Raw genomic sequence first — 57,671 nt, forward strand, 5'->3', positions numbered from 1 at the left:
TTTTTTTTATTTTTTCTTTTCAGCCCTGTGTTCGCAACTTATTGTAAACCACTTGCTTGCAGAAGAAATTTATGATAAGAGCTGACCGATTCAGTGTTGTCTTTTCCGTTTCGGGATTGCAAAGGTAAGCGCTTTTTTTACTCTACCAAACTTATTTTAAAAGTTTTAAAAAACTATTTTTAAAACATCAATGTTTATCAGCATTACAGAAGAAAAATAATTTTATAATGTAGACAGTTAACATCGTTTTTTCCCCCTGAATAGACACTGAAATTTCCTTATCCGACCGCTGTTAGTTTATACGGATAACGGACCGCCTCCAAAAACAGCCCTTTAGCCGGTGCGGAAAAGTCGGCCTTCGCACAATTTTTCGCTTCAATAATTTCCTTTAACTGGTCTAACGTTATACTTCCCCTGCTTACTTTCAGCATAGTAGCCACAAGCGCTCTTACCATGCCTCTTAAAAACCGGTTGGCTTCCACCGTAAACACCAGCATATCTCCCTCCATAGCCCAGTGTGCCTGCTCAATACGGCATATATAGGTATGTACCTGGGTATTGCGTTTGGAAAAGGAAGTAAAGTCTTCATACCCCATAATAACAGCAGCTGCTTGATTTAACAGGTCTAAATCGAGTTTAAAAGGATAATACCAGCCCCGGTCAATCATAAAGGGGTTCTTATAATTATATATATAGTATTTATATTTTCTGCTTAGGGCATCAAATCTACTGTGCGCCTCCTCCTGCATTAAATATATATTGGTAATAGAAATATCTGCCGGAAGAATCGCATTTAGATTATAAACGTTCTTAGCTGTAATCTGTACATCCGATTCAAAATGGAAAAAGTTCTGTCTTGCATGGACACCTGCGTCAGTCCTGGAAGAGGTCGACAATTCGATTTCCTGCTTGAATAGAATTTTCATGGCCTGCTCCAGCGCTCCTTGTACCGTCGGTACGCTGGGCTGAACCTGAAACCCATTATAACGGGTTCCCATATAAGATAATTCAAGAAAGTATTTTGCCATAACCCTAGTAAGCTGCTTTTATTCTGAATATACGCAAGTTCCCGGCTCTCCAAGCGTCTAGCTGAAAATTGACTGACCCGGGAATGGGTTGCAAAAAAATAGGATACCTTTTTGAGGGGTATCCTATTTCCCTGTTATATTCATTTCTTATTGTAAAATCTGTTGAAAACGCTTTTTAAAATAGCTGTCCAATAGCTGACTTTCCAGTGATGGGAAATTTTGCTTATCGCTTACATGCGAATAAGTATCATGGAATAATGCATATCTGCCCGCATCGGATAAAAACAAACCACCCAGGGTTTTAACCTGACTGGTCGTAACACATTTACCATCAATATACTTGTCCACAATTGCAATCATATCATTGTCATTATTGCGGGCAATCATTTTCTTTTGCATTTTCTGAAAGTCCTTTTCAGAAATCGGGTCACACTGAACGCTGCCAGCTGCGGTCTGAGCCTGGTCTTCCGCAGGTCGTTCTACATCCGCATCAGCCCGCTGTTTTTTACGCTGACTGCCAGTGGCGGATTCTGTACCCGTATCATCTGCCGTTGATTTATCATAAAAAGGATTGTTGACGGCTCCTTTTACTTCAGCATCCTGGTTTTGCTGGTCACTGTTGCCCAGGTCAACAAATCTTTTTTCTTCTCTTTTCTTTTTACGGGCCTCTTTTCTGGCGGCAGCAGCTGCGCTGGCGCCTTCTACATTAAAACTATCCTCTTCGGTATTGGCAAATAAAGCCAGAGACTCCTTTTTTGAAATAGGTGTTGGGGCTACCCCAGTGGTTTTCTGCTCATCGGCTGTTTCAGCAGTAGGGGGTACCAGGATGTCAACGGTATCCGTGGAACGGCTGTTGAACATGACAAAAGTCATGGAAGTCCCTTTCTTGGTACGTTGCTGACCGGCCTTTATGACACCATAAGTCTTAGACAGATCTGAGGCCGAATTTTCAGCAGGCTTCAGATGCTCTTCCGGAACTGCCTGAGCGATGGCTTTACTGTCTTCAACCGGATTATTCCCAAAATCTTCTACCTGTGTAGAGGTTTTTTCTTCTTTATTTGCAAGTGTAGCCTTCGGCGTTTCTTTAGGCAGCGCAAGGGTCGGGTCATTGGCTGCATCCGAGAGCATTGCACTAAAAGCATTATTGCTCGCGGCATCCGCTGCCTTGGCTTTGGTATCTGCTGCCTTGGAGTTAACATCCTTTACGGCATCATCCGCCTTGGCACTGGCCACATCATATTGATCCTCAATAGTCGTCTGGCTGCTAGAGGCGATAAACTCTTTGGACTGCAGATTCAGCAATCCTAAATTACCGTTATCCCCCTGTTGTAAAGAATAGCCCGCATCAGCTCCTTTAACCACACACGTGAAGTTTTGCTCTGGCGTCTGAGCCTGCGGAAATCCGATTCTCAGATCATAGGACCCATCTTTTAATTTAGGTATAATTAAATATCCGATGGAAGAAGAACTATAGACCTTTTTGTTTAATATGACATAAAAAGGTTGTTTCGCCTTAGCCTGAATATAGATAAAGTGATTATTATCAGGATCCTGCGCTTTGGTTTGAGTGGTAAAAACCAGTACAGCCATGCACAGGAAAAGTAGTATCCGTTTGATAAATTGACGCGTCATTTAATAATTATATGATTTCCGAACAAAATTAATAGCTAAAAGCGGTTACATAACAAAACTTATGCTAAAAATTGAATCTTTTGTCTAGTGTTGCAGTTTCTCCCCAAATGCAAGATCACCCGCATCCCCCAGTCCGGGTATTATATATCCATTCTCATCCAGCGTTTCATCAATATCTCCGCACCAGAGATTCAGCTCTTCGCCTATGGCATCTTGCAGATACTCAATACCTTGTCTGCTTGCAATGGCGGCTATAATATAAGTTTTGGCGGGTTTTCCCAGATGCTGCAATGCCACAATGGTTTTGGCCAGCGAAGTGCCGGTAGCCAGCATGGGGTCAGAAATGATTAAAATCCGGTCCTGTATGGAGGGGCTGCTGACATAATCCAGTACAATATCAAAGCCGCCATCTTCCCGGTGCTTTCTATAAGCAGACACAAAGGTATTATCCGCCTTGTCAAAATAATTAAGCACCCCCTGGTGCATCGCCAGTCCGGCCCTTAAAATAGTAGCGATGATGGGTTGCTCTTCTAAAACCTTACTGCCATGTACCCCCAGCGGCGTCTGAACCTCCCGGGTCACCCAGGGCAGTTCTTTACTGATTTCATAGGCTGCCACCTCTCCGATCCTTTCCAGGTTCCGGCGGAACCGTAAACGGTCTGACTGCACCTGAACATCACGTAACTCACTGACCCAATTGGATATAAGGGAATGCTCCTCACTTAGATTTCTTATCATGTTGCTAAGATAATTGATATTTACGAATTACAGTTTTCTTGGCCATAGTTCCTAGTTGACTATCTTTGCCACTTACATAAACAGATTAATAATATATATATGGTTTATAGAGCAATAGGGCTCATGAGCGGGTCTTCTCTGGACGGGTTGGATATGGCGTTTGTCTCCTTTGAAGAAATCAGGGGCAAATGGTCTTTCGACCTCAGACATCAACAATGCGTGGACTATCCTGAAGAACTTAAGGCACAGTTAGCCGCAGCAGCCAGTCTCACACCCAGAGATTTTATCCAGCTTGACCATGACCTGGGTGTCTTTACCGGCACCGCCGTAAAGAATTTTATTGAAGCGCATACCCTGGACCATCAGGTTCAGTTAATTGTAAATCACGGGCATACTATTTTTCATGATCCGGCAAAAGGCATTACCACACAGATTGGCTCCTCAGCTGCCATTGCAGCCATTAATTCTATTAATGTCATCGGTCAGCTCAGAAGTCTGGATGTGGCCCTCGGCGGTCAGGGAGCACCTCTGGTGCCAATGGGAGAAAAACACCTGTTTTCTGACTACAGTTGTTTTTTAAACCTGGGAGGCATTGCAAATATTGCTTTTAATCCCAGTATTCAGGAGCAACAGGATCTGTCGTCCGGAGCTTCGCTCCAGGCATTTGATGTCACAGTCTGCAATCAGGCCCTGAACTACCTGGCTGGTCTTCAGGGACAGGCTTATGATAAAGATGGCCAAACCGCCGCTTCAGGCAAGACGGACACTTCGCTGCTCACGGCCTTAAACAAACTATCTTATTTTGCGAATCCGGCGCCCAAAAGCCTGGCCAATCAATTCTTTACTGAAATTATTCGCCCCATGCTGGATAATGCCCAGCTATCCGTAGCAGACAAATTAAATACAGTGGTAGCACATATTGCCGGACAAATCGCCTATGCGGCCGGAAGTTTTTTACCCAACTGGAACACGGAAGATAAAAAGATATTTATTACAGGCGGAGGCGCACATAATACCTATTTAGTATCCCGTATTGCGGCAGCGCTGGCACCTTATGGCATACAGACCAGTTTACCTGAAAACCCGATTATAGACTTTAAAGAAGCCATTATCATGGGCTTTCTGGGCGTACTCCGCTGGCGGGAAGAGAATACAGTCCTCGCAAATACCGGGGCCTCCAGGCCCAGTATCGGTGGCGCTGTCTGGATTGGCCAGACCTATTAATGACCTTTTTATCCAAATAGCTAAAAAGGTGTTGCACGAGACCTCCCATTAAGGACACATAAACAAGATACCTATGCAGGAAAAAATCTACAATTGGGGCATTTTAGGTCCTGGAAAAATCGCCAAAAAATTTGCGGAAGCCTTACAGCATCCAACAGTCTCCAGGCGTTGTAAGTTATACGGCGTCGCCTCCAGGGATCTGGAGCGGGCGGTGGACTTCGCCGAAACGTTTAAAGCTGAGAAAGCATATGGAGGTTATGAACAATTGATTCAGGATCCGGAGGTAGATATCATCTATATCGCTACACCACATGCTTTTCATTTTGAACTGGCAATGGCCTGCATCCTAAACCATAAACATGTACTGGTGGAAAAGCCCATGTCCTTAAACCGGGAGCAGACTCATTTTTTAGTAGAGAAGGCCATTGAACACAACACCTTTTTAATGGAAGCGCTCTGGACCCGCTTTCTGCCTATGACGGAGTCCATCCTGGACGATATAAAACATAATAAACTAGGCGATATCCGCTTTATCAAATCCGATTTTGGATTCCCGGCCCCCAATGTCCCATCAGGAAGACTCTTTAATCCCAGGCTCGGAGGAGGCTCCATCCTGGACGTTGGTATCTACCCGCTCTTTTTATGTTTATTAATCCTGGGGGATTTTACTGAAGCAGTGATTACCGGAACCTTATCCGATCAGCACATAGATCTGAACTGCCAGGCGGTTTTAAAATACAAGAATGGAGCAACAGCCTTGATTGCCTCCGCTATTGACACCCAACTTCCGATAACCACCGAGATTACCGGAACCAAAGGGCAAATCCGTATCCCATGCCCATGGTATAAAAACGATCATTATTATTTAAAAACAACACAGAACGATCACTCGGAAAAAGTCCAGCTGCCGGCCCATACCAACGGATTTGAATATGAGATCCTTGAAGTCATCGACTGTCTGGATAAAGGTTTAATCCATAGCGCTAAATGGGAAACTGCAGCCAGCATGATACTCGCCGAACAAATGGATAGACTTTTGGAGAAATTAGCTGTTAAACACCCCTATACCTGCCATCCATTTAGTGATCGGCTTAATACTCCACCCCGGATATAGCTACAAATTACCCCAATATGGCTACGTCCGTCTTAACTTGCTGAGTGACCTTTGTGTTCTGATTCAAGCAATCAGGTATTTATAATTTTAAATAAATAGGCAACATCATGACACAAAACCGTCAACAGCAGCAAAAGCAGGATCAGGCGTCCACAAAAAGGCAGCCTAAGACCTGGTTTATCACAGGAAGTTCAAGAGGATTTGGCCGCATCTGGGCGCAGGCGGCCTTGGAAAGGGGCGACAAAGTAGCCGCTACGGCCAGAAATATCCAGGCACTGGCCCACTTAAAAGAAAAATACGGGCAGCAGGTACTGACACTGATCCTGGACGTCACCCAGCCAGACCAGATAAAAGCGGCAGTCAAGGCGGCCTTTGACTATTTCGGGCAGGTGGATATCATCATTAATAATGCCGGCTACGGCCTGGTAGGCACCGTGGAGGAGTCTGATCCAAAAGATATCCGCAGACTCTATGAAACCAATATCATGGGACCCATCCAGGTGATCCAGGAAGTAATGCCTTACCTTCGTAAACAAGGTAGCGGGCATATACTGGGTGTTTCCAGCGGTTTAGGCCACCTGGCTTACCCCCTGATTGGCTATTACTGTTCTTCTAAATGGGCATTTGAAGCCATCCACGAAAGTCTGGCCAAAGAAATCAAGGCCTTTGGCATCAAGGTCACCATTATAGAACCGGGGGCCTACCAAACCGAGTTTGGCAGCCCCGGTTCTATTCAACAAACGACCTTCATGGATATCTATGCCCCGCTCAGGCAGCAGGTCATCACACAGTTATCCACCATGGAACAAGGCAATCCGCATGTCACACCGGCTGCGGTATTTGCCGTAGTAGACAGTCCATTGCCACCACTTCGGATGAATCTAGGCTCGGGCAATTTACCTGAGGTGAAGGCCGCTTATAAAGAGCGCATGGATCTGTGGGAGGAGTGGGCTACTATTTCCAATAGTGTGCAATCGTAAAGGTTGTTCCATAGATAAACAACCTTGGTTTTAAAGAAAATCAGCAATATATGCAAAAAAGCAAACAGCAGCCCGCTTCATACGGCACGTTATCAGAGGCGCTGGCCAGTTCGGGATTTCCTGCGCCCCAGCATCCGCTGATTACCCTGATCAATGCGGTAGATAACCATTATGACGCGGTGCCGCCACCGCATAGGCAGATGTTGAGCTTTTATAAGATCTCCTACCGGATCAATGTCGGTGGCACACTTGCCTATGGCAGAACACGGTTTGATTACCTGGAAGGCGGTTTATTTTTTGCCTCCCCCAGACAAATGATTGGCTCAGATCTCCATACCGAAGAAAACACAGATCTCAGGCAGGCTCCTGAAATGGGCGGCTGTTTAACGGGGCAGATAACCCTATTAATTCATCCGGATTTTCTGATTGGCTACCCGCTGGCTCAGAAAATAAAGCAGTTTAATTTCTTCTCTTACACCGTCAATGAAGCGTTGTTATTATCTGAAAAAGAAAAAGGGATTATCCTGGCTTTACTCAGAAACATAGAAGAGGAGCTAAACCGGCCGCTGGATGAGATCAGTCAGGATATTATCATCTCTCAACTTGAACTATTTTTTAGCTATGCGCAAAGGTTCTACAAGCGGCAATTTATAACGAGAAAAACGCTCAGCAAATCCATTATTGAAAAAATGGACCAGATGCTGAGCCAGTATTTTGATTTTGATAAAGCAAACTCCCTGAATAAGGGCCTTCCTTCTGTCCAATATCTAGCCAGCGAGTTAAACTTATCTTCCGGTTATTTAAGTGACCTGGTTAAAAATACCACGGGGCTCAGTGCACAGGGATATATCCATGAGGTACTCCTTGAAAAAGCCAAGGAACAGTTACTGGCTACAGAACATACCATTAGTGAGATTGCCTACTATTTAGGTTTTGAGCATCCGCAGTCCTTCAGTAAGTTTTTTAAATCAAAGACCCGGCAGTCGCCAATGGCTTTCAGGAATACTTATCATTAAACCAGCGCTCCGATAAAACCGCTTATTTTAGCGAGATTTTCAGCCCTTTTGCTGACTGAATACTTAATTTTGGTGCTTAAGGCTCTATAAAAGGCCTTAGGCACTTTTTTATGATGCTCATCAAACAGTTTGGACAGGCACCGATAGGAAACAGATTAAAAAAACTGCAGGCCTCTGCCCATTACGATACGAAGACCGGTACTTTTTTAAATATCCATGAAACACCTACCCTGACAGAAGGCTATTCCATGAGTCAGGTGATGTACAATTTTCTATTTAAAAAACATCCCCGGGTAAACCCCAGTCAGCCTATCCCCGTGATAAAAACTGATATAACGTCGCTGGATCTGACACAAAACCTGTTAATCTGGTTTGGGCACTCCTCCTATTACTTCCAATTAAACGGGCAGCGCTTCCTGGTAGACCCGGTTTTCAGTGGAAATGCCTCTCCCATACCAGGTTCCAATAAACCCTTTAAGGGAACAAAAATATACAGCGCCCAGGATATGCCGGTTATCGATTATCTCGTCATCACCCATGACCATTATGATCACCTGGACTACCCGACCATCCTGCAACTGCAATCAAAAGTTAAGAAGGTTATCTGCGGCCTTGGTGTAGGCCAGCATTTTCTATACTGGGGCTACGGCCTGCAACAGCTCATAGAATTAGATTGGCACCAAAAATTAAACTTAGCCAACCTGACCGAACTTTATACGGCCCCGGCCCGCCATTTTTCCGGCAGAGGCTTTAAGCGCAATAATACACTTTGGCTCTCCTTTGTGCTGACTACGCCCTCTTTTAAGCTATATCTGGGTGGCGACAGCGGTTATGACAGTCATTTTAAAGAATTGGGCGAGAAGTTCCAGGGATTTGATCTGGTTTTGCTGGATAACGGTCAGTATAATCCCGCCTGGCAGGCCATCCATATGCTGCCTTATGAAACCTTGCAAGCAGCCCATGATCTAAAAACCAAAAGGCTGATGCCCGTACATAACTCCAAATTTAAATTATCAGTGCACCCCTGGGATGAACCTTTACAGACAATCAGCGCTTTAAATGCTGCGGGTAGCCAGCCACTTCCCCTGGTCACTCCCACAATCGGAGAAATTGTATGGCTGGACCAGCCAGACCAACCCTTCCAGCACTGGTGGGAACAGCTGGAATAATGCAGCCCACATTCCGGCCTGCCTTCAAACAGACAGCAGGAACCATTCCAAAAATATCCCTCAGTACTTTCCAGGCAATACAAGACTATACAACATACTTTAAGAAAAAGACATAGACAAAACATGCATAGCAAACCTACTTTTAAATACCGCCGGATATATACGGCCTTCTCCCTTGCAGGTTTTCCGATCAGCATATTGATTCGACTGATGGCATTGACCCTGTTTTTTTTACCCGGGCAGTCTTCTGCCCAGCTAAAAACGCCCCTTGCGTCAACCCACCCACAGGCACCGTTATCCATTTACCCGGTCCCACAACATATACAGTTTAAACAAGACAGCCTCCCCTTTTATGGCATCCGGCTTACCGCTGGTTTAAAGATGACTGGAGAGGATAACATTGTCCCCCTCTTAACCCCTTTTACCGGCAAAACGGGCAAAAGCATCGCTATCCATTTGATCAAACCTGCATCCAAAGCGGTAGAAATCCCCAAGGAAGGCTATACACTTAAGATTACGGCCAGACAAATCCAGATCCGGTATCAAGATCCAAGAGGTGCTTTTTATGGAGTCCAGACACTTACCCAAATCCTGAACCATGCAAAAAGAACCGGTTTTCTGCCATTATTAGACATAATGGATTATCCGGATATACCCCGCAGGGGCATTGTCGAGGGGTTTTACGGTACGCCATGGACTTTTCAGGACCGGGTGGACCAACTCAGGTTTTATGGGAAATGGAAAATCAACACCTATATCTATGGGCCTAAGGATGACATCTACCATTCGTCTCCTAACTGGCGGCTACCTTATCCGAAAGACCAGGCGGCAAGACTAAAAGAGCTGATTCATATCGCCCGGCAAAATGAGGTAGATTTTTACTGGGCTATCCATCCGGGCAAGGATATTCAGTGGAACCAAGCAGACAGTCTGGCCATTATCCATAAGTTGCAAAGTTTGTATGACTTGGGCGTCAGGCATTTTGCTGTTTTTTTTGATGACATTGCCGGTGAGGGGGCTAAAGCACAAAAACAGGCCGGCTTGCTTAATTATATCCAGAACAGTTTTATCAGTCAGCACAGTGATATTGGCCCGCTGATCATGTGCCCCACTGAATACAATAAGCTATGGGCTGACCCAAAACCCAACACCTATCTGGATATCCTGGGCCAGCAACTCGATAAAAGAATCGAGATTATGTGGACAGGCAATTCTGTCATCCATGATATTACAAAAGAAGGGGAGGACTGGGTAAACAATAGGATTGGTCGCAAGGCTTTCGTCTGGTGGAATTTTCCGGTCAACGACTATGTGCGTAACCATCTTTTACTGGGTCCGGTTTATGGTCTGGACAAAGATCTTCCAAAGAACGTCTCTGGATTTGTGGCGAACCCTATGGATAAGGCAGCCGCTTCCAAAGTAGCTATTTTCTCAGTGGCCGACTTTTGCTGGAATACCAAAGCTTACCTGCCGGATGCTTCCTGGCAAAAGGGTATCCAGCAGGTATTGCCAGAAGTCGCTCATTCCTATAAAATCTTTGCACAGAATAATACAGACCCCGGCCCCAGCTATCATCAATACCGCCGCATAGAATCGCCGGCCATACAATCGGTGCTGGACACACTCCTTGCCCGGACGGATCAGTTTACGGAATTTCCAATAAAGCTTACGGACATAGACCTTTCTGCATTAAACGCTGTATGCCAAAGCTTTAGCCCAGCTGTCCAGGATATTTTAATGCACATCAAAGACACTGCCTTGCTTCGTGAGATAAAACCCTGGCTATGGCATTTTGCCAGCCTGGGCAAGGCAGCCACGGCTTTAACCCAGCTATTAAGTGCTCCCGATAGCAAAAAGGCCTTCCCCTATTTTCTGCAATTACAAAAGGCGCGTAACCAACTTATTGCCATTGACCGGCAGTATAACCGTAATCCTTATCAGCCCGGTATCGTCACCGGTGGTCGCCACATACAACCCTGGATAGAAAAATCCTATTATCATTTTGCTGAATTGTTCAAAAAGCAAGGATGGGCAGTGCCGGATGCGGTTGACCAGGCCTCTGGCCGGGTCATCACATCCATACCTGAATTTAAGCAGCTGTCCGTACAAAAGGATGTCGCTGCTGGAAATAAACCTGTGCAAGTACTGAAACTCAGTCCAATTTTGGAAGTATTACGATTTAATCCGGGCGACTACATGGGGATAGCCGTCAAGAGCAATACATCTGTTACAAATCAGGTCATTACAACCCAGCCTTCCCTGGAAAAATCAGGCCTGCAGATAGCCTACAGCAAAGATGGTATATCCTGGCAGGCCGATAGAGACGCCGATACCAAACAGATAAGGCTGATCAATGCGACCGGGCAACCCATTAGCTTTAAATTAGAGCGGTTTGACATTTTGTTGCAGTAAGGATAGGCTGCAGCATAATGCCATATAAAAAGCGGGGGGATTCCTCAAGTTTTTCTAATTTTATCCTTCATAAAAGCGCATGGAAGTAGAAGTAACGGTATTGGCATTTGGCATAGCCCGGGAGATCATGCAGGACGCGCCAAAGACATGGGTGCTTTCTGAGAGCAGCTATGTAGGTACTTTTAGAAAAGCCCTGGAAGCAGCGTTCCCTGCGCTCTGCCTCCTAAAATCCTATATGATTGCTGTCAATCAGCAATATGCGGCAGATGACTTAGTACTCGAGGCCCGGGACGAAATCGCTATTATACCTCCGGTGAGCGGCGGTTAGCCGCAAAGGTAAAAACGCGTGCCGCCTTGATAAAAAAAGAACAACAAAATGATTGATATTCAGATTTTAGATAAGCCATTAATACTTCAGGAGGCCATCCAATCTGTAAGTGCAGCCGGATGTGGCGCACTGATTACCTTCTCAGGTACGGTCCGCAACCAGACAGCAGGCAAAAAAGTATGTCATCTGGAATATGAATGCTACTACCCCATGGCAATTAAAGAGATGGAAGCCATTGCCGGTAAAGTGATAAAAAGTTATGAAATTCAGGCTATTAGCATGCATCACCGGATGGGCAGATTAATACCGGAAGATATTGCTGTTCATATTGCTGTTGGAGCGGCCCACCGGGCGGCGGCCTTCGCCGCCTGCCAATCTGCCATTGATCAATTAAAACAGCGTGTCCCCATCTGGAAAAAGGAAGTATTTGAGGACGGGGCAGTCTGGGTATCGGCGCACGCTTAAATAACACAATTACCAAACATGAAAATAAGAATTCTCGATAACAGTATACGCATCCGGCTCACAAAATCTGAGGTGATATGCCTATATGAACAAGGCAGTATCTCATCCTCCACAGCCTTTGCGTCCGGCACTCTTCTATATCGCGTAGACCGATATGAAGGCCGCAGCCTGAAGGTTGATTTCAGAGACGCGCAGTTGACTATTCAGGTGCCGGCAGCAATGACGCTGGCATTATATAATACCGATCAGGTGGGATTTGAAGATAAAACAGGAACGGTAAGTATTCTTATTGAAAAGGATTTTGTCTGTCTGGATAATAAAACGGAGGACCAGAGCGACCATTATCCCAATCCTAATAAAACCTGTTAAGCCGTTTCTATGATTTCATATGGAAGACCTTGTGGCAGAATTGTCGTATATTTGGAGTAGCATTCCAGATAAACCCTTAAGCGCTGAAATATGAGTCATCCATCCTGCTTATCCCAAAAAGCATTTTCCTGCATTAGTTGCCTGATCCTGCTCTCTCTTATAATGTGCCCAACATTAAGGGCTCAATCTTCTGACGAACAGAACGGGCAACAAAGTTCACTACAGTTCAACTGTCCCATTATAAGTGCGCTGGATCACTGGGTAGCCTTTCCCATGCAAAAAGATAGCGCTTATCCTTTTGGGTATATTTATCTGGACATCCAGGCAGGTGTGACCCTTGAATATGCCGGAAGCTTTAAAATTACAAAAAGCGGAGACTTTGCACTTGTGCCCGGATCCCTGCCTAAGGACGCCGGCGTAAAAATCCGGATGGAACCAGGCCCCAGGTTACTGGCATTTATACCGGGCGGTCAGTTCGGGGCACTGAAGATTCAAAAAGTCCCATCCTGGCGAAAAAATTACGACTACGACAGTTCCAAACCAGAGGTGCTGTACCAGTTGGGTTTTACCTATAACGCCTGGCAACAGTACAACAAAGCCCTTAATTATTTACAGAGAGCGCAACAGTTAAATCCAGACATTCAAGGGCTGAATACAGAGCTGGCATTTGCCTATAATGCGCTGTATCTGTTTGACAGCGCCGAACTGATTCTTAGTAAGGAAATGAAGTTGCACCCAAAAGACGATTATACCACCAAGGAATATATTTATACGGCCAGCCACAACAAACATATTAAGCAGGCTATAGACGCCTTTGAAAACATGTTAAAAATAAAACCCGGTTATAGCTACGCTGCGGAGAGTACTATTAATATTATGGGATTTTATTATCTCCAGAAGGATAAAGCAAATTTTGAAAACTGGTATAACCGGTTTCAGGGGATGCCGAGTAAAAGTAAGGAGGAGCTGAATATGGCCTCCGCCATGCGGGACGCACTCGATAAATAGTCAGGGCTTATTTGACTTTTTTAATCAGAACCAACCGGCCGGTTTGTATCAAAGACCGGGCAATCAATCAATCCATAAAGGGAAGGACTTATATTTTACTAAGCGCCTTCCCTTTATGGGCTGCAATATGATCCGTTTTATCGCTTTTGATTTCATATTGCGGATCCTCAGCACTGCAGTGATGGGTATACCCCTTATAATCAAAGTCTTTTGTATGCACTTTAATAATACGTCCGGTCACATATCCGGCTTCCGAATTCCACTTGACATGGTCTCCCACCTTAAACTTTGCTGCCATAATCCTGCATTTAAAAATCAACCGGCCATTATTTTTGCGGCGGTGCCAGATACACCACCGCTTCAGAAGTATAAAACTGGAAAGTAAAGGATTCCTGAAGGTACAGTTTTACCGTTGTTTCGGTATGGCTCAGATAGCCAATGGACATATCCTGGCCCAAACTTAGCTTAAAATCTCCTCCCCTGGTGGATAACACATAGCCGCCTTTTAAAGAAGGCGCCCAGATAATATCTCCATCCACCAGATCCCGGATATGATGCAATACCGGATACCCTTCATCACTGCCGCCACTGATGGCCACATATGCATCTGCTCCTAATACCAGCATATAAGGGCCATTTACGCCTGCCAGCCTGAGTTCACTTAAGGCATGCGCCACCGCGTCGGAATAGTTTTTAACGCTGTTAGGAAGGCTGACCACTTTATTGCTGCTTCCTTTTTGAATACCCTGGATACCCGCCGCGCTATATCCTTCAAAAATAGCCCGGTCTTCTGCATAGGCTATTTTCTGGGCGGCGTCCTTTAAAGGTTGCCAGTCAGAATCCTCGGCTCCCCTTTCCACATCATCGATGGCGGCCCTGCTTAGTTCAAAAGGTACCCGCAGTTCTACCAGCGGGTTTACCTCACGTATAGCGGCCTGCACTGCTTTATCAGCAGAGGCAATGGATTTAATATGACCGGTGCCTACCGCAGACAAATCAAATCCGGCAGGTCCTGTTACGTCCACTACTTTTCTTCCAGCCAGATAACGCTTTAACGTCCTGGTTGCTTCCTCATTAATCTGCGCCCAGGCTGCCTCAGAGATAGGGGCTAATTTTTGATATAAATTATTCATGTTATATTTTTTATGATTTCAGAGAACCGATACCCAGTGATTGCAATTCTACGACCAGTTCTGTTTTTTTATTATTTAGTACTTCGGATGCATCAACATTCGTATCCCCTAAGGGAGCCGCGCCTGAAAGGGTAAAATCACCCGAAGACATACTGTCCAGCATCTCCAGTGTTGGCACATAAAACAAGGATCCTGTTTTGGCAGTGCTAAAATCCAATAACCGGTCATAATTCCCCGGCGGATCTCCTACAAACATATTGATCAGCATCTTATTGACCGTATCAAAAGTGCTGGCATAGGCAATAAAATAAGTGCCCATCTCATTAGTGGACATATTACCAAAAGGCATGTTATCCCTGATTATTTTCAGATCATCCCCCACATTAGCGAGCGCGGAGTGAGAATTACTGGGCTTCAGTTCATCAGACATCTCCACATCCGAATCCCTGTACCTTCCAAAGACTTTCTCCTGCTCTTCCAGGGGCAAAGCTTTAAAAGCCTGCAGATCATGTATATATTTTTGAACAAATAAATAACTACCTCCTTTATACGCCGGCTCCTGATCTCCTATCAGACCAAAATAGGCTCTTTGGTCTCCCTGAGGATTCTCTGTACCATCTACAAAACCCAAAATGGAGCGTCCATCCCAATATCTGAACCCATGGACTTCTTCCACCGGGTCAGCAACAGCCGATAATATTTTGGAAATTTCAAGAGCCATGTCATAGCAGATACTGCTGTTGAGGGCGCGCAGATGAAAATGCAGGTCGCCCCTGGTAGCTACGGCCGTGTATTTAGCCCCGGCAATTTCTTTAAAATCATTTAATTCCCTGGGAGCCGGATGGGGCAATCCTACAATCTGCCAGGCCATCGGGCCAATCCCCATCACGCAGCTGGCTCCGTTATCCGGGAACCGGATAGCCGCGGAATGATTCAGGTTAATCACTAAAGCACATACCTTTTCAAAGGCGTCTTTTAACTGCTGAGCAGGCAACTGCTTAAAATTCCAGACCGAAAAAATAGTATTGGTTCCGTGATAATCTAATACGTTTTGAGGATGTACGTTGCTAGCCATTGTCTGATTAATCTTTAATTCAATTACTGGAATGTAATTACCGTAAATTTAAGACATTATTGCCAAACAACAGGTAGGACGATGGGTATATATCCATCTTTAACAGTTTACTGCTCTGTCTTTTCTTTTAAAGGACTGATCCCATTTCGTAAGGTATAAATGGTAGCCTGAGGATAATACTTTTTTATTAATAGAGCCCCCTCCCTGCTTCTTTTGCCCGTTTCGCAATAACATACGATGGGTCTGGATATGCCGATTGTATCCATTAATGCAGGTAAATGATCTGCAAAGGTATTTAAAGGCAATAACGCTCCACCAATATTAAATGCAAGATGTTCCTTAAATGATCTTACATCTACCAACTGATAATCCCCGTTTTTTAATTCCTCATAACCGATGGATTCTATATACAGATGTTGACTTAAATCTTTAATTTGGATATCCGGATTTCTTGTCAGCTTAATCTGGTAAATACTGCCGTCCTTTAAATTAATCATACAGAGTTTACCTGTTAACAGCGCAGCCTTGTCCGTAAAATACTTAATCACTTCACTGGCCTGCAGGCATCCGACTATACCGGCCAGCGGTGGCAGCACGCCGCCTTCACTGCAATCAGGCACTGCTGCTTTATTTGCATCCGGAAATATATCCCGGTAATTTGCAGCATAAGTGCCGTCCTGCAAAGGCACATTTAAAACGGCTACCTGCCCTTCATAACGGTATATAGCTCCATAAATAAGCGGTTTATGGGCCAGCACACAGGCGTCACTTAGTAAATACTTGGTCTCAAAATTATCCGAGCCGTCAACGACCAGGTCAAAATCTTCCAGTAACCGCAAAATATTCCCTGCATGCACCCGCTCATTAATAGCGATGACAGCAATGTCGGGGTTCTGCGCCTGCAGCCTTTCGGCGGCAACCAGCGCCTTTGGCTTTCCGATATCTGCCGGCGTAAATAATATCTGGCGATGCAGATTTGACAAGCTCACCGTATCATCATCTGCAATGGCCAGCTGACCAATACCGGCAGCTGCCAGGTACTGCCCCACCGGGCAACCCAGACCGCCGGCACCCACAATAAGCACCCTAGCCCGATGAAGTGACTGCTGGCCTTTCATACCAAATCCGGGAAGTGCCATCTGACAATGATATCTGCCTGGTGTATCTGCCATTTTAAATAGTTGAATTTAGTGGTCCACCGTTATTTTGAATAAATCCCTGGACTCTTTCAGACTCCTCCGGTGTGTTTACATTCAGCAAAGCTTCCTTATCAATCAGGTCTAATAAAGGAACATTATGCTCAATCAACGCTTTTCTAGGGCAGGTATTATCCTGTGCGAGCCTTGCAAGCAAAACGGCGTAACTGCCGGGTTCCCAGATTGTCATCAGTGGCTCTGGCAACCCATCACTGGAACTCTTAAAGGCCGTGGCTATGACCGAGGGGTTTCTATGATCAACCAGATACTGCAAGGTATCCCTGGTCAGCAAAGGCAGATCGCATGCGACTACTAACCAGGCATGCTTTTGTTCTTTTTTAAATTCCCGGCGAAAAGCAGACAGGATGCCACTGACAGGCCCCATGTTTAAAAAGCTGTCCGGCAAAGCCTGATATCCGTACTCCGGATGAATACCTTCTACCTGGTCCGCTCTGCAGGAAATAAAGACCTGATCACAAAATGCGCTCAACAAATCTGCCGCATAATATTGCTGTTCTTTGCCATGATAGTCCAGCTTTTCTTTGGCAGTTCCCATCCGCACACTTTTGCCTCCGGTCAGCACAAGTCCATTTAAAGCAGGAATAACTGCTTTTCCCGGCTGCTGTGTCCGGTCCGGTCCGCTTTCATTACGCTTCTCTGATAAAGTCACTTTTACCTCCTGTCTTTTCCATGAGTTTAATTTCTTGAATAATGATATCGTGGCTTAAGGCCTTGCACATATCATAAATAGTAAGCGCCGCGATCGAAGCACCTGTAAGCGCCTCCATCTCCACACCTGTTTTAGCTTCTATACTTGCCGTACAGGTAATAATTAACTGCCGGGACGGGATCGTCTGAATATCTATCTGACAGTTATCCATACCCAGTGAGTGACAGAGCGGTATTAATTCCCCTGTTTTTTTAGCGCCCATAATCCCGGCAATAATGGCGGTTTGTATAACGGCGCCTTTTCCTGTTTTAAAATCCTCCTTTTCCAGCAAGTCATAGACCGTCTCAGGCATTACCATTACGGCTCTTGCGACAGCCCGCCTTTTAGTCAGGCTTTTAGCACCGACATCTACCATGACAGGCTGCCGGTTTTGATTAATATGAGAGAGTTCAGCCATAATCATTATTTAATTTGCGCTTATGTGATCCGGATCCCGGGGTTTCACGCATTCTAAAAACGCCATACTTTAAAGCATTCACCTTTTTTAAAGCGTCCATCCGCTCTGTCACCTGGTAGTTCCATAAAGGCATCCGCATACATTAAATTAGAGAAATCTCCGGATCCGTTAGTAGTCAGTGGGGTAGCCTCTACCACACCGGTGTTATTTACTTTTAATTTAACCTGTGCAAAATACTGCAAAGCAGGTTTAAAAAGAATATCGCTATTAAGGACGGCATATTCATAGCCCGGCTCCGAAAGTCCGAGACTTGCCTGCAGCCAGGGCAAAAAATAACGGTTCAGGCACATAAACACCGAAACCGGATTACCGGGCAAGGCAAAAATAAGTTTTGAGACCGGATGGCGGAGTTCAGATGCTTGTTGCCTAGCATCCTTAAAACTTCCAAACCAAAACGGCTTACCGGGCCTTTGCCTCACCTTATGAAACTGCTTTTGCACGCCAAGCTCAGATAATACCTGGGGGATAAAATCAAATTTACCCATGGATACACCGCCCGTTATGATTAAAACATCATATTGTTGCAGACACTCAGTAAGTGCTGTCCTGACCTGTTCCAGTTCATCATTTAAGTGCATTAGCTGCGGATGAATTTTATATTTTGCCAGGCAGGATTTTACCACGATACCATTGGAACGACGAAGTTGATAAGCCGTCGGCACCTCCGTCAGGGGAACCATTTCATCTCCGGTAGAAATAACGACTATCCTGGGTAACTTTTTGACGCGCAGCCTGGCCTGACCGGTCGATGCTGCAAGGCCGATAAGCGCCGGCGTCAGCACCCGGTTTTTCTCTGCCAGTATTTCCCCTTGCTGCTTATCCTTTCCCCGGTAATGAATATTCATTCCTGGCTTCACTTCCAGGTCCGGCAACAGTCTCGCCGATCCGTCTTCTATGACACAGTCCTCGTAGCGAATAACTGCATCAAAAATAGGATCAACGGCCGCCCCCGTCATTATTTCTATACAGTGGTTTTCCGAGAAAACTTTCAGTGGTGCTACTCCGGCGGCCTGTATGCCACAGACAGCGTAAAGAGAATTGTTATTTTTCACTGACGCAGTCTGAATGGCAATGCCGTCCACTGTCGCGCGGTTAAAAGGCGGCAAATCTCTATCTGCCACGAGATCTTCTGCCAGGACGCGACCTACAGCATCCTCCAGACAGATGACCTCTTCGCCGTAGCTCATTAAATGTGCACTGATTATTTTTTCTGCTTCACTGACCGTTACCATTTCCATGGATTACCCTCCTATCGTTGCCATTGACTGGTGTTCTGATTGATAATTTAAGGATCCTGCAGCCGCCTCCCATCCGTCCAGCGGCTTTTTTAGAATCGCGGCATGCAGCTGCGCTTCCAGCAACGCATCCGTTGCTCCGGCCCGCATCAGCTCTTTTAAATTTAAGGACCCGGCCTCATATAAGCAGGTACTGAGTAACCCACTAGGCGTTACCCGAAGCCTGTTGCAGCTGCCACAAAAAGACCGGGTATAGGCTGCTATAATCCCAATATCTCCTTTATGTCCCTGAATCTTATAATTAAGCGCTGTACTATGTTGCGGATCCCGCTTCTTTTGAAGCGCAGGAAAATATGCTTTAATATGTTCCAGTATACGAGAGAAATTCCAGTTAAGGGAAACATCATGTGTCCCTCCGTTAAAAGGCATTTCTTCAATAAAGCGGACACTGACAGGCAAATGCTCACTCAGTTCCACCAAAGGAATAATATCCTGGGTATTCTTACCCTCCATTACCACTGTATTGATTTTTACCTGAATATCCTGGGACATGAATGCATCCAGCGAATTCAATACGTCATTTAAAGCGTCTCTTCTTGTAATCATTTGAAAACGCTGCCTATCCAGCGTATCCAGACTCAGGTTAACGGAGCGAATCCCCATCTTCTTTAAATCAGCTGCATAAGGAGCCGTTAACAGGCCGTTGGTCGTCAAAGTGATCTCACTTAGGCCTGACAACCGGGAAAGGTCCCATAAAAAAGGCAGCAAATCCTTGCGCACAAAAGGCTCTCCCCCCGTAATGCGGATCTTATCAATCCCCATTTTGACCAGTAAAGCGCAAAGGCGTAACATTTCCTGAGTGCTCATTAATTCGGGTTTAGCCAACCAGTCAAGGCCTTGCGCTGGCATACAATAGGTACACCTCAGATTGCACTTGTCGGTAACGGCAAGTCTGAGGTAATTTATTTTACGACCGTGACTGTCTAAAATCATAACTCAAGGATTGGTTTCCCCTGTTCAAAACAGGCATTAATTCTGGACGAAAGTTAACGCTTTTAGCCGATTTAAAAAGGTTAAACTCCATAACTCGCCTCAACTTTCGTTTTTAAAACACCCTCACAATCAACCCATCATGACCATTAACTAGCAAATGAAAGTTAGCTTGAAAAAAATCTTTTCGGCAGTGTCTGCTCCAGGGTGGTAATATTTTATTTATACGTAATTTACACCCGGCGCGCATGCGATGCTGAAAACAAGATTGCATTACCTTTAAATTTAAAAGTTTAATTATGCCTAGTCAAATATCCGGGTTATCTAAGCAAACTCTTCCAGTTTATCAAATCAAAACGGGTTACGCAAATATGCAAGTCACGGCCATCCACCAATATCTGTCCCAGCAAAGCTATTGGGCGGGCGGTATACCTCTGGAAACAGTGGATACGGCATTGAAAAACTCATTTTGTATCGGTGCTTTTACTGAGAATAAACAGGTGGGTTTTGCAAGGCTTATTACTGATTACAGCACTTTTGCCTATCTGGCTGATGTCTATATATTGGAAAACCACCGCAAACAAGGATTATCCAAGGCTATGATGACGCATCTTATGGAACTTCCCTGGGTGGGCAGCTTAAGAAGACTTATGCTTGCCACCAAAGATGCTCACGAACTATACAGGCAGTTTGGTTTTGGCAGTCCCTTAAAACCTGAATTGCTCATGGAAATCACAAGACCCGGCATTTACCTGAAAAAGAAACAGTAACTAAAGATAAGTGAGCTGAACATTCACCGCTGCAGTCAACCCTCATCTGCAAGCATGTCCGCCAACTTTCCCAAAGGCGGAGATGCTTGCAATTAATTCCAACCTTTACCCATGTATTAAGGTCTGCCATTGTTCCGGGGCCTGCCATCCGGTGGCGGCCCTTTCAAATAAAGCACTGCCCCTGTGTCCAAAGCCCCCTGCTGGATATCAATTTAAAACCATGGCGATTGCTCTTTAAACCGGGAGAAGTTTTACAGTGCACCCCTGCATTGCCCGGATGCAGTCTGCAGCTGTCCGGTCCATGCTTTCAGACTGAAAATAACGGATATCTTTTTTACGATTTTCCATCACCATTAGCAGCTCAGACCGGATGATTCCAGGGTGCAACAATTTTTATCTTACTTACCTAAGTAAATCGTTTACAAAAATGACTAATTAGTCAAATATATGTTATATATACCCCTAAAAATGAACAATCAAGGCGTCTAGATGAAAAATACAATTTGTTTTTAATATTTTCACCCCTGAAAACACAACACCTATCGTAATTTATTTTTGAAAAAGGCCGGCATTCTCATCAGCTGCCCGGCTCAGAAATCTTACTACAAAAGTAAGTTGTTATCCTATGAGAACATTAACTAAAGAAAAAAAGGACGCTTTAAAAGCCTTCTATATGCCAAAATCAGTGATTGGCGATTTTTTAATTCGTTTCATACCTCTGGCAATTGGCTGGTCTGTAGGACTTATATTTTTACCTTATTTAATGTCTTTTGCCTTTGCTTTATTACTTGTCCTGCTGTGCATAGGCGTACGTTACCTTATAAGAAGCGTTAAACTCAAAAAAGCAATGTATGTTTACCAGAACGGCGTAGAAGGTGAATTGATCTATCAGGGAGTCTCTGATAATTGGAATGTTACGCTAAACGGCTGGCCCCAGCAGGTAATCTCCAGTTTTTTTAATGGTTCATTAATACAAACGAAAACTTTTAACCCGGCCATACTCAAGATATATTCGCATAAAAAACAAGTTGCCTACGCGCATGTAAAATACCAGGGATTAGTAGTTCCTTCCGGATTGTTCTCTGCGCAATATGAACCCTCGTCCAGAAAAGTTAAGCTTTTATTTAATCTGATCTTTTGGGTCGTAGTAGCAATATATGGCTCCATCTCGATCTACAATTTTGTGAGTATCAATAAAGGTTACCTTGCCCAGACAGATGCGGTAATGTACCGGATCAACAATACACCTGTATTTGCCACTGCCGCCAATAATGGAAGCTTGTTTGATCGTAAATTTGTTACCGTTTCCTGCCTTAATTTAAATACCGGCAAAAAAATCTGGCAGCAGGACTTAAAAGCTAAAAATGAAAATGACAGTTATTACGGTGAAGCACACCTGCTTGGCATGTCAGATAAATATCTGTTTTTCTATCACAACGGTTTATTTGTCCTGGACAAGAATCAAGGAGACATTATTGCCAAAGACCAGGATTTCCCTGAGTTAGCTGGTAAATTCCCCAAAAAGATGCTGATGGATTATTACCAGGCACAGCTACCCTACATTTATAATGATTCTATGCATGCACTGATCATCAGCGCAACAGATGGTTTAATGTATACCATTGATGGAAATACACTCAAAACAGGCCGGATTGACATGGAGGATCAGGACCACTTTTTTGATCAAAAACCCGCATTGCCAACACTTTATAATAAACAGATCGCATCCATGTATGACGACGGCAATCATGCCATTTCCTTAATGGACAACAAGGATGCTCAACTGGTACGAACAGCGGATTTAGATTCCAGACCAGATGACTATTCCATCCGAAGGCAGGTTTATCTGGATGAAACAAAAAACAGGGGCACCCAGTGGCAAAAAAGCGATAGTAGCATCTATATTTTTGGTGGCCTATTGGTTGATTACCAAAAATCAATCAAATGGCCCGTTACGGCTAATGACAGCATAGGCTATCTGGACCTGTTCATCCGTTTCAATCATGACAACCCGCCTCTTATCACTAAAGAAGGCAACCTGATTATTATGCATAAAACCTCTACGGCCCGTCATGCGCACATCTTGCTAACCGCCATGTCCATTCTTGGCAGCCATCAATGGCAGGTGGATACTGGCATTGAAGACAGACTGCCTTTTTATCTGCATGACAGCAGCTCCAACAAATTATATCTGCTGAGTAATGAAAAAGGAGATGAAAACCGGCTGCTCCGCACCATTACCAGCATTGATCTGCAGACAGGACAAAACAAAAAGTATGACATCAAATTTTAAACGGAAAAGGTCCGGAGTAACGACCTTTTGTCCGGTTAATTAGCGGATATGATAAAGGCTGTTTTACTTAATATATGCCGGGATTAAATGGGATCATTTTTTCCGTTTTAATATCCGCTATAACCTTGCCGTCTCTATTATAATATTGCCAAACGCCATCCTTTTCAGCCAGGACCGGAAAACTGATTTTATATTTCAGCTGATAAACAGGGTTTTCCTGTAAAGATATATTATCGAACTGCGTTGGCAGTATTACCTGGCCCTTTTCATTTAACAGACCGAACTTTTTATCTTTTTCCACTACATAATCAGGTCCGTTTTGCTGTAGGATAACTTTGTTATAAAGGGGCGCAATTATGATGTCCCCGTTTTTAGCGGCAAGGCCCATTTTTGGAGCTTCATCCCACTGATTGCCATTAAATAAAACTAAATAGTCCTCATTGAAATATTCATCCAGGCTACTGTTCCATTGTAGATCATACTTTGCAGGGACCACCACCTTCCCTGTGGAATCAATAAAGCCGTAATGTTTATAGCCATTTAAAAAATCCCTGGTGTTCTGGTCAAAATCCGGGTTATCCTGTCCCACCTTGTCACTCAGGATCAGCGCATAACCATTTTGAAAACTTGTTAAGCCATCATAATTAAAAGGAATCACCACTTTTCCACTGGTATCAATGACGCCAGCCCTACCCTTCTTATAGGCCACGGCCAAGCCCTCTGCAAAATAGCCTATTTGTTCCGGCCAACCCCCACTGGCGTAATCTCCCACAATAACTTTATTTTCCAGCGGCCTCCATAACTTGGCAAATCCGTTATCCTTTATAATAGCCAGCCTGTCATTATAAATGGCTATTGTGCTGTCCGGAGCCTTTCTCATCAGGCTATTTTTACGATCATAAAAACTAAAGGTATTATAATAGGCACTGTCCTGTTGAGTCAGTAAATAAAAACCCTTTTGCAATGTCCGGATTTCAAAATACCGGCTGGGAACCAATACTTTTCCACCGGAAGTTATTAAGCCGTATTTATTATCGTCATTTACTTCCAGTACGTGATCTTCCCCGGTAAAAGAAAGGTTACTATACTTTAAAGGAATAACCAGTTGCTTTTTCTGAGCGCTATACAACCCCAGTTTACTTTCCTTTCCTACAATAAAGAGTGCCTGATCCATAGAATCCTGAGCGTAGATTTTATTAAAGACAGCGGGAACAATCATCTTCCCCGAATGGATATCCATCAACCCTTGCGTGTCATTGACGGCTACTTTAACGCTATTGCGTTGTTGTATATTGAATAAAAACCCATCTATCTGGCTGAATTTAGGCTCAATAAGGACCTTGGTCGCGGGATTATACAACCCGTATAAATCCTTTTGACTCAGTTCAAAATAGGGAACAGAATCATTATATGTATACGAAAGATCAATTTTATCATAATCAGAATCCAAAACCCTTTTACCCGTTTTATCTAAAAGGACCTCGCTGTAGCCCTCTCCCTTTTTTTTCTCGCATATAAAATATTCTCCTAATTCCAGGCTAATGCCACTGGTGTATACCGGAGCAATCAATATCTTTCCAGTGGTATCCGCTACTCCCCATTTGCCATTTTTATTGATCTGAACATAAGGGGCGGGTAAATAATAGGTTCCCGGCCTGGCAGCATCGTAACGGATAAAATCATACTCATAAGGCAAAATCTGCCTGCCTTTGGGATTGAGCAGTCCGTATTTATCTCCTTTCCTTACACTAACAAAACCTTGAGCCAGTTGCGTGCTATCTGTCTGTGTGGCCCTTTCAGGAGGACAGACCTTTTCAGATCCGGTTTTTAAATTAATAATCAGTTGCTGACCATTTTTATAAAGGCAAGTCACCCAATTATCACTGCGCATATTCCAATGTTCGTGGTCATACTCAAAAGGAAGCAGGACTTTATTGTTAAAATCTATAACGCCCCACTTACCATTTTTTTCAGCAAAGCAATAATCACCTCCAACTTCACAACCGTAACAAAAATCCATATCTTCATAAATGGCTGGAACAGTTAATGCTTTGCGCTTTCTGTCATAAACACCCCATCTGCCGTTTTGAAGCACGTTATAAAAATTGTCATCCATCCGCCATACTTTCTCAAATTGAAAAGGAAGTAACAGGCCTTCTTTACTATATAAGGACTCCTTGCCTGCTCTTTTTAAGACCCAATACTTCCGCATTCTTGTATCGATTGAGTCATATTCGGGCTTTAAAATCCAATCTCCTTCAGCAGTCAGCATCCCATAGTGCTGTCCCTTCCTGACGAGCACAATATCCTTCGGCAACAAATCTGTGTCATTTTGTGCCGGCAGCTCAGACGCATCCAAATGACTTCTATCAGAAAATGCCCCTTCTATTATTTCATCGAAGGCCCTCTTTCCCATTGTATCAATGTAGAAGCTTTGAATTTTCTCTATGCCTGGTTCCGGTGGTGCTTCAACCGCTGAATTAAGGGAGGATGTTTCTACCTTGTCATTTATTTTTTTCTGAAAAAGCGTGTCTTTTTTTGTGATCCTGGCAAACCCGAATTGAAATGCCGAACCTCCGTCACAATTTCCGTGGATTCTATGCAGCTTTTTAGCGTTTGTGATCCCATTATTATTCGTTGCAGGCAAAAAATAATCAGCTGTCCACTTTTTTGATGCTATGTTTTGCGCAATAATACCGGCACTCTGCTGCCCATTGGTAAATTCTATCTGCATCACACAACCGGGGACTCCTTTTAAAAAGGCCATTTCCGGCCAGTAAGCATTAGGCAGTTTTTTAGTATACCAGATATTAATCTGACTAAACTGTTCTTCTTTGGTTTTAATGAACGCCTTATAACAGCGGTACCCAAGGATATTTTTTGATTCCTTGGTAAACAGGATTTTATTATCCTCTTTATCCTCCTGGACTCTTAATGGAGTATAATGAAATTCATGTTCATTATGCTGCACAAATGCAGAATCATTGGTTTTATTGACCAAATAAATCGTTTTGTCCCGCTGTTTGGTCATTAAACGAATATCGGAGGAGGTCACATCCAGTATTACAATAAGATCTTTAGCCTCCTTTTGCAATGCAGCAGCGGATTCTAATGACTCGTCTGCCGGATGCTTCCCAATTAATGTATCTTTCAAGGAAACCGCGACAAGCGGTTTATAAGTGATCTCCCATCCCTTTGTCTTTGTTTTGATCCCTTGTGCCGATACCCCTAAAACACCAGCCAACAGGCCAAAGATCATAAGTAGCCTTTTGATCATGATGAATCGAGAAATATACCTGTTATCAATAAACATCATCTACAATTTGCAAGATTTATATATTCCTTTTTAATAATACACATTTAAAAATAATCATTGTTTTGCTCCGTATGCCCAATAATTTATTTTTTGTCATAGAATTAAATCATTGGCCATTGGCCAATTCCATTTTTATAAACCGCTATCAGTTAGTAGCTGCTCACTTCCGCTAATTAATTGACAAAGATACCCATTGCCATTCCTGTTGGCGTCATTCAGCCAGCATTTGCCTCAACTAAGTAATCAACTACGCGTCTCTTTCTTTGATTATTAAGACTGCACATTTAAACCGACACATTAGATCCTTTATCTTTACAAGCAGATGCTCAAAAAATCGTTAGCAAATAAACTGTCCGCCTGAATGAAAATAAATAAAAGAGAAAATCCAGCTATAACAGCCAAGGGGGTTTTCGTCACTGAGGATACGCTATTTTTTCTAACTTCATTTCTGTTACTGCGCGGTTATCACGACCATGAAAAGCGGCATCTGTTTTGGATTGCAAGAAGCCTTTAACCGGCGAGTATATTAATCTAGAATTAATATTTTTTTTTGCCAATACATATTCATACTTCTTCGGCGCTCTTTCCTTGTAATAACCATAAAAATCAAAATATGGATCTTCTCCGGAATAATTTTCTGAACTTTTCTTATGAATTTCTTTTAGAAGAAATTGAAAAGAAGAAAAGTTGATTTCACATCCTTGTATCCTGATCCAATAATAGGGATTATCTCCCTTATATTTAACCTGGTAATTGGAAAACATTGTATCAGAAATTGCATAATAAACAGCCTGATTCAAACTATCATCTAATGCTGTAATGAATGACTTTTTTCTAAATAGTTCTTTAATCTGTTTCGAAACATATAGGCCATATATTGCATGTTTAAAACAATAGAACAGGGTACACATTTTACTATTAAGATTATCCTCTCCTTTTCCGTATTTTTTCGGGATATTGACATAATCTATTCCAGACGGATCGAAGTCGTCTGAAAAAAGAATTAACTTCCTGTCCTGACCATTTAGACTAATAATTGTATCTAACGTTAAACTAATGGACTTTGTTCCACGAACCGAATCTTCTGATCCGTTCTCCTCAGAATGTATGAAGGTATATTTACATTCATAATACAGTTTAGTTCCTATTGGCATTTTTTCCCATTGGGCTTTGCCAGTCAGAAAACTACCTATCCTCAATAATAAACATAATAAACGCATTTTTTTTTGACTTTTTGGATGTGTAATAGGCCCTTTATATGCTCCTATTATTGTATTATCTAATTGAATCTTTTTATTAATGCATACATAACCCACTATTGACTGCGTACTTGATGTAATTCATGATACTACCCCAGTATGCTATAACTATTTTTACAAAGCGTTTAAAGAGGAATATATCTGTATCGCCAAATCCATCGATATCGCACTTGAAGGGCAAATATGTCTATGTCTCTTCCGTATCTGTGATTTTCCAAAAATAATGAAACTCTAGAGATAAATGAATTTGATATATGAATGGCCACCTGTTAATCCCACCATGCTTAGTTGAATCATTTGTAGTAATTTCCTATGGTGAACTAATATTTGGGGCCATTGAAAATATATCCTTACTATCTCTGCCACAAATCTAATATATTTTTAATATACGTAAATTATTCAACTAAGAGCCAATGTATTCTCTCCTTTTCAATTACAGCTTTTCAAGGGAAAAACGAGTCTAGAAGACCAAGATTTTATTAATTATTGCATTTATTACCAAAATCTATTAATTTTAATCCTATAAAAATGATATTATGAGAAGATTGTTTCAGTTCCTTGGTGCATTTATATTGATTATATTCTTTATGAATGCCTGCAGTAAGGATTCAAATAAAGCAGGAGCACCTACGCTGACTTTGACACCAAGTATGTTTTTGGATTTTGGTAATAAGGACTGGAATAAAGTGAAGCCCACATTTAGCAATAAGAAAGGATATCTGTATACTGAATTTTCAAAAGAGGAAAATATGGGCATAAAATCAGTTATGTCAGAGCCGGTGATAATACCAGGTTATGAGGACATGCATTATGTTATAACTTTAAATATTGCACGCTCTTCTAACAAGGTGGTCATTGTTTCCTTGGGGAATGAAAATGGCTCGTTCCCATTAACTCAAAGCAGAGCTTATTCCTTGCTAAAAGAATTTTATGAGGATTTTTTTACCAAAATCACAGATACCTTGGCAACTGGTGGCAATTATAAACAGGGGGATGCTCCTGAAAAACACATTTCCATAAACGAGGCGCTTGACATGATTGAAAACAAGACTCCCGTGGATGCACTGTATATGGATGTTAATAGTAGTATGGGAGCATTTTCTGCCGGATTTAGCAAAAATGAAGCAGGGAATTTTCTTTTTGGATACAATTACTTTCATGGATATTAAATCACATTAATAAAGGAATTTCCCTTTCCCTTTACAAAACCATTTTAGAGCATAAAAAACCGGTCAGCCTTTTAAAACCCTCTATAAATAACTGGGTCGGAAGCATTCTTACGTAGTTACAGCTTTTCTATTTCATCATCAAAATTAACCGCTTTAGTTTTTAACCAGTTAATGCCTTACCTGTTCTTAATCCTGTTTTAGATATGCTCTGCGCTGCCGCCTCGCTTGTGTAGTGATATAAATACTCACCTCTCCCTTTAGCTGCAACTAATTCCCTTACACAAAAAAATTCTTTCTAATTCTTTGCCGTTAAGCCAAATTCTTTTAAAATTGGTTGAATCGCAGATTGCTCTGTTATCTCAATTTTTTTAAGAATATTCACAACTTTATCAATATCATCTTTTTTAACAGCTTGATCAAATTCGTCCATTAAACCACTTATGTAAAGTCGCTCATTTACGGTCATGCCTTTATATTTATTATCCATTTTTTAAATTAAGGTTAAGTACTGAGAAATTAGTAATTCTAACATCTTGAGGGTCGATAATATATTCAGGAAGACCTCCTATATTTCCATCTAATGGTAAAGCCTTTCTAAATTTAATAATGTCGTTAAAATTGACTTTCCTTTCAAGCATAAACTCAGCCGTATTAGTTGCACCACTTGCTCCACCAGGTGGAAGCCCTGCTAGATTCCTAAAAATTATTTACTGAGTTAGGATGAGTTGTGGTCCAAGAGAAACCTTCTGCCCGTGCATCTCACCCAAAAACACGGTAATCAGTCATTTCTCCCGTCTTAGCGGCACTTTCAAAAAGTCCTACAGATCTTCCCAGTGCGCCAATAAATTTACCAGCATTAAGCGCACCATCTGCCATAAAATCCAATGGGCTCATTGTCGTCTCAATCGCATGCGGACCAAAGGTGGAGGTTAAAATTGCTCCAGGAATCCTATCGGTCGTGTATGGTGCATGAAAGCTATTCTCCCTAACGAATGCCTGTTCTACGCTGACCGGCATTATTGCTCACATGTAAATATTCCTTTAAAAGAAACAAAGCATGTGAATGTTCTATAATCCCATGTTTACAATATTAATCATTTTTAACACGCGCCTTTTCGAATGTAATACCTGTTAATTTCTCCCGCTGAATTATTCTCCTTAAGTTATCGTTTATATATAATCTTGACTTAATTTTCCATAAATTGAATTCCGACGGGGTTGTAAAAACGGTAAGATGCCTAACCTTTTGCAAAGAAAAGTAAGGCTTAATAATATTTCTCGTTCCAGGAACATACATTGTTTTTTTCACATCCAAAACATCATACATCCGCTGGAACCGCAGTATATAATAATTCCTGCGCTCATTATTACCGTTGACTTTGGCCAAGATCCAATCAAATTCATCTTGATCATTTCTTATTTGTTCAATTATGTTTTTTAGTCTTTCCGAAAATAGTGGCCACGCAAGACTATTAGGCTGATAATCTAGCCAGATATCTTGCAAATCCCCTAAGTAATCACTTTTTGCCAACTCGCCGTTTCTTTCAAACAATTTCACCAGATTTAGATCAAAAGGTAATTCATTTAAGTCTTCTAAATCGTCAATTAAATCATGGGCTAATTTAGTAGACTCTGGTGCAAAAGCGCTCGCTACCTGTGGTAAATCCTTGATGCATATTAAATAAAATTTGTTATTCATTATTTCCATCCTGCGCGTAAAAGACCAGTGGTTGCTATGACCAGCTGCTTTATATTTGAATTAAATAATTTTAAAGATTCAGAGACACTTCCGTCTGCATTTTTAGCCGCTTATATCATTTCTTCTAATACAAAATTATGATAATCATTTGGATGCCTGCCTAAATGAGGTAATAATTCTTTATTCCACCCTTCATCCAATTTTAATCCGAATTTTCAAGCAATAGATTCCATCTGAGGAGTAAAAATCTTATTTTTGTTCGTTGCGAAGTGATACCATTGTAGAGGGAGTTCTTTTTCTACCTCGTTCTCTAGAACTTCGACACCAACCTTGCCGATAGCTCTCCCGCCAAAATAGGCCACGTCAATTAAAAATCCAATGGGCTCATTGTCGTCTCTATCGCCTGCGGACCAAAGGTGTAGGTTAAAAACGCTCCAGGAAGCCTATCGGTCGTGTATGGTGCATGCAAGCTATTCGCCCTAGCGAATGCCTGTTCTACATTTACAACCAAATGTGAAACTGTAAAATCTACTACTAAACAGGATTTATTCGTTTTGGGATCCTAGGAGTTCATGGTGATAAAATTCCCGTAAGTGATATAGTCTGTCACATTACCACCTTTGTTTCCCGTTTGTACTATTCTTGTAATTTTGTTATTGACGGTGGTAACCTCATATTCATTGTCTGTTTCACCCCCATCTTTATCCACCCCGTTAACCGGATCTGCCCTCAGACCAACATACGGACTGGCATACTGACCTTTGGTATCCACGGTCAGCCACCTGGCTATCCTGGAATCATACATCCTCAGCTCAAACGCATTCCAGTCTGTCTCCCGTCCTTCTCCGCATAGGCTCTCTGGTAACCATACCGGTAGTTCGTACCACCGCTCCTAAGCACCATCCCATAAGGATAATAATCACTATAACCTCCTACTTCCAAAGAACTACCACTTTTCGCTATCACAGGCCGCACATGCCCAGCTGATCTCTCAGCTCATAGGCATATACATTCCCTGACTTATAATTAGGTCCCGATCCGGCCTCCGCCGCCATCTATTGCATATTCCGACGCAACAATACTCCCCGATCCTGTTTTGGCATATATCATACCGTCTACATACCAGGCCGTTTCAATCAGCTGACCGGCAGCATTATAGGTCTTCTTACAGATCGTGGACCCGTTCTCGTCATAGACAAACTCTGCGACCTTCCTGGTAAAGGCAGCGGCCCTGTAGCCACCACTCTGCCACGTCCTTCAGGCATTCCCCCGACAATCAGCGCTTTGCCTTTGTACTGGGGAAAATCCCTTTGCTCCACCGAGGCATAGAATACGCCCATGTCTATATGAATGATCTTTCGGTGTATAGTTTCTGACATGCGTTTGATTTATTTCTGTAAAATTTCCCAGTTTTCTATATCACCTGCTACAATGTTAAAGAGCGGCAGTGGCGCGATAGTTGTAAGGTTGCGCCACTGCTCAAAACGGGTTTTATCTCTAAGAGCTAACTTTTTCAACAGATGTTCCATTTCATATTTAAGTTGCCCCTTCGTCACAATCATCTGTACCGGCTGGAAATCCTTGTCAATTTTACTTATGTCAAAATGATAATTGCGGGATACCGCTTCTTTATATATTTCCGATAAATAGTGATTGATGGCGTGCAGCGGATCAGCCATCTGCTTAAATCGTTGCAATTGCGGATGGTTTTTATATCCCTTTGTTTTGCCTTCCAATACATTTTTGGCTAATAGGCCCTCCCGCCAAACAGCCAATAATCCTTTGGTATCTAAATATTTTGCATGTAATGACCAGATGCGCATGACCTCTATTTTTTCAATTTTGCTATTTCAATTTTTAAATCATTAAACATCCCCTTAAGTTCCTGCATTTCTGTAGGCTGCTCCGGGAGCCTGTCTAAATGCATCTTTTTAAATTCCCAGAATTCCAGGACATCATCGACTTCAATAATATAGGGCTTATATAAGGGGTTCAGTGATTTCAGCAGGAAGTTCTTTTCATTTTTATTGACGGTAACCAGTTTAAAAACAAAATTGTTAGCGCCCTTCAGGATAACAATACAGGGAGTGTCCTGTTTTATCGCTAACCAGTTTTCTATATAAGCCCCCGTAACTTCTGCCTTATCCGGGACAGGATACATGGAATCCCCCTCCGCCTGGAAGGTGCGGTATGTTCCCGTCCTGGATAAAGACGGATCGTTATATTTGGGTAAGGAGGAGATATATTCCGGGTCATTATAGCCTGAAGAATAACCCATTTTCGCTTTTATGGGAACATACTCACAATTCTGCCGGTTTTCGACATCTACCGTTATCGGCAATACTCTGATCCTGGAGCCTGTCATGTAAACATCATTACCCGCTTCCAGCTCCCGCAACTGGAGCTCCTGCAGTTTAGTTAGGTTTACCTTCAGCAGACTGTCCACACTCAATTTAAAAAAATCAGAAAATTTAACAAGGTCCTCGACAGATGGATTTTTTGTTGCGCCTTTTTCAATCGCTCTCATTTTTTCCCGCGTAAAATCAAGCAGTTGCGCTAATTGCTGCTGTGTCAGTTTCCTTCTTTTCCGAAGAAATCCGATGTTTTCACTTAAAAATATTTTTTGCTGTTCGCTCATGAAATGGTATTATTACACCCAAAGATATGGTACTAATAGTACCTTTTTATATTTTTTTAAAAATATTTTTATATGCAAGCGGTAAAAAAGGACTCATTGGAAATGCTGCGAAAGGAAATCCTTGATTTGCAGGGACTTGGCATTAGACCGGACAGTGAGCAGGTAAATGTGCCTTTAGGAGAAATATTAGAAAATATGCCGGGCGGCGTTTTTCCTACAGGTGCCATACATGAATTCCTGAGCCCTACGCTGACCAGTGCAGCAGCAGCGACAGGCTTCATTGCAGCTATTATTCATTCATTGATGCAAAGCGGTAAGCCTTGCGTATGGATCAGTACCCGCCGAATGATATTCCCGCCCGCGATACGTGTCTTCGGCATAGAGCCCGACAGGTTTATTTTTATTGATACGCCAAGGGAAAAAGAGGCCTTCTGGGCAATAGAAGAGGCCTTAAGATGTGAATCATTATGTGCAGTCATTGGTGAGATAGCTACATTGGATTTTAAGGAATCCAGACGACTACAGCTTGCGGTAGAAAGCAGCCGCGTGACCGGCTTTATAAACAGGCGCTTCCCCCATCGGATAACTTCCACAGCATGCGTTGCCCGCTGGCAGGTGCAGCCGGTAAATAGCAAGGCTACTATTGGACTGCCTGGGCTCGCCTTTCCGCGCTGGAAAGTAGAACTTCTTAAAATCCGAAGTGGCAGGCCGGCAAGCTGGCTATTAGAATGGTCCGGGAACGCATTTCATACAGTCGTCAATGAGAACCCACAGCAATCAATGCTCCCCAACTTAAAAACAGGCGTAGCATGAGTCGGTTTATTTCAATCTGGTTCCGGCATCTGCTGACTGATGGATACGCATTAGGACAACCTTCATTAAAGGATATACCTTTTGTAATGGCTGCACCAGAGCGCGGCCGGATGATGATTCAAGCCGCAAACGCCAAGGCCGAAGCTGATGGTGTCAGGGCTGGTATGGTCGTGGCGGATGCCAGGGCGATATTCCCGGCTTTGCATGTTGTGGATGCCATAGAGGGTACGGAAAATGGGCTTTTAGAAATGCTTGGCGAGTGGTGTTTACGCTATACACCGGATGTCGCCATTGATGCTCCGGACGGATTAATATTGAATATCAGCGGTTGCCCTCATTTATGGGGAGGGGAGCGCGCCTATTTAAAGGACCTTGTTCTAAAAATAAGAGCAATGGGCTATGATGCCCGTGCAGCCATTGCCGATACCATCGGCGCAGCATGGGCAATTGCACGATTTGGCACGGTAACACCGATCATTAACCAGAACTGCCAGAAAGAGGCACTGTCCCCCTTGCCTCCTACAGCCTTAAGACTGGATCAGGCCATTGCAGACAGGCTGCACAAACTGGGGTTATATACCATTGGGAGTTTTATTGATATGCCGCGTCCGACACTCCGGCGGCGTTTTGGACAGGAAATGATTATTCGCATAGAACAGGCTTTAGGCTCGCTTACTGAATCTCTTAAACCTATTCGGCCCGTATCACCCTATGAAGAGCGCCTGCCCAGCATGGACGGGATACGTACAGCCAAAGGCATAGAGATAGCTATCCGGAAGCTGTTACAAGGATTATGTCTTCGCTTAAGTAAGGAAGGTAAAGGGCTTCGTGCTGCTGTGTTAACGTGTTACCGGATGGATAACGAGGTGCAGCAGGTGATCCTTAGCACCAGTCGTCCATCCAGGGATGTGGAACACCTTTTTAAGCTATTTGAATTGAAAATTCCATCTATTCGGCCGGCGTTAGGTATAGAGTTATTTTTACTCGAAGCAACAGTGACAGAAGATCTGAACGTCACAAAAGAGATGCTTTGGAGCGTCAGCCGTAAAGATGAAACAGCAGTAGCGGAATTACTGGACAAGATAGCTGGTAAGATAGGGGAAGATAAGATTCACCGCTTTCTTCCTGATGAGCGTCATTGGCCCGAAAATTCCTACAAAGAGGCTGCCAGCCTTGAAGAAAAACCAACAACAGCATGGCGGACGGACAGGTTGCGCCCTGTCTGCCTGTTGCCGGAACCTGTAAGGATTGAAGTATCTGTTCCGATACCCGACTACCCTCCTTTATTGTTTCGCTATAAAAACAGACCTTATCGTATTGTAAGAGCAGACGGACCCGAAAGAATAGAACAGGAATGGTGGCTGACGGATGGTTTACACAGAGATTATTACAGCGTGGAAGATGAAAGCGGAGCCAGGTACTGGCTGTTCCGTTCAGGCCATTATAATGATGAACATTCTGCCTGGTACTTACACGGATTTTTTGCATGAAAATAGTGAGCATGGAATACGCAGAGCTTAATATAACATCTAATTTTTCCTTTTTAAGGGGCGGCTCCCATCCTGAAGAGATGGTGCAGCAGGCAGCTGAACTGGGATATAAGGCTATCGCTATAACAGATCGCAATACTTTGGCCGGTATTGTGCGTGCGCATGTAGAAGCAAAGAAAAAAGGCATCCGGTATATCCCTGCATGTCGCCTGGATTTACAGGATGGCCCATCTTTACTGGCCTTTCCCACAAATAAGGCAGCGTATTCCAATCTGTCAGGGTTGTTGACGCTGGGAAATCTCCGTACCGAGAAAGGACAATGCCTGTTATATGTAACGGATGTTTGCAGCTATAAGGAGGGTATATTGTTTATAATGCTGCCACCGGATTCGCTCAATCAGGATTTCGATTTTGATCCGGGCTTTTATACCTCCATTGAGCAGTATAAGCAACAGTTTGGAGACAGCCTTTATATTGCTGCTGTACGATCCTATAAGGGAATGGACAGTAAAAAAATGTACCGTCTTCATCAGCTATCTTTAAAATTCAATATTCCAATGGTAGCTTGTAACGATGTTCATTATCATAGTTCAGAAAGAAGGCAATTGCAGGATATAGTGACCTGTATAAGAGAAAAATGTACTATTTATAATGCAGGGTATCGCTTAGAACAGAATGCAGAACGTTATATGAAACCAGTAGAGGAAATGTACAGGCTGTTCAGGCAATACCCGGAGGCCATTGACAATGCATTATATATCGCTGATGCATGTCAATTCTCACTGGAGGAACTGCAATATATTTATCCGGAAGAGCTGACAACAAAGGGAAGAACAGCTCAGGAAGAATTGGAGCTTTTTACCTGGCAGGGGGCTAAGGAAAAATTCGGAGAGAACATACCTGGGAGTATTAAGGATACGATATGCTATGAACTGGATTTTATCCGCCGGAAAAATTATGCGTCCTATTTTCTGACAGTTTATGATTACGTCTGTTTCGCCCGAAGCAGGAATATCTTATGCCAGGGGCGTGGCTCGGCAGCCAATTCGATAGTGTGTTATTGTCTTGGCATTACTTCCGTGGACCCGTCTAAATTCAAGCTATTATTTGCACGTTTTATGTCTGATGCCAGGAATGAGCCGCCGGATATTGACGTTGACTTTGAACATGAAAAGCGTGAGGAAGTGATGCAATATATTTATAACAAGTATGGTCGTAGTAGGGCAGGCATAGTAGCCACTGTAACGCAGGTACATCATAAAGGAGCAATAAGAGATGTCGGCAAGGCAATGGGCTTATCCGTGGATACGATCAACCGGCTATCCAAATCCCTCTGGGAATTTACTGATGACTGGCATAGCGGGAAACAGCAGAAAACTTCGCATGGTTTTATAGCCAGTGATCCGCATTTGAAAAAAGTATTGGAACTGACGGAAGAGTATGTGGGTTTCCCCCGGCAGTTAGGGCAGCATACCGGCGGCTTTGTCATCACGCAAGGCAAGCTATCAGATTTATGCCCGATACTTAATGCACGGATGGAAGACCGTACCAATATCGAATGGAACAAAGACGATATCGAAGCATTAGGCTTTTTGAAAGTAGATGTTTTAGCCCTGGGCATGCTCACTTGTATCCGCAAGGCATTTGATATGGCAAAAGCGCATTACGGCTTAGACCTTACATTGGCTAATATCCCGCAGGATGATCCGCAGGTCTATGAAATGATCTCTCATGCTGATACAATTGGTGTTTTCCAGATTGAAAGCCGTGCTCAGATGTCTATGCTGCCAAGATTAAAACCCAGATGTTTTTACGATCTGGTAATCGAAGTCGCTATTGTACGGCCTGGGCCTATACAGGGTGACATGGTGCATCCGTATTTGAGAAGGCGTAACGGCCAGGACCCGGTCGTTTATCCGTCAAAAGAATTGGAGGAGATACTCGGCAGAACATTGGGAGTACCGCTTTTCCAGGAACAGGCAATGGAAATAGCCATTGTTGCCGCGGGATTTACACCGGCAGAAGCGGATGGGCTGCGCCGTAGTATGGCCACTTTCAAGGCAAAAGGAAAGGTAAGTGACTGGGAGCAAAAGCTGATTGACGGAATGGTGAAAAAAGGTTACGAGGAAGGATTTGCAAAAAGAGTATTCCGGCAACTGGAGGGTTTTGGAAGTTACGGGTTTCCCGAAAGTCATGCAGCAAGTTTTGCCTTGCTGGTATATATTTCCTGCTGGCTGAAGTATTACTACCCAGATGTTTTTGCTGCTGCGCTTTTAAACAGTCAGCCAATGGGATTCTATCAGCCCGCCCAGATTATCATTGATGCCAGGAAACACGGTGTCGAAGTCCGGCATGTGGATGTAAACGCTTCTTATTGGGATAATTCCTTAGAAGAAAAATCAGGGCAGTATTGTGCGATGCGCTTAGGTTTCCGGCAGATAAAAGGTGTAGCAGAAAACGATGTGCAGCTTCTACTGGCTGCACGAAAGGAAAAATTCACTGCTATTACGCAGGCTTATGACGCAGGCGTACCATTAGCCGCAATGGAACGGCTGGCAGATGCAGATGCTTTCCGTTCTCTTGGACTGGACCGAAGGCAGGCACTTTGGGAGGTTTCTGCACTTAGTGACATTCCAGTCGGGTTATTTAAAGGAGCAGGCTCTAACGAAAAAGAGGAGGTTGAACTACCTGAAATGTCGTTATCAGAGCATGTCCTGCAAGATTATAGTAGTCTTTCTCTATCATTAAAAGCGCATCCCGTCAGCTTTCTACGTAAAGAATTGTACAAGCAGCAAATACTTACTACGAAAGAACTTGACCTGTGGCCCGACGGAACACCTGTCCGGGTGGCAGGCTTGGTCCTGGTCAGACAAAGGCCGGGAACGGCCAAAAATATCTGCTTCATTACGCTGGAAGATGAAACAGGTACCGCAAATCTGGTCGTATTCAAGAACAAATTTGACTATTATCGAAAACAGATACTTAGTGCAAAACTGTTGATGGTGGAAGGTAAGCTTCAAAAAGAAGGCGAGGTAATTCATGTTATAGCAGAACAGCTTTATGATTTTTCAATGCTATTAAACCGGATGAATCTGGCAGCCAATAACCAAAAGAATAGCACGAAAGCGCCCTCAAAAAAAGCTATTCAAGGGTCCATATTTCCAGAAGGCAGAAACTTTAAGTAAAGCCGGCCTTTTTGCCAGGATTAAATTAAAGAATGACTGGACCGCGATTATGGGGATAATTAGAATAAACGTATCCGTGAGTCAAACGGAGCTTTTCATACAGCTAAATTAAAATAACTTAACTTAGCAATACAATAGTTCTTTTAAACACTGATTCTGATTTTTCAATGAATTTTCCGAAAAATTGCTGGCAAATTGACTGGCAAATTTTAAAAAAATAAAGGCTTCGGAAATCGAAACCTTTACAAGTGATTGTTAATCATGGTGCCCAGAACAGGAATCGAACCTGCACTCCCTTGCGAAAACCAGATTTTGAGTCTAGCGCGTCTACCAATTCCGCCATCTGGGCATTCCATTAGAGTTGCAAATGTAAGGTCTTGACCAATACTAACAAAACAAATTTTGACTATTTATTGACAGCAGCTTTTCTTGCGCCAGAATACTTTGCGCATAAATTTCAGTATTTTTTTAAACGTATTCATATCTATTGGTTTTTATTGAATGCCCTGTAAATCATTCAATTTTATTAACTATCCCAAAGTTACAAATAAAGATAGTAAGGGTGCAACAAGTCCTTAAACTTTAAGGAATATTCTTGATTTGTATCCTTTATAAACAACTCATCCTCCCTGACTTCTTTAAATTCCCTGCAAAACAATAAGACAGACCTAAAAAAAGGCTTCTGAGGGAGATTCGCTACCCTGCAATGAAAATAAGGAAAAAGATTTTGTTCCGCAGCGGTTTTAATAAACTCTGATACCCTGGTATATGGTATCAACGCGGCAAAAATGCCATCAGCTTTTAGCAGCGACCCAACTCCCGTCAGGAGTTCCCCAAAATTCAGATCTGTGCTATGCAAGGCCAGATTGCGTTTATCGTCCACCGATTTTAAGTCTCCCTTAAAAAACGGAGGATTGGAAAAAATCAGGTCATAGGCCATACTATTGCCTTCCTGTCCACCTTTAAACTGTTTAAAATCCCCGGCTATTGCTCTGAGCCTTTCTTTCCAGGGGCTTTTTTGAAAGTTTTCTGTCGCCTGTTCAAAAGCCATTGAATCGAGCTCCAGCGCATCTATTATAGCAGCAGGCTCTCTTTGGGCATACATCAGACTAAGTAGCCCCGTTCCGGTTCCGATATCCAGGGCATGGATTCTTTCTCCAGCAGCTCCCTGTGTTCGTGCTATTGTGGGTAGCATGGCACCAAACAGGCAGGCATCTGTACAGACCTTCATTGCAGCCTTTTGCTGCCATACCTCAAATTGCTTAAAACGGAAGAAATCATTACCCATACCTGCAAAATTAATTAAATACCTCCCCGTTAGCCGTTTAAACCGCCAATAAATTCAGAGCATAGAGCGCCGCCCATCCAAAATATTGGGTAGCTACGCTCCAAAACTTTATTTTTGCCTTATGGTAGCAATAACAGATCAGTTAATAGATGATTTAGCCCATTTATCCAGACTTACGTTCGATGACGCAGAAAAAGCAGCCATCAAAACAGATATGGAACAAATGGTGCAGTTTGTGGAAAAACTCAATGAAGTGGATACAACCAACGTTGACCCTTTATTACATATTACACCAAATCAGAATATATTCAGAGAAGATATCGTAGAAGGAAGTATTTCCAGGGAAGAAGCCCTGAAAAACGTCCCTAAAACAGACGGCACCTATATATTGGTACCGAAAGTCATCAAAAAATAATTAAACCAGCTTTAATATGTCGGGTATTATTCATTTGGACAAAATTGAGAAGCAATATTACATGGGTGGTCAGGGTATTCCTATTTTAAAAGGTCTTTCTCTGGATATCTATAAAAATGAATATGTGGCACTTATGGGACCTTCCGGTAGTGGCAAAAGTACCCTGATGAATATATTAGGTTGTCTGGATACACCTACAGGCGGCTCTTATGTACTGAATGGACAAGACGTCAGTAAAATGGCTGACGACCAGCTGGCTGATATTCGCAATATCGAAATCGGCTTTGTATTCCAGCAGTTTAATCTGTTACCCAGGCTGACAGCCGCAGAGAATGTGGCATTACCTTTAATCTATGCCGGCGTAGGCAAGGAAGAAAGAATGGAAAGAGCAGTCGCCGCCCTGGAAAAAGTGGGCCTTGGAGATCGAAGTCACCACCGCTCCAATGAAATGAGCGGCGGACAGATTCAGCGTGTAGCGATTGCAAGGGCCATTATTAATAATCCCGCAATATTGCTGGCAGATGAACCTACCGGTAACCTGGATTCCAAGACTTCAGTAGAAGTTATGGAGATCTTCTCACAGATTCAGGCAGCAGGCAATACCGTGGTACTGGTAACACACGAAGAGGATATAGCAGAATATGCTAAAAGAGTCATCCGGTTAAAGGACGGGATCATTGAATCTGATCAGATCAATGAACACCAGACTACCACCGCTGCTATCTGATTCCCGACATTTAAACATTCAGCAACTCAGAGATATAATTAAAATTACGTGGCTAAAATATATACGCGAACAGGAGACAAAGGAACAACAGGACTTATCGGGGGAACCCGGATTTCCAAAGGAGATTTACAGGTGGATTGCTACGGCACACTAGACGAAGTGAATGCTCATTTAGGATTGCTTATCAGCCAGTTAAAGGAAATTATCGACCAACCTTTTACCACACTTACGACAACACAGAAACACCTTTTTGATATTGGTGCAGTGCTCGCTTTAGATCCGGAAAAAGCAGATAAATTTAAGCTGCCCATGATTTCCTCTACAGAAATCACCAATCTGGAACTGGAAATAGATGAAATGAATTTTCATTTGCCGAAAATGACCCACTTTATCCTCCCCGGCGGACATCAGGTGGTCGCTCAGGCACATATTCTCAGAGCCGTAACCAGAAAAGCGGAACGCCTCACAGTGGCATTTGTCAGCCATGCGGACGCGGAAGCAGGGAGTTTTGCAGCGGATGCCTATCCGCTGATTCTTAAATATCTCAACAGGCTAAGCGATTACTTCTTTGTATTAAGCCGCTATATAGGCTATTTATTAAATATCCCGGAGAATAAATGGATTCCTGAAAAATAACAGCGATCCCAGCAAGCCATATCATCACTAATTTTCTAAAATAAGCCCGTCTTTCATTTTTAGAATACGGTCACTCATTTCTGCCAGCTGTGCATTATGGGTTACTATTAAAAAAGTCTGATTGAACTGACGCCTGAGATCCATAAAAAGATCATGTAACTCCTTGGCGTTGTGACTGTCCAGATTACCGGTCGGTTCGTCGGCAAATACAATATCCGGCTTATTGATAAGGGCTCTGGCCACGGCAACTCGTTGCTGTTCACCGCCGCTCATCTCATGGGGCTTATTTTCCAGCCGGTGAGACAGTCCCAAGGTATCCAGTAATCTTTTAGCCTCATTTTCCACATCTTTTTTACGGTATCCGGCCAGCCAGCCGGGAATACAGACGTTTTCCAGCGCAGAAAATTCCGGCAGCAGATGATGAAACTGGAAAACAAATCCGATATGTTTATTTCTGAAGGCCGCCAGTTTCTTGTCTTTTAGTTGATGGAATGCCTGACCATTCAAAAAACATTCTCCCCGGTCACTACTGTCCAGTGTACCTAAAATATGCAATAAGGTGCTTTTTCCGGCACCGGAGGAGCCGACAATAGACACAATCTCACCTTTTTGGATTTCAAGGCTCACCCCTTTCAAGACCTCTAACTGATTGTATCTTTTATGAATATCAACGGCTTTTAGCATAATATTTGACGGTTCTTCCTGCAAACATAGCGCAAAATTATGTTTTTAAAATAATTTAACGATATGTTAATTCAATGGAAGCAAAATGATATTTGGTAGTTCCGATTGATAACTTACATTTGCCGAAATTTAAAACCGAAAGCTATGTTTTGGACTTTAGAATTAGCCAGCTACCTAGAAGACGCACCCTGGCCCGCAAGCAAGGATGAGTTGATCGACTTCGCTATTCGTTCCGGCGCTCCAATTGAAGTGGTGGAAAACCTCCAGGAATTAGAATATGAAGGTGAAGTTTATGAAAGTATTGAAGATATCTGGCCAGACTATCCCAGTCAGGAAGACTTCATGTTCAATGAAGATGAATATTAAGCTTTAACAAAAGCAATTAAATAATTAAAAGCTACTTAGGTGAGCAGTAAAATGCAGTAATCCTAAGTAGCTTTTTATATACGATCAGAGAACAGTTGCAGCAATTGCCGTTCAGCTAAAATGGGGTGATATTTAAAGGCTTGCAGCCTTTAAATATCACCCCATTTTAATGATGTAAAAAATTATCTTCTATGTCAGCCATGCAACTGACAGTCTGGATTTACCACAGTTCTTCCAGTTTGATATTACTCAGACGAAAGGCAGCGCCCAACTGGATGGTATAATAACGGCTGGGACTGTTAGAGCTTTCATAGAAGTCAATGCTACGAGAGAATTCTCTGCGACTACCTTCAGCAAACACCTGAATATTTGGATTCACCAGGTAGCGCACACCGATACCGCCTCTAAAATTAAATCCGTTATCATTGGGTTTGCTGTAATCTGCACCATTTCTCTGATATCCGGTCAATGTATAAAAACCTCCGCCTGCAAAAATATAAGGAGATACTTTATGCGTGGTCAGGTCCAGAAAATTATATTCCGGCAATACAGACACTTCAAAAATATTGGTCTTGAACTGACCGGAACGATTGGCGCCGTCAATTAATTCTTCCCCATTATCTTTAGAGAGTGACCCATAGGTAAAGGTTGCACGGACATTGAAGTTTTTGGCAATATCATACCGGTAAAACGCCTCCACACTGGGATGGCTTTCTTTAAAGGTAAAAGCCGTCTTATTCATAAAGCCACTGTAGTTCATCATTCCAACGCTGATCCCTATCTGGCTTCTTTGTCCAAAATCCAATACTTGCGCGCTTGCGCCCACAGTCAATAGCATAAATGCTATGACAATCGGTAATATCAACTTGTTTTTCATCATTAGGTTTCTTATTTAGATGCAGAAGGCTGCTCCCACATACGTTTACTTAAATTATTGAGCTCATTTTGAATCTGACTTGCCTGAGAGGCCGTAAGCGGCCACTTGGTAAATCCATTGGCAGCATCCAGCGAAGACTTGATAATCGTACTTTTAAACAACCGGTTTTCAAATACCTGTTCCCAGCTAAGACGACCACCACCATTGAGCGGATTAGGAATCAAAGTTCGGACCAGTTTGGTACGCAGATCGGGATAATAAATCCAGAAAGCGGCGTGTTCACTATTATCCATTACCTCACCTGTAGACATGGTATAATTAATCAAAGGTGCAATGCCTAAAATACGTACATAAGTTTTGCCGTCTCTTTTATTAAATACCCATTCTTCTTTCACTCTGTATTTATAGATAGAATCTGCAGAAATTTCCTTCTGACGCACCTGATACCCTACGATATTTCCATCCAGGTCGTAGGAGGCCGAAGTGTCTGTGCCGCCACCAAAGGCAGACATCGCCTGCTCAAATGTGACCGGGGTGGTAAAACGGTCGTCAATCGGGCTGAAAGCCTGGACGCTGTCATTTTTAATGGCATCGATCATGACATTAATTAAACGGGTGGTATTCTCTCCATCAATGGAAGAGTTATAAAAATACGGCAAATTGGCCCGGTCTCTGGCATCAATGACACGCCATACCCTTACTCTGTATAACGCATCGGTAGCATACAACGGCGTGTAAGGCAGCGGCGTGGCCGTACTGTCTCCTGCATCATCTGCCAGAATATTATCTCTTCTCATGGATGATTTTGGCCCGTTGATCAGTTCATTACCTGTTGAATCTTTAATCACCTCAATAGGCATATTGGACAGCAACCCACTTGTATCTGATGTCTTACCCGCATCATAACTGGAATTATCCGGTAACTCCGTTGTGTCCTGCGGTGGCACACTTGTTCTTTTTTTCACAGGTGGTGCGTCATAGGCAGATTGTGCCTCAGCATAAACGCCTAGTGTCATACCACATATCAACAATAAAATTAGCTTTCTCATTAGAATGTTCCCCTATTTAAAATTTCTATTTAATACAGATTAAAGGCGATAGGTGCCAGTGTTCTGGAGCCACCCGGGCCTTTAGCCCTGATTTCATCAATGGTAATGGTACTGCCCGGTTTTGCCCTTTCAATTAAATCCCTGGCGGCACCAAAAGTATTTCCTGTTACTGATTTATGCATAAATTCCGGATAACCGGCACCGGCAAAGGTCATGGTAAAGCTGGTAACAGTAAACTTAACGCCTTCAAATACAAAGTTTTCCAGCTCAGCTCTTACCCCGGCCTGCGCTTTAAAGGAGTTAACAGACATCCGGCCACCCTTACTGGCTCCTACCATCGCAGTAGGCGTAGGCACTGTCTTCACCCGGAATACAAAATTCTCGCTGGATTTACCGTCGGTTACATGTACATGCGCCTCACCCGGAGTAGATGGACGGGCAATGAACTTACCATGTCCCTGAGAAACAACAGACCCCTGATCCATGGTCACATGCATATTCTCTGCCCCCCGTCCGTTACCGCCGCCCACGGAAATCGGGTTATCCAGTCCGATATACAGCACTTTAACCGCGTCAGCACTGACCGTAATACCGGTCGGAGAGCCAACTGTGTACTGAATATCCTTGGTTAAAGTGGCGGTGGTTCCGTCCGGCTTTAAGAAAGAAATATTGACTTTCTTGGTATAGGAACCCGGACCGCCCGCCGTTGTTTTATATTCAGCCATGCCATTGGCATTTAAAGGCACCGCCTGACCGTCTATGGTAACCGTTGGTCTGGCATTTTTACTAAAGGCGCCTACACCGGCAGAAATCGTAAACTCCTGTCCCGGTAATAAGTACTGGGTATTGGCAGAGGCCAGTGCCTGGAACTCATCATATACCACCTGTACCTGACCGATTTTATTGTGACAGAACTCAACCACCTGTGCTTCTGCATTCTTGACATCATTTTGAAATTTCGTCAAAATGGTCAGTGCCGCAATGGTGGGTGTCATTCTAAAATAGGCTGCCGCCCATGTGCGGTTGCTTTTTTCCTGTACTGCAGGCATGGCCAGATCAATTGGCAGTGTATTTTTAAACTGATCATTGATTTCCCGGTCAATGCCTAACATACTTTTCTTGTACTCCGTGAGTTTCTGGTAAAGGGTGTCTCCCACTTTCCCATCATCCAAAATATTGGTGGGCACGTCCAGATCATCTTCACTATAGGTCGTATCCCCTTTAGCCGGATTATATCCTGATGCTCGCTTTAATCGATCCTTAACGCCCTCAATATATGCATACATCCCGTCAGAAAGCGTCTTGGCCTGTTGCGCTCTGGGTGCCCAGACTGATGCCAGTTTCTGAGAGGTAGGATCTTTCAGCTTTTCATCCAGTGAACTAAATAAGGTCTGGTTTTTCTGATCAATGGTTTGAATAGAGTTTTCCAGACTGTTGTTGACTGTACGAAAAGCATTTAATATTTCGGACGATACATTCAGCGCCAACAGGGCAGTCAACACCAAATACATCAGGTTGATCATTTTCTGCCGCGGCTCCCTAGGTATTGCCATAATTTATGTAATTTCTAATTTTAGCTACTGATAATTTCTAACTCATTCATGCTGCCATTACAACTTCCCACTCCCTATAGACCGGAAATCCTGCATGGACAGCTTAACACAACTTACTTAAGACATAAGCTGAACCGCTCTCTTTGGGTCATGAACTCCGGCATTAACTAAATATAAGAAAGCCTTATTTAAAAACCGGTATGACCTAAAGCATCCCAGCCCGTTATTTCTGCCCCTGCATAGCAGAAAGCATTCCGCCATACACCTGATTGAGCCTGGCCAGATTTTCAGCCAGCTGGCCGATTTGTGCCTGCGTTTTCTTGGCATCATCAGCACTGGTAACGAGTGCCTGCGATGTTTCTGCCAGTTTCGCATAGAAACTATTCATGGAAGTTAAAGAAGCAGTGGCTTCCTGTAACTTCTGCATATACTCCTCCGTATTGGCCATGGAATTACTCGCTGTACTGATTCTCTGAATGCTGGCTTCCAGATTTTTAAATCCTTCGCTTAGACGGTTCATAGAATCCGGGGTAATATCGGCATCCTTCAGCATATTATCAACAGCTGCAAGCGCGGAAGGCTGGGGCGTTACGACCGGCGCCTTGGTCAGTTTACCATCATCGCCAATGGGAATACCCATTTCATCAACCGCCTTAGGGGGTGCAAATATATAGAGCAGACCAAAGCTTGTAAATACAAAAGCTTCCGTATACAGCCCGAAATTCAGCCATCCGTTGGCAGAGCCAAAGGGTGCTGTATGGGTAATTTTAAATAACGCACCTAATAGTACCGGCACAGCGGCAAAAGAATAAACGATCTCAAGGAAACGATCAATAGGCCTTACTTTTTCTACTGCCATAATAAGGAGTATTTATTTTTAGTGATTATATATTTGTTTATAACAGACAGCACCGGCCTCTAAGGGCAGGTGCTGTTATTCAATTAATTATTCGGGAAGATTTACCACTACTCTAAATCCGATATAAGAGTGTGCGGTCCCTAAATCTTCAAAGAAACGGTTGGATACATTGGTAAACTGAGGGGTATCTTTCCAGCTACCGCCACGAACCACTTTCTGACGTTTGCTTTTGCTTTCAGAATCAATGGTACCCCATTGAATATCCGGATTGAACCTGTTTTCAAAATTAGCGCCACCGGCATAATAAGAAGTATTGGTCCATTCAGATACGTTATCCGCCAGGTTGTAGATACCATACTTACCGTGTTTGCCTTCAATTACTTTTTCAGGGAACAGTTTATTGCCTTGAGCAGATTCCGCTTCTGCGGCCTCGTCATTATTAGCTCTTTTCTTTTTAGGTTTGTCCGCACCGCCATTCGTATTATCCGGAGCCAGGTTGTCCTCCGTACGGCCTTTATTGAGGTCCTTATCATTTAAGCTGGCCGCATAAGCCCACTCTGCTTCTGTTGGCAGACGGCACTGACCACCGATGGCCATTTTATGTTCTCTCTGATCTCTGTTGATTCGTTGTTTGGTAAACCAGTCACAATAAGCAGAAGCCTGTTTCCAGTTGACCCCCACTACCGGGAAGTTTTTATATTTATCGCTGGCAAAATAGCTGGTGGCCATCTGCTCATTATTAGAATAGCCAAAGTCACGCATCCAGACCAAAGTATCAGGATATACCTGTACCGTATAGCGGTAAACAAAGTCTTTAGGGCTGCGGCCTTTATTTTCAATTTTTGCTGCCTGCTGATAATCAAAGCCCTTCATTTCATAAACCAGTTTGGCAGGGTCAATCTGCGGTTTATGAGATAAGCTTTTGGAAGGATCCAGTAACAGATTGGTCAGTTTGGTCATCACTGCCGGATCCTGATAATTAATTTTTTCGGCATTTTTCCAGTTGATACTGGTATCACCGTCTTTAACGATCAGATACTGGCCACCCAGTTCCTTGGCTGCGATGGAGTCACGCACCCAATTGACAAATTCTTTATACTGTGCATTGGTGGTTTCTGTCGTACTGATATAAAACGAACTGATTAATACGGGATGACGATTCTCACTGTTCGCGATATTATTCGTATCCTCACCGTTTTCAGCCCCCTGGACAAATGTGCCGGTGGGCACCTTTACCATCGAAATCGGTAAGCCATACAGATGCTGACTTTTATGCTTTACAATCTTCCTTAAACGAACACCTGTTTGTGCCTGCAGGGCTCCTGCGCATAAAAGCATCAGACCCATCAAATAACCCGTGTATTTGCTCATACTTTAACTTTTCTATATTTTATGCGGATAGACAGAAAAAAGGCAATATTTCATTGCCATATTGCTGTCCCCTATTGGTTTACAAATTCGAAACGCTCCCCGTCAAAAAGCCCTTTATCGCTGAGTTTCAGTGCCGGTATGACCAAAAGAGCCATAAAACTGAGCGTCATATAGGGCGCGGACAAACTACTCTGCAATTTTTTTGCCATATTATCCAGTGCGCCATAATTTTTGGCGACCTCAAATCCGTCCTGATTACTCATAAGTCCAGCCACAGGCAAAGGTAATACCTGCGTTTTCCCCTGCTCCGATATACTGATGCCTCCTTTCTCCTTTACCAGCACGTTAATCGCTTCCATGATATCCTGATCATGGACTCCGACAGCCACAATATTATGACTATCATGCGCGACTGTAGAAGCAATGGCTCCTTTTTTTATTCCAAAGCCTTTAATAAAAGCCATGGCAGGTTTTGCCTCATGGTACCGGTTAACCACGACAATCTTTAATATATCCGACTGGGGATCACTCACCCAGGCATCCGGGTCTTTAGGATCTTCTTTGGGCGCCCAAAGAACTTTACCTGTAATTAATTGTCCATCATACGCTTCAATAACAGGCAACTGCCCCTCATCATCTAACAAATGAGTGTCTTTTTCTAAACGTAAATCTTTCAGTTTTATTTCTTTAACTGCAAAATTATTCAACGCTTTTTCAGAAACGCCCGCAATATTTGTCTGGCCGTTTTCAGCTACCAGCTGACCGTCAATAAAGGTTTTAAGTACTTTAAAATCTTTGAGATTGTTCACCAGGATAAAATCTGCCGGTTCATTAACCCTGAGAAGGCCTACTTCCAGCTTATAATGAAATACCGGGTTAATGCAGGCAGCCTTTACCACTTTAAAAATATCCACTCCTTTTTGAACGGCTCTGGCACATAACCGGTCGATATGGCCTTCCACCAGACTATCGGGATGCTTATCGTCGCTGCAAAACATCATTTCATCTTCATGATCATTTAATAGATCAATCAATGCTTCAAAATTTTTTGCAGCACTTCCTTCCCGAATTAAAATCTTCATATTGTGCTGGAGCTTATCCAGCGCTTCCTGCCTGGTAAAACATTCGTGATCGGTGGAGATGCCTGCCTGAATATAAGCGGCGGCCTGTTCCCCTCTAAGCCCCGGCGCATGGCCGTCTACCGGCTTATGCAGGTCCTTGGCATACTTGATTTTTTTAAGCACTTCCGGGTCCTTATTTAATACGCCCGGAAAATTCATCATTTCAGCCAGGTACTTAATATCATCCAATATCAGTAATTCTTTGATCGCCTCCGCGTCAATGACGGCGCCAGCCGTCTCAAAAGCCGTGGCCGGCACACAACTGGGGGCTCCAAAATTAAATTTAAAGGGAACTCTTTTGCCATTGTCAATCATATAATGCACGCCTTGTACTCCGCAGACATTGGCTATTTCATGAGGGTCACTGACCGTGGCTACTGTCCCGTGCGTGACGGCAATTCTGGCAAACTCACTGGGAATAAGCATACTGCTTTCAATATGCACATGGGCATCAACAAAGCCTGGCATCAGAAAAGGCAAGGCAGGATCCGGACTATCTGCTATTTTTTCGATTTTCATGACCCTTTTATCGAACTCAATGGTTACCGGGTAGATTTCCTTTTTAAAGGCATTGACCAGATTGGCTTGCAGGGTATTCATGATTTTCGAATTAAATTTAATAATAATATCAGTCCGGCCATTCAGCCATACGAATCTCCCGGATTAATTAGAGGGGTAAAAATTCACCAAATCAACTTTTACCGGTTTTCCGGCTGCGTCCACCAGTTTTTTGAATCGCTGGAGATCCGATAAGCCCTTAGCTCCCCGGTAATGATAAGGAATCACTACTTTAGGCTGGAAAGCCAGAACACCGCTTGCTGCCTGGTCAACATCCATCGTATAAGGGAGGTTCATACAGACAAAGGCCAGATCGATATTCTTAAGTCCTCTTAGCTCGGGCGTGGCTTCTGTATCTCCGCTCAGATAGATTCTTTTCCCACTTACAGTTAAGACATATCCATTACCCCTGCCCTTAGGATGGAACATCTGGGAAGCGTCCGGTAAATTATACATGGGTACCGCTTCAATCTTATAGCTGTTCCAGGTGGTGGATTTCCCATTTGCCAGGGCCTGTACATGCTCCTTGATTTCTGCCGGCAGTTTTTCCTGCACCGCCTTTGGTGCGATAATAGGAATGGCCCCAAATTTCTCTTCAATCAAAGCCAGCATTTTAGGATCCATATGATCGCCGTGAATGTCCGTAATTAATATTAAATCCGGCGCCTGCAGCTCGCTGATCAGAGCGGCATCAAAACTGGGATCTACCAGTACGGTTTTACCTGCCGCTTTTATTTCCAGACTGGCATGGAAAACAGGCAGCACCTGAATTCCTTTCACAGGTTCTATCCAATTGCCGGGAGTTGACTGCGCAGTGGCCGAGAGTTTGATTCCTCCGATTAAAAGCAATAACAAAAGCACATTACCCGCAAAGGCAGCTATACGACCCGCCTTTATTTGCCTACCGTTTTTATGTAAAATATTCATGGCAACTCTGTTTTGTGTAAAAAATTAAAGGTAAATTCAGTAAAGTAGTCCCTCTCCGAGATTTGTCGCCAATATCCTGCCAAAACAAGAACAGTCCCTATCCCAAACAGTTAATAATTGTTCTTTTGTCCGGATCCGGACTATCTGCCAAAATTAAGACAGGAATTATGCTAAACTTCGCCTCTGACTGATCTTAACTTTTTATTCATCCAATAAATCAGGCCGGCGCGTCCTTGTCCTTTCAACTGCCTGATTATAACGCCATTCATCGATAATTTTCGGATTACCGCTCAATAGCACTTCCGGCACCTTCCAGCCTTTAAATTCCGCGGGACGGGTATAAACCGGCGGCGCCAGCAGGCCGTCCTGAAAGGAATCCGTCAGAGCGGAGGTTTCATCTCCCAGTACGCCCGGCAGTAAGCGGCCGATGGCGTCTATCACCACCGCTGCGGCCAGTTCCCCTCCACTTAGCACATAATCGCCGATGGAGATCTCTCTGGTTACATAATGTTCCCTGATTCTTTCATCAATGCCTTTATAGTGTCCGCAGATAATCAACAAACGCTCTTGTAAGGAAAGCGTATTCGCAGTTTTCTGTTCAAACCTGGGACCGTCAGGCGTCATATAAATGATCTCGTCATAAGGCCCGTCCTTGGTGAGGTGCTCGATGGCATTTACCAGCGGTTCACACATCATCACCATGCCCGCTCCCCCGCCGAACTGATAGTCATCCACCTGGCCATATTTATTTAAGGCCCACTGGCGTAAATTATGCAATTTGACCGTCAGTAACCCTTTTTCCTGCGCGCGCTTCATAATACTGTGCGACAAAGGGCTTTCTAATAAATCAGGCTGAACGGTAATAACATCAATATGCATGGTCCCAACTATTAATTTTTTATCGAAGTCCGAGTGAACGACTATTTTTTTGTTTTTTGATCAATAACCGGAGATTGCATCGCCACCCTGTCTTCAATAAACTGTATCTGATCAGGCTGAAGGTCTTTTAATTTCAGAAAATAGGCCGCCCGGTTATATCCAAAAAGCAGCAGATAATCCCTGGTCTTTTCCGTTTTCCCAAAATCTCCCCAGGCAAAGGTAGAACGATTTGAACTGGCATCAAGCGTTAGTCCCTGATCATTAAAATTATATTCAATGGGACCCTGCAGACCCAGACTGGAAGCATAAATCTTTTTAGCCCTGATCCAGATAAGAATCGGAAACAGCACCAGGCCGTAAATACTGAAAGCCAGTAAAAATAACTGTACGTTTTCGGAGAGCAGACTTTTTACAAAAAACCGGACGATGGACAAAATCAGCAGCAGTATCCCCATCATGGTAATGATCTGATAGAGCCGCTGCCGGTAGCTCAGCCGTAAAAAAAGTTTGCAATACTCAGTTTTTGTCAGTTGTGTCGTGACTTTAAATGAAGCCATATATTTTTTATTATTTTTTACGAGTTGTTCCCTGCAAGGCAGTATTTACCAGATCAATGGTATGATCCAGTGACGCTAAACTCCGCCAGCTTCCGTGTCCTACAATAATATAGCGTGGATGGGGATAGCGCTTTTTCACTTTCCGTGCATTGGCCGCCCAAACCTGTATATTCGCATCTCCCAGATTCCCTAAATTGCGATCCGATATACTTTTTATAAAACAGCCACCATAGAGTATCTTTTCCTTAGGTAGCCAGACAACTATATTATCGGGTGCATGGCCCGGGCCTGGGTAAAATGTTTGAAGTCTTCGTCCGCCCAGATTAAATACCGTGTCTGCTGCCATTAAATATTTGGGCCGGGGCATCTGATGGAGCTGACATAAAGAATCCGTCATTTTGGTGGCATAAGTAGGGATACCTATGGCTCCATATTCTTTTAAGGCACCGGACCTGTCTTCATGAAAATGGGTGGCCAGGCAGGCGACCACTTTTTGATGATGCCGATGCCAGATACTATCCAGTAAAGGAAGCCGGTCCTTGGGGTCCCAGGGTCCGTCAATAATAACAGCGCCTTTGGGCGTGAGTACATACAGGCCGTTGGCGGGGTAATACTGTCCGTTAAAAGAACCGTAACTGGTAAATACATACACACTGTCCGATAAGGCGCTGATCTGAAACGGCCCTTTTTGACTAAGCTGGGCCCTGGCCATACCGGGCGCCATTAAGAGCCCTGCGCAAAGACATAGCCCCATCCAAATCAAAGGTCTTAAAAGAAAGCGCTTATTTGCGGTTTCCGGATTATATATACCGGGTAATTGTACCATCTTGTCGTTTTCTCCATATGTTATTTAATAAATATCCTGACGGAGGATCACCTAGGCCTCTTCAGGTCCGCCGTCCAAAAACTCATCAATATCCCGGCGATCTCTTTTAGTTGGCCTGCCCACTTTACTCAGCCTTTTACCGGTATGGAAACTGGCCGCCTCAAAATGAACCTTATCCAGGGCTTCGGGCGGGGTGATATCCTTATAAAACTTAATGGCTTCGCTATACGCCACTCTTTTGGGCAAAAACCCGGTCACTTCAATTACCCATTTACGAGCCTCTGATCGCACTTCATACACATCGCCGATGTTTACCGGTTTTGAGGCTTTCATATTCTGACCGTGCAGCTTAACCTTGCCTTTATCACAGGCGTCCGCTGCCTGACTTCTGGTCTTAAACAGACGGATGGCCCACAGATATTTATCAATTCTTAATTTTTCATCCATAATATGCTGATTACTTACCTGCTTTATAAAACAAAAATCGGACAGTCGGCCCTAAATTCCAAAGGATTTAAAGCCGGCTGTCCGCCAGGGGCTTTAGAACAGCCGCTTACTTTTTCAGTTCAGCGTAGAACTTATGAAAATAAGGGATGGTCTCAATGCCTTTGTAATAATTCTCCAGATTGTATTTTTCATTTGGGCTGTGTAAGTTATCACTATCCAGTCCAAAGCCCATAAAGATGGTTTTACAATTTAAAATCGACTCAAATAAAGTAGTGATCGGGATACTGCCACCCCCTCTTACCGGAATCGGCGATTTGCCAAATGTCGCTTCAATCGCTTTCTCTGCCGCTTTGTATTCAACACTGTCAATCGGCGTCACATACGGGTTTCCGCCATGATGAACAATGACTTTTAAAGTCACGCAGTCAGGGGTGATTTTTTCCAGGTGCCTGGTTAAAAGACCGGTAATCTTGTGATGGTCCTGTCCGGGTACCAGTCGGCAACTGATCTTCGCATGTGCCTTGCTTGGCAGCACCGTTTTAGAGCCTTCCCCCTGATAACCGCCCCAGATACCGTTGAGCTCCAGTGTCGGCCGGATACCGGTTCTCTCCAGCGTTGTATATCCCTTTTCACCCCAAAGGGCCTTGACTCCCTGTTCTTTTTTATACGCCTCTTCATCATAAGGTGCCTGATTGATTTTGGCTCTTTCTTCCCTGGACAACTCTTTCACATCATCATAGAATCCGGGAATGGTGATATGATTATTTTCGTCATGCAAAGAGGCAATCATCTGCGCTAAAATAGTGATTGGATTAGCGACAGCCCCGCCATAGACACCGCTATGGAGGTCACGGTCCGGACCGGTTACCTCTACCTCAATATAACTTAAACCACGCACACCTGTATCCAGGCTAGGCGTATCCAGGCTGATCATAGCAGTATCAGAGATCAGCACAACGTCTGCTTTAAGCAGATCTTTATGGGCCTCCATAAAAATACCCAGGTTCTCAGAACCCACTTCTTCCTCTCCTTCGATCAAAAATTTAATATTTAAAGGAACAGAATTCGTCTTTACCATGGTCTCCAGGGCTTTGACATGCATATAAAATTGCCCTTTATCATCAGCAGAGCCACGTGCAAAAATTTTACCATCCTTGATCACCGGCTCAAAAGGACCGCTGTGCCACAATTCTAAAGGCTCCACCGGTTGTACATCATAGTGTCCGTAAACCAGTACGGTGGGCTTTGACGGGTCGGTTATCAGTTCACCATAAACAACCGGATGCCCTTTGGTAGGATGAATCTCTGCTTTACCGGCTCCAGCCTCTTCCAGGCGTTTTTTAACCAGTTCAGCGCAGCTCATCATATCAGCCTTGTTCTCGGGTTTGGCGCTGATGCTGGGGATGCGTAATAATTCCAGTAATTCATCCAGAAAACGCTGTTCATTTTCCTTCTGAAATGTTTTCCATTCTTGCATAAAATCGTTTTATCTGTTTGTTTTCTAATATTAAATGGCAGGGAGCAAAAACTGCCGGATAGCCCGTGAACTGGTCGTCATGATGCTCAGCTATCCGGTTGTAGCCGGTGCATCCAGGGCAAAAATTCTGCCCAAAAGATCCGGACTGATTTCTGCTTTGCCGGCCTCAAAGGTACCTATTCTTGGCAGATTACCAATAAGCGTTAGTATTGAACTGTCCTGTAGGTTCTTCAAGGTGTAGTTAAAAGCATTAAACTACTGATTACCAGTAAAGTAAATGCTCTTCGCAGACCGGTAAATTACCATCCTGTTAACACAGTAAAAAAGCGAAACTTTGTATTTGTTTTTTTAGCCAAGGCAATGGGAATTTGTTTACCTGCTAACTGGTATGCTGGGCATTATTTAAGATATTATCCAGGGTCCAGGGCAGTTTTTCCTTAAAGGGATGCACCCTGACCGGACAGTCCTGTTTGGTACAAATCGGACAGCTGGCCGGTTTACAGTCGTCATAATGCACAAACATCTCAATGGAGTCCCCGAACTGAGAGCTGATGAGTTTTGAAAACACATCCAGTTCTTTATGCGCTTCTCTTAAATCCAGGTACCAGGGCAGGGTCAGATGACAGTCTACATGCAGCAGGGCGCCGTATTTTATCACCCGCAGGTTATGGATGTCTATCCAGTCAGGTCTTCTGTTCTCATTCAACAGCCCCACCATCGTCCTAAGTAAATCCATATCCGCCTCATCCATAATGCCGGCAAGAGATTTACGCAAAATGTGATAGCCGTTAAAAAGTACCAGGATACCCATCCCTAATGCAATCAGTTTATCCAGCCAGTTAATCCCGGTAAAATAAATCACCAACAGACCCGCTACGATTCCCAGTGTTGAATAGGTATCTACCTGCAGATGCGTACCACTGGAAACAATCGCCAGGGATTTGTTTTTCCGACCCTGGCCGATGCAGATCCAGCCCGCTATATAATTGATGACGGCAGTAATGACCACCAGGATCAAACCCTGATCAAGGTCTTCCAGCGGACTCTTGTTGACAAAACCGGTTATGGTCTGATACAAAATCAGAATGCCGGCACCGATAATCAGTGCCCCTTCCGCTGCCGCTGAAATAAATTCCGCTTTACCATGTCCGTAGGGATGATCCTTATCTTTAGGTTTAGCCGCAATATAAAGACTATATAAGCCGATAAAGCCTGCCATGACATTTACAATACTTTCCAGGGCATCTGATAATATGGCCACGGAATTAGTCATATACCAGGCAAATATTTTTATCAGGAAAAGCACCACGGAAAGGCCGCAAATCCAGCGCTGTATCCTATAATTTTGTCTTGCTGCCTCCATAATGATTCAATTGGGTTAAAGTCACTCATCCCCTTTTATGCCGGATCCACTGCGATATCCTGACCCTTTTTCTTTTTAAAAAAGGATCTTACTTTTTTAAAAAATCTAAAATAAGCTTCATTATTAAAGAGCTGAGAGTCACGCATGGCCTTAATGGTCAAAAACAGCCCTATGGGAAATAATACAAAGGAAGAAAGCCACATACCGGTAAAGCAGGAAACGACGCCCTGTTTGGCCAGGCGCTCCCCGATGGTATTGAGCAGATAAAACAGGACAAAAAATATAATGGAAAAGACCAGAGGAGATCCCAGTCCGCCTTTGCGGATAATGGAACCCAGCGGGGCACCAATCATAAAAAGTAAGATACAGGCGACGGACAAAGTAAATTTGCGGTACATCTCAATATAATGGGAGCGGATACTGCCCTGTAAATCCTTAAAATCCTTGGCAGCCATATCGATATTATTAGAGGCCGAGCTAATCTGGCTCAGGGCACTGGTAATAGCCGCGCGTTTAACCGAATCAGAGAGCGTGCTTAAATACACCTCGTCCGGATCCTTGGATAAGTACTTAGGCAAGACCACCTTTTGTTTAGACCAGCTGCTGTCCAGGTATCTGGAGGTAGCCAGATAGGGTCGCATTAAAATCCGGGTTCTTTTCTGATATCCCTTTGCCAGCCCTTCCAAGGAATCAATGGCCGGCACCAGCTGCCGGTAAGTCAGCATTCTTGGATTATACTTAAAGGAATTTTCGTCCGTTT

At 43.5% G+C, this 57,671-nt stretch carries 58 protein-coding genes and 1 tRNA gene (1 of these 59 running past the window's edge); 21 read left to right on the forward strand and 38 right to left on the reverse strand.

The window, feature by feature from the left end:
• Positions 1 to 278: 278 nt before the first annotated feature.
• The 3 genes from truA to upp form a co-directional block, all read right to left on the reverse strand.
• Positions 279 to 1,028: a tRNA pseudouridine(38-40) synthase TruA gene (truA, locus tag BLU80_RS10470; RefSeq protein WP_091397775.1), complete on the reverse strand. Its 750-nt coding sequence runs from the start codon at positions 1,026 to 1,028 to the stop codon at positions 279 to 281.
• A 147-nt stretch (positions 1,029 to 1,175) separates the two neighbouring features.
• Positions 1,176 to 2,660 (reverse strand): proline and serine-rich protein 1 family protein, encoded by a 1,485-nt coding sequence (locus BLU80_RS10475; RefSeq protein ID WP_091397777.1) that lies wholly within the window; start codon positions 2,658 to 2,660, stop codon positions 1,176 to 1,178.
• 84 nt (positions 2,661 to 2,744) lie between these two features.
• Positions 2,745 to 3,398 (reverse strand): uracil phosphoribosyltransferase, encoded by a 654-nt coding sequence (gene upp, locus BLU80_RS10480; RefSeq protein ID WP_091397781.1) that lies wholly within the window; start codon positions 3,396 to 3,398, stop codon positions 2,745 to 2,747.
• Between the two features lie 99 nt (positions 3,399 to 3,497).
• Between upp and BLU80_RS10485 the strand changes: the two genes are divergently transcribed.
• From BLU80_RS10485 to BLU80_RS10530, 10 genes are all read left to right on the forward strand, one after another.
• Complete coding sequence (locus BLU80_RS10485) at positions 3,498 to 4,622, forward strand: anhydro-N-acetylmuramic acid kinase (protein ID WP_244518873.1); 1,125 nt, start codon at positions 3,498 to 3,500, stop codon at positions 4,620 to 4,622.
• A gap of 73 nt (positions 4,623 to 4,695) precedes the next feature.
• A complete protein-coding gene (locus BLU80_RS10490) occupies positions 4,696 to 5,736 on the forward strand; it encodes a Gfo/Idh/MocA family protein (protein ID WP_091397787.1) in 1,041 nt (346 codons plus the stop codon).
• A gap of 107 nt (positions 5,737 to 5,843) precedes the next feature.
• A complete protein-coding gene (locus BLU80_RS10495; protein WP_091397791.1) occupies positions 5,844 to 6,716 on the forward strand; it encodes an SDR family NAD(P)-dependent oxidoreductase in 873 nt (290 codons plus the stop codon).
• A 50-nt stretch (positions 6,717 to 6,766) separates the two neighbouring features.
• The gene (locus BLU80_RS10500) at positions 6,767 to 7,732 is read left to right on the forward strand and encodes a helix-turn-helix domain-containing protein (protein ID WP_091397795.1); all 966 of its coding nucleotides are present in this window, start codon (positions 6,767 to 6,769) and stop codon (positions 7,730 to 7,732) included.
• Positions 7,733 to 7,842: 110 nt separating this feature from the next.
• The gene (locus BLU80_RS10505) at positions 7,843 to 8,901 is read left to right on the forward strand and encodes an MBL fold metallo-hydrolase (protein ID WP_091397799.1); all 1,059 of its coding nucleotides are present in this window, start codon (positions 7,843 to 7,845) and stop codon (positions 8,899 to 8,901) included.
• 123 nt (positions 8,902 to 9,024) lie between these two features.
• Complete coding sequence (locus BLU80_RS10510) at positions 9,025 to 11,313, forward strand: glycoside hydrolase family 84 protein (protein WP_091397803.1); 2,289 nt, start codon at positions 9,025 to 9,027, stop codon at positions 11,311 to 11,313.
• A gap of 79 nt (positions 11,314 to 11,392) precedes the next feature.
• Entirely contained in the window at positions 11,393 to 11,641 is a 249-nt protein-coding gene (locus tag BLU80_RS10515) for a MoaD/ThiS family protein (RefSeq protein ID WP_091397808.1), read from the forward strand.
• A gap of 48 nt (positions 11,642 to 11,689) precedes the next feature.
• Positions 11,690 to 12,106: a molybdenum cofactor biosynthesis protein MoaE gene (locus BLU80_RS10520; RefSeq protein ID WP_091397812.1), complete on the forward strand. Its 417-nt coding sequence runs from the start codon at positions 11,690 to 11,692 to the stop codon at positions 12,104 to 12,106.
• Positions 12,107 to 12,124: 18 nt separating this feature from the next.
• Positions 12,125 to 12,475, forward strand: a complete 351-nt coding sequence (locus tag BLU80_RS10525) for a DUF7009 family protein (RefSeq protein WP_091397815.1) — start codon at positions 12,125 to 12,127, stop codon at positions 12,473 to 12,475.
• A 90-nt stretch (positions 12,476 to 12,565) separates the two neighbouring features.
• A complete protein-coding gene (locus BLU80_RS10530) occupies positions 12,566 to 13,483 on the forward strand; it encodes a tetratricopeptide repeat protein (protein WP_139188130.1) in 918 nt (305 codons plus the stop codon).
• A gap of 88 nt (positions 13,484 to 13,571) precedes the next feature.
• Here the strand turns inward: BLU80_RS10530 and BLU80_RS10535 are convergent, their stop codons facing one another.
• The 8 genes from BLU80_RS10535 to moaA form a co-directional block, all read right to left on the reverse strand.
• Entirely contained in the window at positions 13,572 to 13,781 is a 210-nt protein-coding gene (locus BLU80_RS10535) for a hypervirulence associated TUDOR domain-containing protein (RefSeq protein WP_091397821.1), read from the reverse strand.
• Between the two features lie 28 nt (positions 13,782 to 13,809).
• The gene (locus tag BLU80_RS10540; RefSeq protein ID WP_091397825.1) at positions 13,810 to 14,616 is read right to left on the reverse strand and encodes a family 1 encapsulin nanocompartment shell protein; all 807 of its coding nucleotides are present in this window, start codon (positions 14,614 to 14,616) and stop codon (positions 13,810 to 13,812) included.
• 10 nt (positions 14,617 to 14,626) lie between these two features.
• Complete coding sequence (locus tag BLU80_RS10545) at positions 14,627 to 15,691, reverse strand: Dyp-type peroxidase (RefSeq protein WP_091397828.1); 1,065 nt, start codon at positions 15,689 to 15,691, stop codon at positions 14,627 to 14,629.
• Positions 15,692 to 15,798: 107 nt separating this feature from the next.
• On the reverse strand, positions 15,799 to 16,863 hold the full coding sequence (locus BLU80_RS10550) for a HesA/MoeB/ThiF family protein (RefSeq protein ID WP_091397831.1): 1,065 nt from the start codon (positions 16,861 to 16,863) through the stop codon (positions 15,799 to 15,801).
• Position 16,864: 1 nt separating this feature from the next.
• Positions 16,865 to 17,557: an NTP transferase domain-containing protein gene (locus tag BLU80_RS10555; RefSeq protein WP_211481814.1), complete on the reverse strand. Its 693-nt coding sequence runs from the start codon at positions 17,555 to 17,557 to the stop codon at positions 16,865 to 16,867.
• The gene (gene moaC / locus BLU80_RS10560) at positions 17,535 to 18,014 is read right to left on the reverse strand and encodes a cyclic pyranopterin monophosphate synthase MoaC (protein ID WP_091398139.1); all 480 of its coding nucleotides are present in this window, start codon (positions 18,012 to 18,014) and stop codon (positions 17,535 to 17,537) included. Before moaC ends, BLU80_RS10555 begins: the two co-directional genes overlap by 23 nt.
• Before the next feature lie 53 nt (positions 18,015 to 18,067).
• Entirely contained in the window at positions 18,068 to 19,312 is a 1,245-nt protein-coding gene (locus BLU80_RS10565; RefSeq protein WP_091397834.1) for a molybdopterin molybdotransferase MoeA, read from the reverse strand.
• A gap of 3 nt (positions 19,313 to 19,315) precedes the next feature.
• Positions 19,316 to 20,302, reverse strand: coding sequence for a GTP 3',8-cyclase MoaA (gene moaA, locus BLU80_RS10570; protein ID WP_091397837.1), 987 nt, complete (start codon positions 20,300 to 20,302; stop codon positions 19,316 to 19,318).
• Between the two features lie 296 nt (positions 20,303 to 20,598).
• Between moaA and BLU80_RS10575 the strand changes: the two genes are divergently transcribed.
• Positions 20,599 to 21,069, forward strand: a complete 471-nt coding sequence (locus tag BLU80_RS10575) for a GNAT family N-acetyltransferase (RefSeq protein ID WP_091397840.1) — start codon at positions 20,599 to 20,601, stop codon at positions 21,067 to 21,069.
• Positions 21,070 to 21,694: 625 nt separating this feature from the next.
• Positions 21,695 to 23,362, forward strand: a complete 1,668-nt coding sequence (locus BLU80_RS10580) for a PA2928 family protein (protein WP_091397843.1) — start codon at positions 21,695 to 21,697, stop codon at positions 23,360 to 23,362.
• A gap of 67 nt (positions 23,363 to 23,429) precedes the next feature.
• Here BLU80_RS10580 and BLU80_RS10585 read toward each other — a convergent pair whose 3' ends face one another.
• Positions 23,430 to 26,621 (reverse strand): WG repeat-containing protein, encoded by a 3,192-nt coding sequence (locus BLU80_RS10585; protein WP_170831208.1) that lies wholly within the window; start codon positions 26,619 to 26,621, stop codon positions 23,430 to 23,432.
• Positions 26,622 to 27,091: 470 nt separating this feature from the next.
• The gene (locus BLU80_RS10590; RefSeq protein ID WP_091397849.1) at positions 27,092 to 27,898 is read right to left on the reverse strand and encodes a hypothetical protein; all 807 of its coding nucleotides are present in this window, start codon (positions 27,896 to 27,898) and stop codon (positions 27,092 to 27,094) included.
• A gap of 575 nt (positions 27,899 to 28,473) precedes the next feature.
• Here BLU80_RS10590 and BLU80_RS10595 point away from each other — a divergent pair.
• Positions 28,474 to 29,106 (forward strand): hypothetical protein, encoded by a 633-nt coding sequence (locus tag BLU80_RS10595; RefSeq protein WP_091397852.1) that lies wholly within the window; start codon positions 28,474 to 28,476, stop codon positions 29,104 to 29,106.
• 295 nt (positions 29,107 to 29,401) lie between these two features.
• On the opposite strand, the gene BLU80_RS10600 is transcribed toward BLU80_RS10595, so the two are convergent.
• The 8 genes from BLU80_RS10600 to BLU80_RS10630 form a co-directional block, all read right to left on the reverse strand.
• Positions 29,402 to 29,593, reverse strand: a complete 192-nt coding sequence (locus BLU80_RS10600) for a hypothetical protein (protein ID WP_091397854.1) — start codon at positions 29,591 to 29,593, stop codon at positions 29,402 to 29,404.
• Between the two features lie 272 nt (positions 29,594 to 29,865).
• Positions 29,866 to 30,123, reverse strand: coding sequence for a hypothetical protein (locus BLU80_RS10605; protein WP_091397857.1), 258 nt, complete (start codon positions 30,121 to 30,123; stop codon positions 29,866 to 29,868).
• A gap of 73 nt (positions 30,124 to 30,196) precedes the next feature.
• Positions 30,197 to 30,805 (reverse strand): imm11 family protein, encoded by a 609-nt coding sequence (locus BLU80_RS10610; RefSeq protein ID WP_139188131.1) that lies wholly within the window; start codon positions 30,803 to 30,805, stop codon positions 30,197 to 30,199.
• 562 nt (positions 30,806 to 31,367) lie between these two features.
• Positions 31,368 to 31,610, reverse strand: a complete 243-nt coding sequence (locus BLU80_RS10615) for a hypothetical protein (RefSeq protein WP_091397861.1) — start codon at positions 31,608 to 31,610, stop codon at positions 31,368 to 31,370.
• A gap of 2 nt (positions 31,611 to 31,612) precedes the next feature.
• Entirely contained in the window at positions 31,613 to 31,771 is a 159-nt protein-coding gene (locus tag BLU80_RS19555; protein ID WP_170831209.1) for a hypothetical protein, read from the reverse strand.
• 170 nt (positions 31,772 to 31,941) lie between these two features.
• Positions 31,942 to 32,184: a hypothetical protein gene (locus BLU80_RS19870; RefSeq protein ID WP_091397863.1), complete on the reverse strand. Its 243-nt coding sequence runs from the start codon at positions 32,182 to 32,184 to the stop codon at positions 31,942 to 31,944.
• A 9-nt stretch (positions 32,185 to 32,193) separates the two neighbouring features.
• Complete coding sequence (locus BLU80_RS10625) at positions 32,194 to 32,628, reverse strand: pyrimidine dimer DNA glycosylase/endonuclease V (RefSeq protein WP_091397865.1); 435 nt, start codon at positions 32,626 to 32,628, stop codon at positions 32,194 to 32,196.
• A 5-nt stretch (positions 32,629 to 32,633) separates the two neighbouring features.
• Positions 32,634 to 33,443 carry a S24 family peptidase gene (locus BLU80_RS10630; protein WP_091397867.1) on the reverse strand — a complete coding sequence of 270 codons (810 nt, stop codon included), beginning with the start codon at positions 33,441 to 33,443 and terminating at the stop codon, positions 32,634 to 32,636.
• Positions 33,444 to 33,515: 72 nt separating this feature from the next.
• On the opposite strand from BLU80_RS10630, the gene BLU80_RS10635 reads away from it, so the two are divergent.
• From BLU80_RS10635 to BLU80_RS10645, 3 genes are read left to right on the forward strand one after another with little or no spacing between them, the layout of a single operon-like run.
• Positions 33,516 to 34,256 carry an ImuA family protein gene (locus tag BLU80_RS10635; protein ID WP_091397870.1) on the forward strand — a complete coding sequence of 247 codons (741 nt, stop codon included), beginning with the start codon at positions 33,516 to 33,518 and terminating at the stop codon, positions 34,254 to 34,256.
• A complete protein-coding gene (locus tag BLU80_RS10640) occupies positions 34,253 to 35,746 on the forward strand; it encodes a Y-family DNA polymerase (RefSeq protein WP_091397873.1) in 1,494 nt (497 codons plus the stop codon). Before BLU80_RS10635 ends, BLU80_RS10640 begins: the two co-directional genes overlap by 4 nt.
• An 11-nt stretch (positions 35,747 to 35,757) precedes the next feature.
• Positions 35,758 to 38,931 carry an error-prone DNA polymerase gene (locus BLU80_RS10645; protein WP_091397875.1) on the forward strand — a complete coding sequence of 1,058 codons (3,174 nt, stop codon included), beginning with the start codon at positions 35,758 to 35,760 and terminating at the stop codon, positions 38,929 to 38,931.
• A 262-nt stretch (positions 38,932 to 39,193) separates the two neighbouring features.
• On the opposite strand, the gene BLU80_RS10650 is transcribed toward BLU80_RS10645, so the two are convergent.
• A tRNA-Leu gene (locus BLU80_RS10650) sits at positions 39,194 to 39,280 on the reverse strand.
• 192 nt (positions 39,281 to 39,472) lie between these two features.
• A complete protein-coding gene (locus BLU80_RS10655) occupies positions 39,473 to 40,219 on the reverse strand; it encodes a tRNA1(Val) (adenine(37)-N6)-methyltransferase (RefSeq protein ID WP_091397878.1) in 747 nt (248 codons plus the stop codon).
• Positions 40,220 to 40,340: 121 nt separating this feature from the next.
• Between BLU80_RS10655 and gatC the strand changes: the two genes are divergently transcribed.
• The 3 genes from gatC to BLU80_RS10670 are packed head-to-tail and all read left to right on the forward strand — an operon-like array spanning position 40,341 to position 41,997.
• Complete coding sequence (gatC, locus tag BLU80_RS10660; protein ID WP_091397881.1) at positions 40,341 to 40,634, forward strand: Asp-tRNA(Asn)/Glu-tRNA(Gln) amidotransferase subunit GatC; 294 nt, start codon at positions 40,341 to 40,343, stop codon at positions 40,632 to 40,634.
• A gap of 16 nt (positions 40,635 to 40,650) precedes the next feature.
• Entirely contained in the window at positions 40,651 to 41,361 is a 711-nt protein-coding gene (locus BLU80_RS10665) for an ABC transporter ATP-binding protein (protein ID WP_091397883.1), read from the forward strand.
• 48 nt (positions 41,362 to 41,409) lie between these two features.
• Positions 41,410 to 41,997: a cob(I)yrinic acid a,c-diamide adenosyltransferase gene (locus BLU80_RS10670; RefSeq protein WP_091397886.1), complete on the forward strand. Its 588-nt coding sequence runs from the start codon at positions 41,410 to 41,412 to the stop codon at positions 41,995 to 41,997.
• A 27-nt stretch (positions 41,998 to 42,024) separates the two neighbouring features.
• Here the strand turns inward: BLU80_RS10670 and BLU80_RS10675 are convergent, their stop codons facing one another.
• Positions 42,025 to 42,681, reverse strand: coding sequence for an ABC transporter ATP-binding protein (locus BLU80_RS10675; protein ID WP_091398142.1), 657 nt, complete (start codon positions 42,679 to 42,681; stop codon positions 42,025 to 42,027).
• A 144-nt stretch (positions 42,682 to 42,825) separates the two neighbouring features.
• Here BLU80_RS10675 and BLU80_RS10680 point away from each other — a divergent pair, with 144 nt between their 5' ends.
• A complete protein-coding gene (locus BLU80_RS10680) occupies positions 42,826 to 43,047 on the forward strand; it encodes a DUF2795 domain-containing protein (RefSeq protein ID WP_091397889.1) in 222 nt (73 codons plus the stop codon).
• A 220-nt stretch (positions 43,048 to 43,267) separates the two neighbouring features.
• Here the strand turns inward: BLU80_RS10680 and BLU80_RS10685 are convergent, their stop codons facing one another.
• The 12 genes from BLU80_RS10685 to BLU80_RS10740 form a co-directional block, all read right to left on the reverse strand.
• The gene (locus BLU80_RS10685) at positions 43,268 to 43,927 is read right to left on the reverse strand and encodes a DUF6089 family protein (RefSeq protein WP_091397892.1); all 660 of its coding nucleotides are present in this window, start codon (positions 43,925 to 43,927) and stop codon (positions 43,268 to 43,270) included.
• Positions 43,928 to 43,935: 8 nt separating this feature from the next.
• Complete coding sequence (gene porN, locus BLU80_RS10690) at positions 43,936 to 44,973, reverse strand: type IX secretion system ring subunit PorN/GldN (RefSeq protein ID WP_091397895.1); 1,038 nt, start codon at positions 44,971 to 44,973, stop codon at positions 43,936 to 43,938.
• A 29-nt stretch (positions 44,974 to 45,002) separates the two neighbouring features.
• Complete coding sequence (gene porM, locus BLU80_RS10695; RefSeq protein ID WP_244518875.1) at positions 45,003 to 46,526, reverse strand: type IX secretion system motor protein PorM/GldM; 1,524 nt, start codon at positions 46,524 to 46,526, stop codon at positions 45,003 to 45,005.
• Positions 46,527 to 46,749: 223 nt separating this feature from the next.
• Positions 46,750 to 47,385, reverse strand: a complete 636-nt coding sequence (locus BLU80_RS10700) for a GldL-related protein (RefSeq protein ID WP_091397897.1) — start codon at positions 47,383 to 47,385, stop codon at positions 46,750 to 46,752.
• An 87-nt stretch (positions 47,386 to 47,472) separates the two neighbouring features.
• Positions 47,473 to 48,756, reverse strand: coding sequence for a T9SS ring complex lipoprotein PorK/GldK (gene porK, locus BLU80_RS10705; RefSeq protein WP_091397900.1), 1,284 nt, complete (start codon positions 48,754 to 48,756; stop codon positions 47,473 to 47,475).
• Between the two features lie 71 nt (positions 48,757 to 48,827).
• Positions 48,828 to 50,477, reverse strand: coding sequence for an adenine deaminase (ade, locus tag BLU80_RS10710; protein WP_091397903.1), 1,650 nt, complete (start codon positions 50,475 to 50,477; stop codon positions 48,828 to 48,830).
• Positions 50,478 to 50,540: 63 nt separating this feature from the next.
• On the reverse strand, positions 50,541 to 51,362 hold the full coding sequence (locus BLU80_RS10715; RefSeq protein WP_091397906.1) for an MBL fold metallo-hydrolase: 822 nt from the start codon (positions 51,360 to 51,362) through the stop codon (positions 50,541 to 50,543).
• A gap of 201 nt (positions 51,363 to 51,563) precedes the next feature.
• Entirely contained in the window at positions 51,564 to 52,241 is a 678-nt protein-coding gene (gene trmD, locus BLU80_RS10720; protein WP_091397909.1) for a tRNA (guanosine(37)-N1)-methyltransferase TrmD, read from the reverse strand.
• Positions 52,242 to 52,282: 41 nt separating this feature from the next.
• Positions 52,283 to 52,798 carry a YcxB family protein gene (locus BLU80_RS10725; RefSeq protein ID WP_091397912.1) on the reverse strand — a complete coding sequence of 172 codons (516 nt, stop codon included), beginning with the start codon at positions 52,796 to 52,798 and terminating at the stop codon, positions 52,283 to 52,285.
• Positions 52,799 to 52,808: 10 nt separating this feature from the next.
• Positions 52,809 to 53,624 carry a subclass B1 metallo-beta-lactamase gene (bla, locus tag BLU80_RS10730; protein WP_091397915.1) on the reverse strand — a complete coding sequence of 272 codons (816 nt, stop codon included), beginning with the start codon at positions 53,622 to 53,624 and terminating at the stop codon, positions 52,809 to 52,811.
• Positions 53,625 to 53,675: 51 nt separating this feature from the next.
• Positions 53,676 to 54,071, reverse strand: a complete 396-nt coding sequence (locus BLU80_RS10735; protein ID WP_091397918.1) for an RNA-binding S4 domain-containing protein — start codon at positions 54,069 to 54,071, stop codon at positions 53,676 to 53,678.
• A 106-nt stretch (positions 54,072 to 54,177) separates the two neighbouring features.
• Positions 54,178 to 55,548, reverse strand: a complete 1,371-nt coding sequence (locus BLU80_RS10740; RefSeq protein WP_091397921.1) for a dipeptidase — start codon at positions 55,546 to 55,548, stop codon at positions 54,178 to 54,180.
• A gap of 34 nt (positions 55,549 to 55,582) precedes the next feature.
• Between BLU80_RS10740 and BLU80_RS10745 the strand changes: the two genes are divergently transcribed.
• Positions 55,583 to 55,789: a hypothetical protein gene (locus BLU80_RS10745; RefSeq protein WP_091397926.1), complete on the forward strand. Its 207-nt coding sequence runs from the start codon at positions 55,583 to 55,585 to the stop codon at positions 55,787 to 55,789.
• Positions 55,790 to 55,927: 138 nt separating this feature from the next.
• Here BLU80_RS10745 and BLU80_RS10750 read toward each other — a convergent pair whose 3' ends face one another.
• Complete coding sequence (locus BLU80_RS10750) at positions 55,928 to 56,911, reverse strand: cation diffusion facilitator family transporter (protein ID WP_170831210.1); 984 nt, start codon at positions 56,909 to 56,911, stop codon at positions 55,928 to 55,930.
• Positions 56,912 to 56,946: 35 nt separating this feature from the next.
• Positions 56,947 to 57,671 carry the 3' end of an LptF/LptG family permease gene (locus BLU80_RS10755; RefSeq protein ID WP_091397933.1) on the reverse strand. It continues 745 nt past the right edge of the window, so only the last 725 of its 1,470 coding nucleotides appear in the window; its start codon lies beyond the right edge, outside the window; it ends in the stop codon at positions 56,947 to 56,949.

Source organism: Arachidicoccus rhizosphaerae (genome assembly GCF_900107765.1).
Lineage (GTDB): Bacteria > Bacteroidota > Bacteroidia > Chitinophagales > Chitinophagaceae > Arachidicoccus > Arachidicoccus rhizosphaerae.

What these genes read in the sequence shown, in the direction of transcription:
- BLU80_RS10715 (WP_091397906.1), bottom strand. Translation starts at nt 51,362, where the DNA reads ATGAATATTTTACATAAAAACGGTAGGCAAATAAAGGCGGGTCGTATA.
- BLU80_RS10685 (WP_091397892.1), bottom strand. Translation starts at nt 43,927, where the DNA reads ATGATGAAAAACAAGTTGATATTACCGATTGTCATAGCATTTATGCTA.
- BLU80_RS10575 (WP_091397840.1), top strand. Translation starts at nt 20,599, where the DNA reads ATGCCTAGTCAAATATCCGGGTTATCTAAGCAAACTCTTCCAGTTTAT.
- BLU80_RS10600 (WP_091397854.1), bottom strand. Translation starts at nt 29,593, where the DNA reads ATGGATAATAAATATAAAGGCATGACCGTAAATGAGCGACTTTACATA.
- BLU80_RS10665 (WP_091397883.1), top strand. Translation starts at nt 40,651, where the DNA reads ATGTCGGGTATTATTCATTTGGACAAAATTGAGAAGCAATATTACATG.
- BLU80_RS10605 (WP_091397857.1), bottom strand. Translation starts at nt 30,123, where the DNA reads ATGCCGGTCAGCGTAGAACAGGCATTCGTTAGGGAGAATAGCTTTCAT.
- porN (WP_091397895.1), bottom strand. Translation starts at nt 44,973, where the DNA reads ATGAGAAAGCTAATTTTATTGTTGATATGTGGTATGACACTAGGCGTT.
- BLU80_RS19870 (WP_091397863.1), bottom strand. Translation starts at nt 32,184, where the DNA reads ATGTCAGAAACTATACACCGAAAGATCATTCATATAGACATGGGCGTA.
- moaC (WP_091398139.1), bottom strand. Translation starts at nt 18,014, where the DNA reads ATGGCTGAACTCTCTCATATTAATCAAAACCGGCAGCCTGTCATGGTA.
- BLU80_RS10635 (WP_091397870.1), top strand. Translation starts at nt 33,516, where the DNA reads ATGCAAGCGGTAAAAAAGGACTCATTGGAAATGCTGCGAAAGGAAATC.
- BLU80_RS10540 (WP_091397825.1), bottom strand. Translation starts at nt 14,616, where the DNA reads ATGAATAATTTATATCAAAAATTAGCCCCTATCTCTGAGGCAGCCTGG.
- BLU80_RS10590 (WP_091397849.1), bottom strand. Translation starts at nt 27,898, where the DNA reads ATGCGTTTATTATGTTTATTATTGAGGATAGGTAGTTTTCTGACTGGC.
- BLU80_RS10700 (WP_091397897.1), bottom strand. Translation starts at nt 47,385, where the DNA reads ATGGCAGTAGAAAAAGTAAGGCCTATTGATCGTTTCCTTGAGATCGTT.
- BLU80_RS10485 (WP_244518873.1), top strand. Translation starts at nt 3,498, where the DNA reads ATGGTTTATAGAGCAATAGGGCTCATGAGCGGGTCTTCTCTGGACGGG.
- BLU80_RS10520 (WP_091397812.1), top strand. Translation starts at nt 11,690, where the DNA reads ATGATTGATATTCAGATTTTAGATAAGCCATTAATACTTCAGGAGGCC.
- BLU80_RS10680 (WP_091397889.1), top strand. Translation starts at nt 42,826, where the DNA reads ATGTTTTGGACTTTAGAATTAGCCAGCTACCTAGAAGACGCACCCTGG.
- BLU80_RS10550 (WP_091397831.1), bottom strand. Translation starts at nt 16,863, where the DNA reads ATGGCAGATACACCAGGCAGATATCATTGTCAGATGGCACTTCCCGGA.
- BLU80_RS10495 (WP_091397791.1), top strand. Translation starts at nt 5,844, where the DNA reads ATGACACAAAACCGTCAACAGCAGCAAAAGCAGGATCAGGCGTCCACA.
- BLU80_RS10565 (WP_091397834.1), bottom strand. Translation starts at nt 19,312, where the DNA reads ATGGAAATGGTAACGGTCAGTGAAGCAGAAAAAATAATCAGTGCACAT.
- moaA (WP_091397837.1), bottom strand. Translation starts at nt 20,302, where the DNA reads ATGATTTTAGACAGTCACGGTCGTAAAATAAATTACCTCAGACTTGCC.
- BLU80_RS10505 (WP_091397799.1), top strand. Translation starts at nt 7,843, where the DNA reads ATGATGCTCATCAAACAGTTTGGACAGGCACCGATAGGAAACAGATTA.
- BLU80_RS10490 (WP_091397787.1), top strand. Translation starts at nt 4,696, where the DNA reads ATGCAGGAAAAAATCTACAATTGGGGCATTTTAGGTCCTGGAAAAATC.
- BLU80_RS10525 (WP_091397815.1), top strand. Translation starts at nt 12,125, where the DNA reads ATGAAAATAAGAATTCTCGATAACAGTATACGCATCCGGCTCACAAAA.
- BLU80_RS10630 (WP_091397867.1), bottom strand. Translation starts at nt 33,443, where the DNA reads ATGAGCGAACAGCAAAAAATATTTTTAAGTGAAAACATCGGATTTCTT.
- BLU80_RS10515 (WP_091397808.1), top strand. Translation starts at nt 11,393, where the DNA reads ATGGAAGTAGAAGTAACGGTATTGGCATTTGGCATAGCCCGGGAGATC.
- BLU80_RS10675 (WP_091398142.1), bottom strand. Translation starts at nt 42,681, where the DNA reads ATGCTAAAAGCCGTTGATATTCATAAAAGATACAATCAGTTAGAGGTC.
- BLU80_RS10500 (WP_091397795.1), top strand. Translation starts at nt 6,767, where the DNA reads ATGCAAAAAAGCAAACAGCAGCCCGCTTCATACGGCACGTTATCAGAG.
- BLU80_RS10740 (WP_091397921.1), bottom strand. Translation starts at nt 55,548, where the DNA reads ATGCAAGAATGGAAAACATTTCAGAAGGAAAATGAACAGCGTTTTCTG.
- BLU80_RS10610 (WP_139188131.1), bottom strand. Translation starts at nt 30,805, where the DNA reads ATGAATAACAAATTTTATTTAATATGCATCAAGGATTTACCACAGGTA.
- BLU80_RS10580 (WP_091397843.1), top strand. Translation starts at nt 21,695, where the DNA reads ATGAGAACATTAACTAAAGAAAAAAAGGACGCTTTAAAAGCCTTCTAT.
- BLU80_RS10535 (WP_091397821.1), bottom strand. Translation starts at nt 13,781, where the DNA reads ATGGCAGCAAAGTTTAAGGTGGGAGACCATGTCAAGTGGAATTCGGAA.
- BLU80_RS10640 (WP_091397873.1), top strand. Translation starts at nt 34,253, where the DNA reads ATGAGTCGGTTTATTTCAATCTGGTTCCGGCATCTGCTGACTGATGGA.
- porM (WP_244518875.1), bottom strand. Translation starts at nt 46,526, where the DNA reads ATGGCAATACCTAGGGAGCCGCGGCAGAAAATGATCAACCTGATGTAT.
- BLU80_RS10725 (WP_091397912.1), bottom strand. Translation starts at nt 52,798, where the DNA reads ATGGCTTCATTTAAAGTCACGACACAACTGACAAAAACTGAGTATTGC.
- trmD (WP_091397909.1), bottom strand. Translation starts at nt 52,241, where the DNA reads ATGCATATTGATGTTATTACCGTTCAGCCTGATTTATTAGAAAGCCCT.
- BLU80_RS10625 (WP_091397865.1), bottom strand. Translation starts at nt 32,628, where the DNA reads ATGCGCATCTGGTCATTACATGCAAAATATTTAGATACCAAAGGATTA.
- BLU80_RS10615 (WP_091397861.1), bottom strand. Translation starts at nt 31,610, where the DNA reads ATGTATGATTCCAGGATAGCCAGGTGGCTGACCGTGGATACCAAAGGT.
- ade (WP_091397903.1), bottom strand. Translation starts at nt 50,477, where the DNA reads ATGAATACCCTGCAAGCCAATCTGGTCAATGCCTTTAAAAAGGAAATC.
- BLU80_RS10530 (WP_139188130.1), top strand. Translation starts at nt 12,566, where the DNA reads ATGAGTCATCCATCCTGCTTATCCCAAAAAGCATTTTCCTGCATTAGT.
- bla (WP_091397915.1), bottom strand. Translation starts at nt 53,624, where the DNA reads ATGGTACAATTACCCGGTATATATAATCCGGAAACCGCAAATAAGCGC.
- BLU80_RS10745 (WP_091397926.1), top strand. Translation starts at nt 55,583, where the DNA reads ATGGCAGGGAGCAAAAACTGCCGGATAGCCCGTGAACTGGTCGTCATG.
- BLU80_RS10750 (WP_170831210.1), bottom strand. Translation starts at nt 56,911, where the DNA reads ATGGAGGCAGCAAGACAAAATTATAGGATACAGCGCTGGATTTGCGGC.
- BLU80_RS10645 (WP_091397875.1), top strand. Translation starts at nt 35,758, where the DNA reads ATGGAATACGCAGAGCTTAATATAACATCTAATTTTTCCTTTTTAAGG.
- BLU80_RS10585 (WP_170831208.1), bottom strand. Translation starts at nt 26,621, where the DNA reads ATGATCTTTGGCCTGTTGGCTGGTGTTTTAGGGGTATCGGCACAAGGG.
- BLU80_RS10475 (WP_091397777.1), bottom strand. Translation starts at nt 2,660, where the DNA reads ATGACGCGTCAATTTATCAAACGGATACTACTTTTCCTGTGCATGGCT.
- porK (WP_091397900.1), bottom strand. Translation starts at nt 48,756, where the DNA reads ATGAGCAAATACACGGGTTATTTGATGGGTCTGATGCTTTTATGCGCA.
- gatC (WP_091397881.1), top strand. Translation starts at nt 40,341, where the DNA reads ATGGTAGCAATAACAGATCAGTTAATAGATGATTTAGCCCATTTATCC.
- truA (WP_091397775.1), bottom strand. Translation starts at nt 1,028, where the DNA reads ATGGCAAAATACTTTCTTGAATTATCTTATATGGGAACCCGTTATAAT.
- upp (WP_091397781.1), bottom strand. Translation starts at nt 3,398, where the DNA reads ATGATAAGAAATCTAAGTGAGGAGCATTCCCTTATATCCAATTGGGTC.
- BLU80_RS10545 (WP_091397828.1), bottom strand. Translation starts at nt 15,691, where the DNA reads ATGGCTAGCAACGTACATCCTCAAAACGTATTAGATTATCACGGAACC.
- BLU80_RS10510 (WP_091397803.1), top strand. Translation starts at nt 9,025, where the DNA reads ATGCATAGCAAACCTACTTTTAAATACCGCCGGATATATACGGCCTTC.
- BLU80_RS10595 (WP_091397852.1), top strand. Translation starts at nt 28,474, where the DNA reads ATGAGAAGATTGTTTCAGTTCCTTGGTGCATTTATATTGATTATATTC.
- BLU80_RS10655 (WP_091397878.1), bottom strand. Translation starts at nt 40,219, where the DNA reads ATGGGTAATGATTTCTTCCGTTTTAAGCAATTTGAGGTATGGCAGCAA.
- BLU80_RS10735 (WP_091397918.1), bottom strand. Translation starts at nt 54,071, where the DNA reads ATGGATGAAAAATTAAGAATTGATAAATATCTGTGGGCCATCCGTCTG.